Origin of the sequence: Mucilaginibacter frigoritolerans (assembly GCF_007830615.1) — a bacterium.
Classification (GTDB): Bacteria; Bacteroidota; Bacteroidia; order Sphingobacteriales; family Sphingobacteriaceae; genus Mucilaginibacter; species Mucilaginibacter frigoritolerans.
Map to the genome: position 1 here is coordinate 1 of NZ_VLLI01000001.1, position 57671 is coordinate 57671.

General features: G+C 38.6%; 44 protein-coding genes and 1 rRNA gene (1 of these 45 running past the window's edge). 28 read left to right on the forward strand and 17 right to left on the reverse strand.

The window, feature by feature from the left end; translation table 11 throughout:
- Window positions 1–205 precede the first annotated feature (205 nt).
- A 5S ribosomal RNA gene (rrf, locus tag JN11_RS00005) occupies window positions 206–317 on the forward strand.
- Between the two features lie 800 nt (window positions 318–1117).
- Here rrf and JN11_RS00010 read toward each other — a convergent pair.
- From JN11_RS00010 to JN11_RS00030, 5 genes are all read right to left on the reverse strand, one after another.
- Window positions 1118–2680 (reverse strand): hypothetical protein, encoded by a 1563-nt coding sequence (locus tag JN11_RS00010; protein ID WP_144908400.1) that lies wholly within the window; start codon window positions 2678–2680, stop codon window positions 1118–1120.
- On the reverse strand, window positions 2677–4515 hold the full coding sequence (locus JN11_RS00015; protein ID WP_144908402.1) for a glycosyltransferase family 2 protein: 1839 nt from the start codon (window positions 4513–4515) through the stop codon (window positions 2677–2679). The genes JN11_RS00010 and JN11_RS00015 overlap by 4 nt, the downstream gene beginning before the upstream one ends.
- A gap of 100 nt (window positions 4516–4615) precedes the next feature.
- Window positions 4616–6703: a cellulose biosynthesis cyclic di-GMP-binding regulatory protein BcsB gene (locus JN11_RS00020; protein ID WP_144908404.1), complete on the reverse strand. Its 2088-nt coding sequence runs from the start codon at window positions 6701–6703 to the stop codon at window positions 4616–4618.
- A 13-nt stretch (window positions 6704–6716) separates the two neighbouring features.
- Window positions 6717–8063: a sensor histidine kinase gene (locus JN11_RS00025; RefSeq protein ID WP_144908406.1), complete on the reverse strand. Its 1347-nt coding sequence runs from the start codon at window positions 8061–8063 to the stop codon at window positions 6717–6719.
- A gap of 89 nt (window positions 8064–8152) precedes the next feature.
- The gene (locus JN11_RS00030) at window positions 8153–8509 is read right to left on the reverse strand and encodes a hypothetical protein (RefSeq protein ID WP_170227662.1); all 357 of its coding nucleotides are present in this window, start codon (window positions 8507–8509) and stop codon (window positions 8153–8155) included.
- Window positions 8510–9225: 716 nt separating this feature from the next.
- On the opposite strand from JN11_RS00030, the gene JN11_RS00035 reads away from it, so the two are divergent.
- A complete protein-coding gene (locus tag JN11_RS00035) occupies window positions 9226–10206 on the forward strand; it encodes an acyl-ACP desaturase (protein WP_144908410.1) in 981 nt (326 codons plus the stop codon).
- Here JN11_RS00035 and JN11_RS00040 read toward each other — a convergent pair.
- Together JN11_RS00040 and JN11_RS00045 are read right to left on the reverse strand one after the other, a co-directional pair.
- The gene (locus JN11_RS00040; protein WP_144908412.1) at window positions 10203–11819 is read right to left on the reverse strand and encodes a mechanosensitive ion channel family protein; all 1617 of its coding nucleotides are present in this window, start codon (window positions 11817–11819) and stop codon (window positions 10203–10205) included. The genes JN11_RS00035 and JN11_RS00040 overlap by 4 nt on opposite strands.
- A gap of 132 nt (window positions 11820–11951) precedes the next feature.
- Window positions 11952–12278 (reverse strand): hypothetical protein, encoded by a 327-nt coding sequence (locus tag JN11_RS00045; protein ID WP_144908414.1) that lies wholly within the window; start codon window positions 12276–12278, stop codon window positions 11952–11954.
- Window positions 12279–12403: 125 nt separating this feature from the next.
- Between JN11_RS00045 and JN11_RS00050 the strand changes: the two genes are divergently transcribed.
- The gene (locus JN11_RS00050) at window positions 12404–13426 is read left to right on the forward strand and encodes an aldo/keto reductase (RefSeq protein WP_144908415.1); all 1023 of its coding nucleotides are present in this window, start codon (window positions 12404–12406) and stop codon (window positions 13424–13426) included.
- A 371-nt stretch (window positions 13427–13797) separates the two neighbouring features.
- Here JN11_RS00050 and JN11_RS00055 read toward each other — a convergent pair whose 3' ends face one another.
- Both JN11_RS00055 and JN11_RS00060 read right to left on the reverse strand, forming a co-directional pair.
- The gene (locus JN11_RS00055) at window positions 13798–16338 is read right to left on the reverse strand and encodes an ATP-dependent Clp protease ATP-binding subunit (protein ID WP_144908417.1); all 2541 of its coding nucleotides are present in this window, start codon (window positions 16336–16338) and stop codon (window positions 13798–13800) included.
- 457 nt (window positions 16339–16795) lie between these two features.
- Window positions 16796–17830 (reverse strand): EndoS/ChiA family endoglycosidase, encoded by a 1035-nt coding sequence (locus JN11_RS00060; RefSeq protein ID WP_144908419.1) that lies wholly within the window; start codon window positions 17828–17830, stop codon window positions 16796–16798.
- 207 nt (window positions 17831–18037) lie between these two features.
- Here JN11_RS00060 and ettA point away from each other — a divergent pair, with 207 nt between their 5' ends.
- Window positions 18038–19720, forward strand: a complete 1683-nt coding sequence (ettA, locus tag JN11_RS00065) for an energy-dependent translational throttle protein EttA (protein ID WP_144908421.1) — start codon at window positions 18038–18040, stop codon at window positions 19718–19720.
- 47 nt (window positions 19721–19767) lie between these two features.
- On the opposite strand, the gene JN11_RS00070 is transcribed toward ettA, so the two are convergent.
- Window positions 19768–20265, reverse strand: a complete 498-nt coding sequence (locus JN11_RS00070) for a VOC family protein (protein ID WP_144908423.1) — start codon at window positions 20263–20265, stop codon at window positions 19768–19770.
- Between the two features lie 153 nt (window positions 20266–20418).
- Window positions 20419–21990: a tetratricopeptide repeat protein gene (locus tag JN11_RS00075; protein WP_144908425.1), complete on the reverse strand. Its 1572-nt coding sequence runs from the start codon at window positions 21988–21990 to the stop codon at window positions 20419–20421.
- 191 nt (window positions 21991–22181) lie between these two features.
- Here JN11_RS00075 and JN11_RS00080 point away from each other — a divergent pair, with 191 nt between their 5' ends.
- The 7 genes from JN11_RS00080 (at window position 22182) to JN11_RS00110 (ending at window position 30218) form a co-directional block, all read left to right on the forward strand.
- Window positions 22182–23180, forward strand: coding sequence for a hypothetical protein (locus tag JN11_RS00080; protein ID WP_144908427.1), 999 nt, complete (start codon window positions 22182–22184; stop codon window positions 23178–23180).
- 50 nt (window positions 23181–23230) lie between these two features.
- Window positions 23231–24181 carry a TIGR01212 family radical SAM protein gene (locus tag JN11_RS00085; protein ID WP_144908429.1) on the forward strand — a complete coding sequence of 317 codons (951 nt, stop codon included), beginning with the start codon at window positions 23231–23233 and terminating at the stop codon, window positions 24179–24181.
- Window positions 24182–24296: 115 nt separating this feature from the next.
- On the forward strand, window positions 24297–25517 hold the full coding sequence (locus tag JN11_RS00090) for an acyltransferase family protein (RefSeq protein ID WP_170227663.1): 1221 nt from the start codon (window positions 24297–24299) through the stop codon (window positions 25515–25517).
- A 33-nt stretch (window positions 25518–25550) separates the two neighbouring features.
- Window positions 25551–26381 (forward strand): hypothetical protein, encoded by an 831-nt coding sequence (locus tag JN11_RS00095; protein ID WP_144908432.1) that lies wholly within the window; start codon window positions 25551–25553, stop codon window positions 26379–26381.
- A complete protein-coding gene (locus JN11_RS00100) occupies window positions 26382–27731 on the forward strand; it encodes an acetylxylan esterase (protein ID WP_144908434.1) in 1350 nt (449 codons plus the stop codon). It begins immediately after the preceding gene.
- Between the two features lie 294 nt (window positions 27732–28025).
- Window positions 28026–29339, forward strand: a complete 1314-nt coding sequence (locus tag JN11_RS00105; RefSeq protein ID WP_144908436.1) for an acetylxylan esterase — start codon at window positions 28026–28028, stop codon at window positions 29337–29339.
- A gap of 15 nt (window positions 29340–29354) precedes the next feature.
- Entirely contained in the window at window positions 29355–30218 is an 864-nt protein-coding gene (locus tag JN11_RS00110; protein WP_144908438.1) for a hypothetical protein, read from the forward strand.
- Window positions 30219–30293: 75 nt separating this feature from the next.
- On the opposite strand, the gene JN11_RS00115 is transcribed toward JN11_RS00110, so the two are convergent.
- The 4 genes from JN11_RS00115 to JN11_RS00130 are packed head-to-tail and all read right to left on the reverse strand — an operon-like array spanning window position 30294 to window position 32648.
- The gene (locus JN11_RS00115) at window positions 30294–30761 is read right to left on the reverse strand and encodes an SRPBCC family protein (protein ID WP_144908440.1); all 468 of its coding nucleotides are present in this window, start codon (window positions 30759–30761) and stop codon (window positions 30294–30296) included.
- A 52-nt stretch (window positions 30762–30813) separates the two neighbouring features.
- Entirely contained in the window at window positions 30814–31281 is a 468-nt protein-coding gene (locus JN11_RS00120) for a GNAT family N-acetyltransferase (protein WP_144908441.1), read from the reverse strand.
- 3 nt (window positions 31282–31284) lie between these two features.
- On the reverse strand, window positions 31285–32121 hold the full coding sequence (locus tag JN11_RS00125; RefSeq protein ID WP_144908443.1) for a sulfurtransferase: 837 nt from the start codon (window positions 32119–32121) through the stop codon (window positions 31285–31287).
- A 53-nt stretch (window positions 32122–32174) separates the two neighbouring features.
- A complete protein-coding gene (locus JN11_RS00130) occupies window positions 32175–32648 on the reverse strand; it encodes a ribonuclease H-like YkuK family protein (protein WP_144908445.1) in 474 nt (157 codons plus the stop codon).
- Window positions 32649–33109: 461 nt separating this feature from the next.
- Between JN11_RS00130 and JN11_RS00135 the strand changes: the two genes are divergently transcribed.
- Window positions 33110–36484, forward strand: a complete 3375-nt coding sequence (locus tag JN11_RS00135) for a methylmalonyl-CoA mutase family protein (RefSeq protein WP_144908447.1) — start codon at window positions 33110–33112, stop codon at window positions 36482–36484.
- A 44-nt stretch (window positions 36485–36528) separates the two neighbouring features.
- Window positions 36529–37104 (forward strand): pentapeptide repeat-containing protein, encoded by a 576-nt coding sequence (locus JN11_RS00140; RefSeq protein WP_144908449.1) that lies wholly within the window; start codon window positions 36529–36531, stop codon window positions 37102–37104.
- Window positions 37105–37106: 2 nt separating this feature from the next.
- Here the strand turns inward: JN11_RS00140 and JN11_RS00145 are convergent, their stop codons facing one another.
- Together JN11_RS00145 and JN11_RS00150 are read right to left on the reverse strand one after the other, a co-directional pair.
- Window positions 37107–38687, reverse strand: coding sequence for a serine hydrolase (locus tag JN11_RS00145; protein WP_144908451.1), 1581 nt, complete (start codon window positions 38685–38687; stop codon window positions 37107–37109).
- A 118-nt stretch (window positions 38688–38805) separates the two neighbouring features.
- Window positions 38806–39084: a hypothetical protein gene (locus JN11_RS00150; protein WP_144908453.1), complete on the reverse strand. Its 279-nt coding sequence runs from the start codon at window positions 39082–39084 to the stop codon at window positions 38806–38808.
- Between the two features lie 198 nt (window positions 39085–39282).
- On the opposite strand from JN11_RS00150, the gene mraZ reads away from it, so the two are divergent.
- The 15 genes from mraZ to JN11_RS00225 all read left to right on the forward strand — a co-directional run.
- Window positions 39283–39747, forward strand: coding sequence for a division/cell wall cluster transcriptional repressor MraZ (gene mraZ, locus JN11_RS00155; RefSeq protein WP_144908455.1), 465 nt, complete (start codon window positions 39283–39285; stop codon window positions 39745–39747).
- Window positions 39744–40646, forward strand: coding sequence for a 16S rRNA (cytosine(1402)-N(4))-methyltransferase RsmH (gene rsmH, locus JN11_RS00160; RefSeq protein WP_144908457.1), 903 nt, complete (start codon window positions 39744–39746; stop codon window positions 40644–40646). Before mraZ ends, rsmH begins: the two co-directional genes overlap by 4 nt.
- A complete protein-coding gene (locus tag JN11_RS00165) occupies window positions 40643–41053 on the forward strand; it encodes an FtsL-like putative cell division protein (RefSeq protein WP_144908459.1) in 411 nt (136 codons plus the stop codon). The genes rsmH and JN11_RS00165 overlap by 4 nt, the downstream gene beginning before the upstream one ends.
- A complete protein-coding gene (locus JN11_RS00170) occupies window positions 41043–43163 on the forward strand; it encodes a penicillin-binding protein (RefSeq protein ID WP_144908461.1) in 2121 nt (706 codons plus the stop codon). Before JN11_RS00165 ends, JN11_RS00170 begins: the two co-directional genes overlap by 11 nt.
- Window positions 43160–44620, forward strand: a complete 1461-nt coding sequence (locus tag JN11_RS00175; protein WP_144908463.1) for a UDP-N-acetylmuramoyl-L-alanyl-D-glutamate--2,6-diaminopimelate ligase — start codon at window positions 43160–43162, stop codon at window positions 44618–44620. The genes JN11_RS00170 and JN11_RS00175 overlap by 4 nt, the downstream gene beginning before the upstream one ends.
- A gap of 23 nt (window positions 44621–44643) precedes the next feature.
- Complete coding sequence (gene mraY / locus JN11_RS00180; protein WP_144908465.1) at window positions 44644–45885, forward strand: phospho-N-acetylmuramoyl-pentapeptide-transferase; 1242 nt, start codon at window positions 44644–44646, stop codon at window positions 45883–45885.
- A 105-nt stretch (window positions 45886–45990) separates the two neighbouring features.
- A complete protein-coding gene (gene murD, locus JN11_RS00185; protein WP_144908467.1) occupies window positions 45991–47334 on the forward strand; it encodes a UDP-N-acetylmuramoyl-L-alanine--D-glutamate ligase in 1344 nt (447 codons plus the stop codon).
- Between the two features lie 110 nt (window positions 47335–47444).
- Window positions 47445–48599 (forward strand): FtsW/RodA/SpoVE family cell cycle protein, encoded by a 1155-nt coding sequence (locus JN11_RS00190; protein WP_144908469.1) that lies wholly within the window; start codon window positions 47445–47447, stop codon window positions 48597–48599.
- Between the two features lie 73 nt (window positions 48600–48672).
- On the forward strand, window positions 48673–49833 hold the full coding sequence (murG, locus tag JN11_RS00195) for an undecaprenyldiphospho-muramoylpentapeptide beta-N-acetylglucosaminyltransferase (RefSeq protein WP_144908471.1): 1161 nt from the start codon (window positions 48673–48675) through the stop codon (window positions 49831–49833).
- A gap of 57 nt (window positions 49834–49890) precedes the next feature.
- On the forward strand, window positions 49891–51246 hold the full coding sequence (gene murC, locus JN11_RS00200; protein WP_144908472.1) for a UDP-N-acetylmuramate--L-alanine ligase: 1356 nt from the start codon (window positions 49891–49893) through the stop codon (window positions 51244–51246).
- Window positions 51239–52084 carry a cell division protein FtsQ/DivIB gene (locus JN11_RS00205; protein ID WP_144908474.1) on the forward strand — a complete coding sequence of 282 codons (846 nt, stop codon included), beginning with the start codon at window positions 51239–51241 and terminating at the stop codon, window positions 52082–52084. Before murC ends, JN11_RS00205 begins: the two co-directional genes overlap by 8 nt.
- An 8-nt stretch (window positions 52085–52092) precedes the next feature.
- Window positions 52093–53436: a cell division protein FtsA gene (gene ftsA, locus JN11_RS00210; RefSeq protein WP_144908476.1), complete on the forward strand. Its 1344-nt coding sequence runs from the start codon at window positions 52093–52095 to the stop codon at window positions 53434–53436.
- 275 nt (window positions 53437–53711) lie between these two features.
- Window positions 53712–55313, forward strand: a complete 1602-nt coding sequence (gene ftsZ / locus JN11_RS00215) for a cell division protein FtsZ (protein ID WP_144908477.1) — start codon at window positions 53712–53714, stop codon at window positions 55311–55313.
- Between the two features lie 229 nt (window positions 55314–55542).
- Window positions 55543–56787, forward strand: coding sequence for an aminotransferase class I/II-fold pyridoxal phosphate-dependent enzyme (locus JN11_RS00220; protein ID WP_144908479.1), 1245 nt, complete (start codon window positions 55543–55545; stop codon window positions 56785–56787).
- Window positions 56788–56886: 99 nt separating this feature from the next.
- Window positions 56887–57671, forward strand: the 5' portion of a protein-coding gene (locus JN11_RS00225; protein ID WP_144908480.1) for a glycoside hydrolase family 125 protein. 631 nt of this gene lie beyond the right edge of the window; the window shows 785 of its 1416 coding nt (coding positions 1–785); the start codon lies at window positions 56887–56889; the stop codon falls past the right edge of the window.

Sequence of the window (57671 nt, forward strand, 5' to 3'; positions counted from 1 at the left end):
TTTCTTCGTGAATGGAAATGGTGAGTAGCAGGTAGCAATACCTTGCTACTCGCAAACACCAAACAAACAGATAATCAAAATGATACTGTTGTCTTTTCAATTACTTACTTCTTTCAATCATTGTCTTAGATAGGAGATAATAGATGTGAGACATGAGATAAAATCTCAATACTCAGATCTTGATACTCAAATCTAATTAAAATATTCAGGTGCCTATATCGGCGGTGTCCACCTCTTCCCATTCCGAACAGAGAAGTTAAGCCCGCCAGAGCCGATGGTACTGCAGTAAAATGTGGGAGAGTAGGTCGGTGCCAAATTTTATCGCTTAAGCTCTTGTTCTAATGAACAAGGGCTTTTTGCGTTTTATAAGGCTGGGTTCTTACTGAACTACACCAGCCTGAGCTCAATACCCTATCAGACAGAATAATCCCTCCCATTCTGTGCTTGTCCCGTCCCAGGGAAACATGACACAGAATGAAACACGCGGGTCAGCAAAATCAGCCCGTCATTGTAAATCAGTAAGTTAACTTTAGCTATGGGCCAAGGTGGGACAAAATGGGCCGAAAAAATGCCTGTTTTAGTGAAATCAAATTCCCAAATGGGACAAGATCAATAGAACAAGGGACAATATTTGAGAACTTTGAATAGCAGAGGCGGAAAAGCATAAATTATACCTCTTATTAAGTGTTGAAGATTTCAACGTTATGGCACAAGTGAGAAGTGCTTAGGTCTACGCTTTAAAGAGCTTATCTTTTTATAAATATTAAAGCTGCAAGTGAAAAAATACTAGCTATTTCAAATACATAGCATAAGACATTGAAATAGCTAGCTTACTTTTTGTTCCTGAATGATATTGTTATCAAGTTCAGAAACAAGCCGGTAAATGCTGTCACTCATATATAAAGATCATTTGAGAAGTAGGAACTTTTCTATCACCCGTATCCGGAGTATTTGTTTTATTACAAATATATAGCAAAACACAAAATCCCGTAAAGACCCAGAAAGAGGGTTTATTGATAGTTGCCATTCAGGCAGTAAGGGGGGCTTCTATTTTTCTTTCAATGGGGTACTATTAGATAATGAAGTATCTAATCTAAATATAGAAGAAATATAAGACTTATTGATCAAACACTTTATACAATATCCAATCATTAGTTTCGAAAACCCTTCTGAGCTTTAATGCGCTATTAGAATTTTTAATAACAGGTATATACTTATTGTTGAGCTCTGTAAAGCCGGTCACTTCATTTTTTTCTGTTGCCAGCAATACATAATTATCGTACTTATCGGGAGCTTCTATGGCGCTTAAAAATGCGCCTTCATAGGGCAAGGTAAGCTTGTGCAGGTTGTCGGTAAAAGCAACTACCGGGTAAGCAATAGCATCATCAATTAAAACATGCGCATCATTAGGCAAATGATTTAAATAATTTGCCAAATCGCGGTTTTCATCTTGTCTTGCATCAGGAGTTCTGTTAAACAGTATGTTACTAAAGATACGTTCTTCACGGATTGATGAGTTTTGAAGGAAAAAATATCCGGTATAAAGCTGCATAAGTGCTAGAACTCCAACAATTAGTTTTAGTACTTCCTGATTTTTTACAGTTTTAGATTTGTAAATAATACATAAAAGCGATAATATCAGGAAGATTAAATAATACTCATGAGCCAGAAATACTTTCTCGTACTTAATGTGCAAGAACTCAACAAAAGCAAAAGGAGTTAACAGGGTTAACATCTGATAAGTGCTGTTTTTAAATAAATAAACAGCAACTAGTATAAGCGGGCAAAAGATGATAATTCTGGCCGAAAGCAATATGGAAGTTTCGGGTAATTGATAAATAGCTGTGGTTGATAATTGATCAAAGCTAAGTTTATCAGCCAAAACACGCCATGTTGCATATGGGCTTTCATCAAAATAATTTAAATCCTGTGCGTGGGTTAAGTTTAATAATTTGTAGCATACCACACAAGCTAATGGCAAAATGAACAATATAATATAGAGGGCAAATGTTTTGTTTATGAGTTTACGACGTAATGATGGATTATTGAAACTTTGGAAAAGTCTGAATATGGATTCCTGTTCACCTAGTTTTAAACTTTTTACAGTTATAGATAATACAAGTGGGATAAAGAATAAAGTAAGCCAAATGAACTTATAATCGCAAAATATGAGCATTACAAGGCAGATACTTGCTATAGATACGTGGAATGTAGTATTTGATCTGTAAAATTGAAGCAGATTGAAAAAGAAAAGCAGGAAAAATACCAATACCATAGCAACTGATTTTCCTGAACATGCCGCATACAGTATACCGGGATGCAGTGTGAAAATTAGTAGTAATATAAACAGGTAAAAAGTATCTTCTAAAGTAGTTAAAACTGTGCTTGCCAGTATATAAAAAAGAATGGCAGTACATAATGCAGATGCAATTACCGGGGCAATCTGGGCGTTTATTGCCGAAAATATAAATGACAAATAAAATGGTAAAATAGGAGCCGTTAAGCCCATTACTTTTAAACGGTTGCCAAAGCCTTCAAGAACAATTTTTGTTTTTTCAATATAAAACAGCCCTTCCTGGCTAAAATAGCCCAACCTGTTTAAGTAAATACCCATTAACAGGTAATAAACACCCAGTAATATGGTAAGCGGTAACAGATATTTAGTTGGATTAGTTTTCATTTAACAATGTTTGTTGGACTATTTACCTTACTTAAACCATGCTCCGTTTTTTCCCAATAAAAAGGCTTAACTACCAACTGGTACAGTCCTTTAAAAGCAGCAATAGAGTGCATAAGCCAATAAACCGGGTTAGCTATTGCAAACAATATCAATTCATAATAACGCCGTTTAAACACCGCCATCATATTAATATAAATCATCAATATGTTTCCAACCATTAGGTTAAAAATAGACATAAATAGTACCCAATCCGGGAATAATGACCTGATGGTTGATAAATCAAATATCAGATAGCTGATAAAAATGGCAAGCAGGAAAGGATAAACTAAAAAAGTTAATGGTGTTGCTCCGATAAAGAAGTTAAAACCCAGAAAGCCTTTCCAGCCTAATTTGCGCCATAATGCTATCGGGTTACGCATGTGTACAAGGTAGGTTTGCATATAACCTTTAATCCACCTTGAGCGCTGCCGAATCCAGTTAAATGGCTCATTGTTAGCCTCTTCATAAGTGGTTGAGTTTACAACTGCTATTTTGTATCCTTTTGCATAAGCTCTAAGCCCTAAATCAGCATCTTCCGTTACATTGAATGGATCCCATGCACCTAATTCAACCAGGTTTTCGAGTTTAAAATGGTTGCTTGTACCGCCTAAAGGAATTGGGATATCTAAGGTATCCAGGCCCGGTAGCATATAATCAAACCAGTAAGAATATTCCAGTGTAAACATCCTGGTAAGGAAATTTTCGTTCCTGTTAAAGTAATTTAAAGCACTTTGGATACAAATATAGTTCGACGGTAAATTATTAAACATCGAAACTATCTTTTTGAGCTGATCTGTGTCTGGAATATCCTCAGCATCGTAAATAGTTAAATATTTACCCCTTGAAAAGTGTAAGCCGTAATTACATGCCTTGGGCTTTGTTTTAGGCATGTGAAAAGGCACAACCACAACTTCAAAAATGGCCGGGAAATCGAGGTTTTTAACGGCATTTAGTGTTTTGTCGTCATCTTCTTCTATAAGCAGTTTAATGTCCAGCATTTCGCGTGGGTAATCAAGTGCTTGCAAGTTCCAAATAAGCTTTTTAATTAGCTTGTCTTCTTTGTATACTGGTAATAAAATAGTGTAAATGGGTAAGTCTTCGGTCTTTAAAAGTTTTAAATCTTCCCGGGTTACTGCCTGATGTAACTCAAATCGTGATCCTACAAGAGCAAGGAATAGCTTGAATAATATGGCAACCAGGAAAAAGAAACTGATAATTACATTTATGGTGATGGATGTATTTTTAAAATTGATCATCAATCCAATCACAACAAGTGCCAGAAAACCAAAAAGGAATACTAATTGCGATGATGTAAATGTGATAAAGGCTGAACTATTGGGATCGCGCTTTAATAATTCAAAAACTGCTGATTTTACATATTTATCGCCCAGTAGTTTATGACTTAACCATACAATATCAAGGTCTGACGCAACAATTATTTCAGGCTCACAATCATAAGTAAAGCGTATGTAATCGAGAAATAACTGGTTGCTTGGGTCGGACATTATGGTTACAACCCGATTGTTTTCGATGCGTAAAGGCAGAGCAACATGCTGATCGGCAAATTTGAGTTCAATTTTGCTCAATACTTCAGTATCAAAAGGGAGTTCCCTGATCTGCTTAAATTCATATCCGGCATTTATTAATGAGCGTTCATAATTTTTGCGTGATATGTAACCAAAATTGAGTGCTATTTTAATGAATGAAAGCCCGGACGTGGCTGATAAATTATCAATCTTTTCCCGATCATGTTGAGATATAAAGCCGTCATTAATCAAAATTTCGGGGATTGACATATTTATTTTGTTTCGGTAAAGTTTAAAAACATTTATGAAGTAAGCTTAACCCTTAAGTTTGGTTAAGCTTACTTATTTAATTGAAATGTGACTACTTAAATTAGTCGTTATATAATTCCTGTGACCTTTGAACTCTTGAACGTACAAACAGGAATGAAAGTAATATCAATATTAATATGCCCAGCAGTATGTATAAGTTGTAATTGTCCCAAAACTTTGTTAGTGTGCTTTTGGCATCAACATACTCAAGGTTTCCGCTTGTTTTATTAATGTTGAACAGATATTTGTTTGAATTAATGTCAGTTACGCAAACGTTACTTGATAATGTTGACAATTGTTCGGTTATTGATTTAGATGCAGCTAAAAGAGCTTCTGACTGATGCGATCCGGTTGCCGTAAGTACTAAGGTTGCATTATTGCTGCGGCCATAAAATATTTGTGCTAAGCCTGTTGATACAGTGTCAGATAAAGAATAAACTATTTTATTATTATCTGTATTGTACAAGCGGAAATTCTGGCTGAATTTGATCGGCGCATCCGGGAATTCCTTCATTATTGGATCGTCTTTATCCAATAATGCTATAATGTTATATTTTTTCAGATCACCTGCTTGAGCCTGTATATCGCTTGAATATACAAACTCAGGGAAATTGTTTGAATTGATATTGTTGTTCAATTCATAAATAACTTCACCTATTGCACCTGCGGCATATTTAGCAATATTTTTTGATACAATGATTCTGGTTGTACCGGTATTAAATGCTTCAGGATACTGATAAAAACTCAGATCACTTGATATAAATGGATTTTTTGATTCCAGGTAGGATTTGTCTACATCAACTTCACCAAAGAAATTGATAAAGCTGTTTTTACACTCTCCGTTAGTTGGGAAAAATCTGAATTCTGATTCGAGTGTATTGTATTTATGATGTTGATAACGATTAATTGTTATAGACGTATTTAATTTACCGGAGGCATCTAATTTTTCACTACTAATTAACAAACCGTTTAAATAGATATTAAAATATCCTCTGTCGCCCGGATTCAAACCGCTATAGGTACCAATAAATCTAATTTCAACCTCTTTAGGCGTAAAGTTAAAGTCGCTGTTTTTAAAGGTATAGGAACTTTTTAATGAGCCAATCCCCGACATGAAATCGCTTGAGCCACCAACTTGTTTCAGCGTTAATCTTGAGCGGTTTTCATCAACCGTTTTAAAATAGGTATTTTCAGCCTGGTCAATTAGCAGGTAATCGCCAAAGGTTGAGTTTAAAATATTGATATTTCCTAATGCAGTAATAGCTTTTTCATAACCGGCATTGTCATCACCGCCGCTTACAAATAATATTTCTGCAGGAACAGTTTCGACAGAAACCGTTTTTTTAGGAACCATTACTCCTTTTACATTAACCATTTGTGTTACTGTATCGGTAATGGTGCTTGTAGATTTAGAAAGATATAAAATACCTTCATTGGTTTGTGGTGTTACCTTAATCAGTTCACGTTTATTTTGAGGTAATCCATCTAAACTTCCAACCTCAATGTAGTTTTTCACACTATCAGGAAGCTGATCTGTAGAAAAAACCAAAATTGGTTTATTTTGAGCTTTTTTAAGGCGGGCATAAGCCCAGGCAACAGCTTTTAAATCATGAAGCGAAGGGTTTTCAGGGTAAACTATAGCTCTTTTGCTTTCAAAGCAGTTGCTGATATTAACTTCAGAAACTCCATCTCTATTTTTTAGGAATGATAGGTATGAATAGTCTTTTACCTTTAACCACATTGCCGGGTTATCCAGGTCACGACAAATATCATCGCTAATGGTTAACAAAGTTTTGACCTGAATTTTCAAAAACTTGTCTGTTGAAATATCGTCACGGGTTATATTTAATACTACCTTTTGTATAGAATCCTTTGTTAAACGGGCACTGTATGCAGGTCTGTCATTCAAAATAATATTAATAAAAGAATGTTCTTTTATTAATGCCTGTGAAGGCTCAAAATATAAAACAAGCTTACCGCCATTGACTTCAACCATAGGAGAAATCTTTACATAAAATGAACTTGCACCACTCATTCCGTAAATAGCATTATCTCCATGTCCGAGTGATTTAAAGGACACAATACTTTGGGCCAATGATGCCTTACTTAAAAGAAATACAAGGGCTAATAAGGTTAAAAATTTGTTCATTGGTTTGTTAATATTAATTTATAACGTGAAATTCAACTCTAAAATAATTGCCATTTTCATCACTGCGATACATAATTTCGCCCCCCATCTCCTGTGTCATTAGTTTCGCAATGGACAGACCCAGACCGAGCCTGCTCTCCACATGGCCTGATGCTTCGCTTAACGTTTTTAATTTGTTAAACATCATATCAAGTTCTTCCATGCCTATTGATATACCTTCATCAATAATCTCAAACACAAATTTTTGACGATGTAAGCTGGTTACTACGCGGATATTATTGTTTGTTTGAGAAAATTTAATTGCATTTGATAAAAGATTCTGAAATACCTGCCCCGAAAAAACTTTATCAAGATTAACATGTAGGGGGAGTTTTAATATATTATCAATCAAATGAATGTTTTTCATCTGTGCAGTTTCAACCAAGCCTTTAAATACATGTAAAACTTCAGCATTGATATCAAAGGTTTCCAGATTAAATTTCATTTCCTGCGATTCAATCTCTTTCACATCCATCAACTTATTAAGCAGGTATTGCATTTTTTCTGATGACTCAGAAATATAACCTATCAATTCAAGCTGATCTGCACTTAGTCGGTAATCCTCATCTTTTAGCATGTTATTGCTCATAATAATTGAGCCTACCAGGTTTTTAAGATCATGCCCAGCAATATTAATAAAACTATTTTTTTGATTATCCAGTTTTCTTAATTGTTCATACTGTGCGTCAATAATATTATTCTTTTCGGCAATATCGTGATTTTGATTTTTCAGTTGTTCGTTTGATTTGGTGATGAGTATTTGAGAACGTACATCGCGCACAATTACTTTATAACGAGCACCAGGTATTAAACAAGAAATTAAGATAATAATAAAGAAGAACTGTCCACCGTTGGTAATAATCAGGTCTGAAGTATATTGGTTAAATATTTTAAAAAATATAGCTAGTAATAATATAGCTACCAAACCTTGTATAATTGAATTATACGGCTCCCAGAACACCATCATGTTAAAAAAGAGAATGAGGGCAGAGAAAACCAGGAAATAGATGTTAATGTCCTGAACATCTACAATATTACACTCTACAGCTGATGTGAGTGACAATAGAAAAAGGGTAATATGAAGTAATATGCGGTAATCGTAATTTTTACGCTGGAAAATGCTGTATAAGGAATATATAATAATATCAGTAATGGCTCTTACAATCAGGAACTGTAGCCAGATTGAATTGGCAAAAATAATGTCAATGATAAAAATTAAGGGGTAGGTAAATAAAATCATCCAGATAATATTATTAGTCTGGTACCAGGCCTTTTTTGATATCTCTTTTGAAAACTCTTCTTGGGTTATTTGAACAAACATTATTTCCTTAAATTATAATAAGATTTCGGCAACCTATATATTTAATTACTATAAAGTAAATGAAAATATTAAAAAGTCTACACGTGTATTTATGCACATCTTAACATATTTTTCACTTTAATTATCTGATAATCATGTTTAAATCCTTTTAAAAGAAAGGAAGCATTATTTATATTAATAATATTTACTTCCCTTGCTATAGCAAAAAGCAATCCAACCACCCCAATTTCCCACTTATTAGCATTAAAAACGGCTAAAAGCTTTAATAATATCATCATTATTTTATGGCTTAAGCAGGCACCCAATAAAGACGCTTTAAGCCAAAATACCTTGAAGTATGTAAATTTTATACCCATAAATAACGTGAAATTGAAAGTATAAAGCTGCCGCTTACGTTTAAAGATTTCCAATCGGAACTTAACCCGATTGGGTAAATATTTACCCATATTGATCTTGTTGTTAAATAAGGCAATTTATACAGCTTTAAGTTGATTAGACTAACACTATGGTAATTTTAAAGATACGAGTTATTTAATTTAAACGCCAATAAATATTAACTTATATGAAATCATTAATAAAGGAGGTACCATGCAGAGCGTGATTGTCTTTTTATTTTTTTATATAATAAACACCCATATATGTATCGGAATATTTGGAGAGAGGCTTCTCATTACCAGGTAAATCGCCATAATGAAATTGATAAAGAACAAATGCTTATAATTGATGCCTCAAATTAGAACATCAATATAGACTGAGCCGCTTTGTACGGTTATCAGACGAAAATGTTATCCATACTTTGAACTTTTATTAAGCATTTTTATTTCTGCACCATTAGTTGGGGTATTATTGGGGAAGAAAGCTATTGTTGGGGCTTCATTTCCATACTGTGCGGAAAAAATTGCAATTATTGATTCAAAGGTAAAAAGTATTAAATAAAGTTAATTATATTAATTATAGACGGATGATAGCAAATTAATTGTAAGCCATAAATGGTATAAAAACAGAAATCATGAGGAGATTGAATATTGACATGGTTAAGATGTTTATAATAAAAAGACTGCCAAATTAATAGATTGTCGGATGCCAAGATTGGTTATAAAGGCCAAAATTGAATAGTTTATTATTATTATAATTCGTTACCTTTGCACCCTAATATATTGTTATGCTATTTTTTGAAGAAAAGCGTCGGGAAGTGATGTTGCACATTGAAAAATTCATGCTTGAGAAAAAGGATGAATATTTAAAGCCCATCGATACAATTTGGCAGCCATCTGATTTTTTGCCTGATTCGTCCCGCGACACGTTTTTTAGCGAAATTAAAGAACTGCAGGAGAGCGCTCAGGGCTTATCTTATGATCTTATAGCTGTATTAATTGGTGATACTATTACCGAAGAGGCATTGCCTACTTATGAATCATGGTTAACAATGGTTCAAGGTGTATCACGTGACGAAGAAGGTGGTTGGATGCAATGGACCCGTCACTGGACCGGTGAAGAAAACCGCCATGGCGATTTATTGAATAAATACCTATATCTGTCTGGTCGCGTAAATATGCGGATGATGGAAATATCAACCCAGTATCTTATTGCTGATGGTTTTGATATTGGCACAGGTCATGATCCCTACCGTAATTTTATCTATACCTCATTCCAGGAGTTAGCAACCAATGTTTCGCATCGCCGCGTTGCTTCACAGGCAAAAAAGGATGGCGATACGCTGCTTTCAAAAATGTGTGGCGTAATAGCCAGTGACGAGGCCCGTCATGCTAAAGCTTACAAATATTTTATTGGAAAAATATTTGAGGTTGATGCCAACGAAGCCATGATTGCTTTTGAAGACATGATGCGCAAAAAAATTGTGATGCCTGCGCATTTCTTACGGGAAGTAGGTTTAAAAATAGGACAAACATTTGGTCACTTTACAGATGCCGCCCAGCGTTTGGGTATTTATACCGCAATTGACTATGTGGATATTTTGAAAGAGTTGATTGAAGACTGGCATATTGAGAGCACAGTGGATTTAAATGAAACCGGCGAAAAGGCACGTGACTATATCATGAACCTTCCAAACCGTTTGCTTCGTGTTGCCGAAAGAATGAAAAACCCAATGCTGGAGTATAAGTTCAGCTGGATAAATGGTTAATTCTTATCTTCTTTGTCAACTTTAAATCCCGGTTTTTTATAATCTTTTGAGATATAGGCTTCAGGTATTTGTATAGCATTACCATCCCGTAATGAGGTAAAGTGTGGCGACATGATCTCCATACCAGCCTCGTTAAATTTATCTTGTATATTTTGGTGGAGTAATGAATATAGCGATGACATTTGGTGCGAATGTGCCGTATAGGCATTTATTTGGTAAGTAACATTAAAATCATTTAAGTCAGTCTGATAAACAAACGGCTTGGGGTCTTTTAATATTCCCTCAGTTGCCATTGCCGCATTAATCAGTAATTGATGGATAATATGCCAGGGTGCATCATAGCCGATGGTGACGCTGGTATGTAAAATTAATCCCAGGTTTTGAGATGATGAGGTGTAATTGGTAGTTGCTCCGCCCAATATAGTAGCATTAGGAACTGTTATATCCTCATTTTTTACTGTGCGAATGCGGGTAATGAGTAAATTTTTCTCAATAACATCACCAACTATTTCCCCAACCTTTACCCTGTCGCCAATTTTAAAGGGCCGCATGTATGTAAGCACCAGGCCAGCTATCATATTTGATATGGCTGATGATGACCCAAAGGAAAACAATACCCCCAGGAATACAGTAACCCCTTGAAATATTTTTGAGTCAGATCCCGGTAAATAGGGAAATACAACTACAAACATAAAGGCATATAATAATACCCTTATAATATTATAGGTAGGAATGGCCCAATCTGCATAAAAATTTTTGATAGTAAATGAACCACTCTCAATTTCGGTAGCAATAAATTTAATCAGTTTAATAAGATACCGTGTGCACAAATAAATAACCGTTATAGTAAGCAGGTTTGGGATATAACGGATAATGGCCTTTACAATATCCTTCAATGGGTCAATAACATAACTTAATAGTTGTGTTGCAATGGGTTTAGTCCAGGGGAAAATTAAAAAAGCAACGGGTAAGGCCAGATAAACCAGCAATATGATAATGAGTACACGCCCCGCGCGGAGCAGGTTAGTTACAATGGGTAGCAGCCTGTCTGCATAGCCCACAGGGGCTCCTTTTTCGGCCAATTTGGCTACTCGTGTTTCCCATGATTTAAGCAGCCTGAATTTTAACAATCTGAACACACGGTTAATTACCCATATCAATATCAGCAGAACAGCCACAACAGCAATAGCTTCGAGTACATTTATAATTTGTTCTTTTATGCTGTTGCTTTCAAAACTATGGCCCAATTTTTTTTTGAGAATAGCCAGATAATTTGCAGCCAGCTGAGGCCGGTCTAATTCAGAAGCTGCCGCATCTTTATTGGTAATAGCTAAAATCAGGTCAGATTTATAGGTAATTGTAGAAATGGAAGTGTCATTTTTCACCACTAATGAATCCGGGTTAAAATCCAGCTGCGATATAAGTATATTTAAGCGTTTATTTATAACGGATGCCCTTTCTTTGGCAGTAAACAATCCCTGGCCGGTATAAAATTCAAATACAGTATCCTGGTTTACTATTACGGGTGCACCTTTTTCAGTAACTGTTTTTTGCCCATAAGCAAAGTCAAACGTAATCAGAAGAAATAAAAGAAGGTAGCGATATCTAAACATAAACAGGAATTTATATTTAAAGCTACCTAATAATATTAAAATACTGGCAATTGATAAATGTTAATCTGATCGAAATAAAATATAATTATTAAGAAACTTATTACTTTTACGACGTAATTGATAAATCAATAACTAACCTTCCAAAATAAGCGTAACCTTACCGTCGGCAGCTAGCTTTGCAAACAATTCATTCAGTATTGATTCGATAGTAAGTGAATTTACATCATCAACATAATGCTCTGAACGGATGATCCATAACCCGTGTCCATTAATTTCAATGCTGAATAAGAAGCCTTCGTAAAGTGAGGGGTGGGAAATTTCAACTTTTCCATCTTTAATTTCGCTCACAAAGGCTATATCACTTTGTGTTTGATGCTGAAAAAGCGAATTTAATTTTTGCTGTAATAACTGAAGCAATTGATCTGCTGTTATGGTTTTATGAATATTTAAGATTTTCATGGTTAGATGGGTTTATATAAATAATTACAAGCACCTGTCAATATTGTTTCAATGCAGGCTATATCAAACAAACAATTCAATTAAATTTGAATTGAAAAAGGTCTTTAGCTTTTAAACATCATCTTATGAAATATAAATTACTGGGCCGTTCGGGCCTTAAAGTTTCGGAACTGTGCTTGGGTACAATGGGGTTCGGCACAGAAGCCGGCTGGGGGGCCGATAAGGAAACCAGCTTTAAAATTATGGATGCTTTTGCCGAAGCAGGCGGTAATTTTCTGGATACAGCCAATGTTTATAAATTGGGAACCAGCGAAAAAATTATAGGTGATTATATGAGTAATCACGACCGTGATTACTTTGTGTTGGCTACCAAATATTCTTTAAAGGATAATACTACTAATCCTAATGCATCTGGCAACAACCGCAAAAATATGATGCGTAGCGTGGAAGAAAGCCTGAGGCGGCTAAAGACTGATTTTATTGATATCCTTTACCTGCATATTTGGGATGATTTAACACCTATTGACGAGGTATTGCGCGGTTTAGATGATTTGGTAAGGCAGGGAAAGGTTAACTATGCTGCCATAAGTGATACACCAGCATGGATGGTGGCCAAGGGCAACACCCTTGCTGAAGTAATGGGCTGGAGTCAGTTTGTAGCCTTACAGGTAGAATATAGCCTGCTTGCCCGTACACCAGAGCGGGAACTGATTCCAATGGCAAAGCATTTTGGGATGACGGTTACACCGTGGGCTCCACTGGGCGGTGGTGCATTAACCGGTAAGTATATAAGGGGTGAACAAGGCCGTATAAAACCCGAAAGCAACCGTTTGAATGAGCACAGCACCCTTATTACAAAAGTGGTAGTGGCTATTGCTGATGAATTAGGAATTTCCCCAGGAAATGTAGCCTTAAAATGGACTGTTGAACAGGGTTTTTCATCTATTCCTATAGTGGGGGCAACTAAAGTGAGTCAACTGGAAGATAATCTTAAAACTATTAATGTAAACCTTACTAAAGAACATTTGCAGAAATTAAATGAAGTAAGTGCTATTCAGTTAGGTTTCCCTGGTGATTTTTTCAAAGAGGAGGGAGTTAAGATGAATACGTTTGGCGGTTTTTATGATAACATAGAGAAGAGAGACTAATAGTATTACGTATAAAAAAAAACCGCACCAAATTTACTTCAGGGCGGTTTTTTTTAGATGATAAGGTCTAGGTGCCCCGGAACTAATTAACCGGGTTTTAATTGACATAAAAATAGTGTTTGAACGTGCGTGCTACTACCGTGTTTTCACCCTATTTGTATACGTATTTTTACGTAAGATAAAACGTGTTTCTACGCCACTTATAACTTATGCTAGCTCTTTATGAGTTAAAAATTAAAATTTAAATCTTTGGTTTAATATAGGTGAGCTAAAGACAAACATGTTTTATGTTTAAACATATAATCTTTATTTAATAACAAAGCCCATTATGTTAAATCATAATGGGCTTTGTTATTATTAAAAAGAAGATTTTATTTTTGTTCTTCTTCTTCTGGCTTTTTGTTTTCGCCTTTATTGTTTTTGTCAATGATCTTGATTTCATTAGTTGCGGTATCAAAATCAACCTCCATTGTATCGCCTTCGATTAATTCACCTTTCAGTATTTCCTCAGCAATTGGATCTTCCAGGTATTTCTGGATAGCACGTTTCAACGGACGTGCACCAAATTGCGAATCGTAACCTTTTTCGGCAATAAACTCTTTGGCTGCCAGCGTCAATTCAATTTTGTAACCTAAAAGATGAACTCTGTTAAACAGGTAGCCTAATTCAATATCAATAATTTTGAATATTTCATCTTTACCTAAAGAATTAAATACAATTACATCATCAATACGATTTAAAAATTCAGGAGCAAAAGCACGTTTCAAAGCGTTTTCAATTACACCTCTTGAGTGGTTATCTGCCTGAAGATTTTTAGCATTGGTAGCAAAACCAACACCCTGACCAAAGTCTTTCAATTGGCGTGCACCAATGTTTGAAGTCATGATGATGATGGTGTTCCTGAAATCAACTTTACGGCCTAATGAATCAGTTAACTGGCCTTCGTCAAGTACCTGTAACAAAATGTTAAATACATCCGGGTGAGCTTTTTCAATTTCATCCAATAGTATTACCGCATATGGTTTACGACGTACTTTTTCAGTAAGCTGTCCGCCTTCTTCATAACCCACATAGCCCGGAGGCGCACCCACTAAACGGGATACCGCAAATTTCTCCATGTACTCGCTCATGTCAATCTGGATCAGCGCGTCTTCGGTATCAAACATGAAACGGGCCAGTTCTTTCGCCAGTTCAGTTTTACCAACACCAGTAGGACCCAGGAATATAAATGAACCAATTGGTTTTTTAGGGTCTTTTAATCCGGCACGTGTGCGTTGTATAGCGCGGGTCAATTTTTTAATCGCTTCGTCCTGGCCAATAATTTTGCTGCTTACGGTTGTTGCCATGTTTAGCAATTTCTGGCTGTCGGCCTGGCCTACACGCTGAACAGGGATACCTGTCATCATGGAAACCACTTCGGCAACGTTATCTTCTGTTACGGTATAACGTTTTGACTTTGTTTCAGCTTCCCAAACAGCTTTAGCCTGTTCCAGCTCTTCGAGCAGGTGTTTTTCAGTATCACGTAATTTGGCAGCTTCTTCATATTTCTGACTGCGAACTACTTTGTTTTTCTCGATCTTAATCTGCTCAATCTTTTGCTCAATATCCAGAATGTTTTGTGGCACATGGATATTAGTTAAGTGAACACGCGAACCTGATTCGTCCAAGGCATCAATAGCTTTATCTGGCAAGAAACGATCAGTAATATACCTGGTTGTTAAACTAACGCAGGCATTGATTGCTTCAGGAGTATAAGTTACACCATGGTGCTCTTCGTATTTTTCTTTGATACGGTTCAGTATTTCAATAGTTTCATCAGGAGTGGCTGGTTCAACCATTACCTTTTGAAAACGGCGATCTAAAGCCCCATCTTTTTCAATATACTGACGATATTCATCTAAAGTAGTTGCGCCAATGCATTGGATTTCTCCACGGGCTAAAGCCGGTTTAAACATATTTGATGCATCAAGGGAGCCAGAAGCACCACCTGCACCAACTATAGTATGAATTTCGTCGATAAATAAAATTACATCTGGTGATTTTTCCAGTTCGTTCATTACCGCTTTCATGCGTTCTTCAAACTGGCCGCGGTATTTGGTACCGGCAACCAAAGAAGCTAAATCAAGGGTAACTACACGTTTGTTGAATAAAACACGTGAAACTTTACGCTGAACAATGCGTAATGCCAAACCCTCAGCAATGGCTGATTTACCAACACCGGGCTCACCTATTAATATAGGGTTGTTCTTTTTACGGCGCGAAAGAATTTGAGATACCCTTTCAATTTCTTTTTCACGACCAACAATCGGGTCCAAACGGCCATCTTCTGCAGCTTTTGTTAAATCGCGGCCAAAGTTATCCAGTACTGGTGTTTTTGATTTAATGTCTGATACCTTTTTTGGCTGGCTGAAAGATTCTTCTTCTTTGAAGTCATCGTCGCCACCGGTAGGTGATCCCGGCATTTCGTCAGTTACATCATTTTTATGCGATTCAACCTCGCTTTTAAAAATTTCGTAATTCACGTTAAATTGCATTAATATTTGTGAGGCAATATTGTCCTCATCACGAAGAATTGAGAGCAGTAAATGCTCGGTTCCAATAACATCGCTTTTAAAAATTTTGGCTTCCAGGTAGGTGATTTTTAATACTTTTTCAGCCTGCTTGGTTAACGGGATGCTGCCAATATGTACGTTGGTGCCAATGGTGCCTTTTACTGCATCTTCAACAGAGCGTCTTAATTTGGCTGTGTCAACAGTTAATTCCTTCAATAATTTAATAGCAACGCCATCTCCATCCCTAATCAATCCTAATAATAGGTGTTCGGTGCCAATATAATCATGCCCAAGGCGTAAAGCCTCCTCTCTGCTATATTGAATAACATCCTTAACCCGCGGCGAAAATTTAGCTTCCATATATATCCTTCCGATTTATGAACGCCCTAATGTATTAATTTGTTTTAATAATGAGGGCGACTTGTTTTACACTTATCAACAATATTATTGCCAAATTTTTAAGTTAAGGATAAAGCAGACATTTAGATGATATGCGATATTAAAAACTTAAACTTTGTTTAGCAATTTTGCAAATAAAACCCATAATTGCAATGGTTTTTATAAAAAAATCATTTATTTATATCTTTTTGATATAAATATGATGCAATGGTTTAAGCATTTAAGTAATCAGTTAACAGTTTATGTGACAATATCAGACAAATTAGTCAATTGTATGACATTACGGCATTAACATTAGTTACAGTAACGTTTAAATTGTTGTTAAGGTATATACGGAAACGGGCAAAAAAATGATTTGAAAATCTTCCTTTTTTGTCTGTTTAATTTTTAATGGCCTGAATGAACCTTTAAAGCGCACTTACTTCGCAGGATTCATAATTTGTATGGAATTTCTGCTGACTGCAAAATGTGGAGTATGGTTATAATCCCTGCTCATGCGGTAAGCACCTACACCTATACCATTATTTGTCTTAACCCAGGTAGCATAACTATATAATGATGCTGTTACTACTGAATCAACCCCTGGAGGTACCTGAACACCATTAGCCTGAACAAAACTATCCCCGTTAACTAAAAAAATAAGTTTGTTTAAGCCATACATGGTAACCAGGGCATCAAAATCTGCAGTTCCAGATCCGTCCCAGTAATGATTGCCGGTAGTGTATGACTGGAAATCCACATAATCATAATTGCTTTTATATGGTGTGTACATGGAATCGTCATTAGCTGATCCATCAGTATCATAGAAAAATACGGGCTTTTTACCTCCAGAATTAACCGAACATTTGCTGCAATTAGGTCCGTAATACTGAGCTACGGCAGTCAAAAAATTAGGACCGTTTGATTCAGGTACCTCGCCGCCAAAGGTTCCACTCTCAATATCGATGTCAATACCGTTCCATTTATTGGTATCAATATCTTTTGCATAGGTATTTGCTGCCCAATGGAAATAAGTGCTGCTTGCAGTTGGATTATTTTGATCAAAGCCGGGAGGGTTTTTATAACCAGGTGCTTTTGTAGCAGGATCATTTACTGATCCGTCAAAATAGGCATATTTTGGAAAATAGCATCTTATAATTTTTGTCCCCTTCGCTTGTGCTATGCGCCAATCTGCTTTGGTGGTATCGTAGCCAACAAATAAATCAAGGAAGTCAACACTGTCAGGCGAATTAGCCGGATTGGTACTGGCAACTGGATCATTATGGTCATCTACCAAAAAACCTAAAAATAAATGATGGTTACTGTTTTTGTAAGCGATAAGGGCGCTATCGGAAGTTGCAGTGCTATTGGATGCTGTAGTAGTTTTGGCCGCAGGGCCCTTGCAGGCTGCAAAAAGGAGCAGGATGAACGAAATGATAAGTAAATTTCGCTCCCTGGTAAAAATCTTTTTCATAATGGTTGCTTTTAAGGTTAGGTAATGATTAAAGCTTTATTTAAAGATACAAAGAATATCTTTTCCGTATTGCGTAATAAAACGGAGGTGTTTTTACCCTTTTTTCTAACGATAAGCGCAAAGAATATTTATACTAAAAAAGATTTTAACGGGATAATATAAATTATCCATTTTAACTGATATTTGCTTCACTAATTTTAAATGTAGATGGCAGACGAAAAGATTATATTTTCAATGGCAGGGGTTAGTAAGGTATACCCTCCTCAAAAAACAGTTCTAAAAAATATTTACCTGTCTTTTTTTTATGGCGCCAAAATCGGTGTTATTGGTTTAAACGGATCTGGTAAGTCGTCATTATTAAAAATAATTGCGGGCATTGATAAAACAAATATCGGTGAGGTGGTTTTTTCGCCGGGATATACCGTAGGTTATCTGAGCCAGGAACCAGAGCTGGATCCTGAAAAAACGGTGAAAGAAGTGGTGGAAGAAGGCGTTGCCGAAATCACCTCCTTATTAAAGGAGTACGAAGATATCAACGAAAAATTCGGACTGGAAGAGTATTACAGCGATGCCGATAAAATGGATAAGTTGATGACTCGTCAGGGAGAGTTGCAGGATAAAATTGATGCGGTAAATGCCTGGGAGCTGGATGTTAAACTGGAACGTGCAATGGATGCGTTACGCTGCCCTGATCCCGATACTAAAATATCAGTACTGTCAGGTGGGGAACGCCGCCGTGTGGCACTTTGCCGTTTGTTGTTACAGGAACCGGATGTTTTATTGCTGGATGAGCCTACCAACCACTTGGATGCAGAATCAATTGATTGGCTGGAGCAACACCTTAAACAATACAAAGGTACCGTTATAGCGGTTACGCACGATCGTTACTTTTTGGATAACGTTGCCGACTGGATTCTGGAATTGGATAGGGGAGAAGGTATCCCATGGAAAGGGAATTATTCTTCATGGCTTGATCAGAAAGCTAAACGACTGGCACAGGAGGATAAAACTGAGAGCAAACGTCAGAAAACTTTGGAGCGTGAGCTGGAATGGGTTAGGATGGGTCCGAAAGGTCGTCACGCCAAATCAAAAGCGCGTTTATCCAATTATGACAAGTTAGCATCAGAGGAAACCAAGGACAGGGAAGAAAAACTGGAGCTGTTTATTCCACCGGGCCCACGTTTGGGTAATGTGGTAATTGAAGCTAATGGTGTAAGCAAATCATATGGCGATAAGTTATTGTTCGATAATCTGAGCTTCTCCTTGCCGCCTGCAGGTATAGTAGGCATTATTGGGCCCAACGGTGCCGGTAAAACAACCTTATTTCGCTTAATTACAGGGCAGGATGAGCCTGATGCCGGAACTTTCCGTGTTGGCGAAACCGTAGCTTTAGGTTATGTTGACCAGATGCATGATGACCTTGACCCCAATAAATCTGTTTGGGAAAATGTAACCGGTGGACTGGAGACCATTATGGTTGGCAACCGTCCTATCAACTCAAGGGCATATGTGTCGCGTTTTAACTTTAACGGTGCCGATCAGCAGAAAAAGGTAGGTGTGTTATCGGGTGGTGAGCGTAATCGGGTGCATTTGTCTATCACGCTGAAAAAAGGATCAAACGTGTTATTGTTGGATGAGCCCACTAATGATATTGACGTAAATACTTTACGCGCTTTGGAAGAGGCTTTGGAAAATTTTGGCGGCTGTGCAGTAGTAATTAGTCACGATCGTTGGTTTTTAGACAGAATATGTACACACATATTGGCTTTTGAAGGTAACTCACAGGTTTACTTCTTTGAGGGTAACTATTCGGACTACGAAGAAAATCGCAAAAAACGTTTGGGTGATGTAGCGCCTAAAAGGATAAAGTATAAGAAATTGACTGTTTAAGGTTAATAAAAAAGATCCCCGTCCGTTATTTGGCGGGGATCTCTTTATTAACGGTCACGTGCCGCTTGTAACTCTGCAATATTGAGCTTGCCCATTTTCATCATTGCCTGCATTACATTTTGAGCTCTTCTAGGATCAGGGTCGCCCATTAATTTACCCAAAGCATTGGGAACTATTTGCCAGGATACACCATATTTATCTTTAAGCCAACCGCATTGACTTTCCTTTCCACCATCAGCAGTAAGGGTATTCCATAAATGGTCAACTTCCTGCTGGGTTTCGCATTTTACAAAAAAAGAGATGGATTCATTAAACTTAAATATGGGGCCACCATCCAGTATCATAAATTCTACTCCATTTAGTTTAAAGGTACCTGTTAATACTTTGCCCGTCCTGCCAGGTACATCACCAGGTAAACGATGGGTATTAATAATTTCAGAATTTGGGAAAACTGAAGTGTAAAAGTTGATAGCCTCTTCTACCTTACCATCAAACCATAAAAATGGGGTGATCATTTGGGTACTATTTGCAATGGTAGTTGCCATAATCTAAGTGTTTACTGGTTAATAATTTAAGTAAAGTTAGGCAACACAGTGTTTACCCACAATGGCAAATAATGACAACATGAGGGGGCGAAGATGACAAAATAAGTTATCAGGAAAATGCTTAAATAGATATTTCTGATAACGTTACAATATTTATTTTTTCCAAACGGTCCAGTTATTGGTGGTATTGGTTTTAGCTTTGGTAGGTGGATATTTAAGCATTAAAGCTGCTTCCCTGTTACCGAGGGCTGCTGATTTGGCCCAATCGGCTTTGGCGGCCGCTTTATTATTCATGTTAAAATATACACGTCCCCTTTGAAAATAGGCATCGCCATTTGATGGGTTTAGTTCTATTCCTTTTGTAAGATCGGCTAGGGCAGAAGTGTTGTTTTTAAGATTAGCATTAGCATAACCACGCATTAAGTAAGCAAACGGAAGGTTTATGCCTGCTGCGATTGCTTTATCCAGATTAGGAATGGCTGCGCCTAAATTATTCATCTGCATGTTTACAACCCCACGATAATAGTAAGCATTGGCATCATCCGGATTTATAGCAATTGCCTTATTCAGATCGGTCAACGCGAGGGCATTTTGATTTAATTGCACCCTGGCAACAGCTCTATAATAATACGACCCTTCAAGGTCAGGTAATAATACCATTACCCGGCTAAAGTCATTTATTCCACCTGTTAAATCATTCAAATAAGATTTTGCCAATCCCCTGTCAAAATACGCCTCGCCGTAGTCATTTTTCAGGCCGATGGCTTTGTTGCAATTCTGGATGGCTTCATCAAATTCCCGGGTGTTCAACTTAACTTCGGCCATCATATAATATACTTCAGCATTATCCGGATTTAAAGCAATGGCCTTGGACAAATCGTCGCCTGCCGATCCATAATTACCGAGCTTAAAATTTGCCCGCGCTCTCGCCTGGTAGGCATCTGTGTTTTTAGGGTTTATACTTATTGCCTGGTTAAAGTCTGCTACGGCATCATTGTAATTGTTAAGCTCTCCTTTTTGAACGCCTCTATAATAATAGGCGAGGTCTTCCTTTGGATTTAACTCAATAACCTTTCCAAAGTCATCAATGGCCCCATAGTAATCTTTAAGATTGCCCTTAGCCATACCCCGGTCAAGATATGCCTCCGGAACTTTGTCGTTAAGTTTAATTGCTTGGTTTAAGTTTTCAAGTGCCGCTTTAAAATCTTGCAATCCGAGTTTTACATTTCCTATGTTGACTAAAGCGCTGACATTGTTGGGATCAAATTCAAGTACCTTATTAAAATCAGCCAAAGCGCCGTTAAAATCATTAAGTCTTGTCTTTGCGTTGCCCCTATTGGTATACGCCAATACACTTTTGGGATTTAATGAAATAGCATAATCACAATCGGCAATGGCGCCTTTAAAATCATTCAAATTGATTTTAGTATATGCCCTGTTTGAATAAGCGATATCATTGTTTGAATTTATGGAAATTTCTTTGGTGAAAATTTCTAATGCAGCTTTAAAGTCACCTTGCTGAATTTTAATAATCCCTTCATAGTTATAAGCCTCAACATTGTTTGGATTTAGCTCAGTTTCTTTGGTGAAATATTCCAGTGCGCCATTATAATCTTTGTTATTGTATAGCTCAAGCCCTTTTGTAACATAGAGATCATTGCTTTGAGCAAGGGATAAAAGAGGCAGCAGCAGGGTTGTTATAAGGTAAATAAGGTTTCTTTTCATTGTAATAAGTGTGCTCAAATATAAACTTCTTTGAAAGAAAACAAATTGGGAGCTTACAAATTAAGTATCAGCCATGAATATATTTTTTACTTTTTGTGGAATTTTTATCTTTATTGGAGATTAATTTTCAAAGTTTTGGCAACGGTACTATTCGTTTTTGAGATTATATTTATCTTAGGCCATTAAAATATATGAACAACCTACATCCTAATCAATTTAAAGCATTGCTTTTTTCAGTGCTTGTTTTTGCTCTTCAATCATGCGTAGTTACGCCTGGCCAATGGAAAAATGACATGATCAGCGCCAGTAAGCGTAATGATTTTCACAAATTAAATGAGGAGGCATTAAAATATTTAAAAGCCAATGATCAAACAGCTTTAAAAGCGCTCTTTTCGAAGGAAATGAATGGGGATAAGAATGAACGGAAAGTTGAGCTGATCAGTAACCGGCTAAATGATAATACTTATAAGTTGCTGGATGAGTACTATGTAGTACATAAATTAAAAGATACTGATATGGACACAGTGCGGGTAAAAGACGGAAGTGTAAACCGGTATGCCCTTATGTATCCATGTGAAGCCCAGGAGATGTATATGGCATATTTTATTCCTGAAAAACCTGCTAATAAATATATGCTCAGCCTGGTTTATGCCAAGCTTAATTATGGCTGGAAAATAGTTAAAATGGAAATGGAACCTTATACCATTGATGGGAAAACGGCTCCGGAGTTATTTAATCTGGCGAAAGAGGAGTATGCAAAAAAAGAAATTCAGGCTGCTCAAATTAATACAATGCTGGCAGTTACGTGTTTTAAGCCGGGTGCTTATTGGGAATATCCGGATGAGGTTGATGCCGATAAATTTTATACACAGGTACATGGGGAGGTTAACGCCAAATACCAGTATCCTTTGGTGCTGAGCCAATTGGCAACTGGGCCAATGATATTGCGCGTTTATAACAAAAATACCGATGATGGCTACAACAGCCCGGTTATTTACTACATGACCCATTTCGATTTGAAAGATACAACGGACGTGAAAAAAGAAAATTTAAAGGTGAGGCAAGTAGTTGCCAAACTGATGCCGGGTTTGGACGAGGGCAAAAAATATATTTTATACTCTGCGTTTAATAAACCGCCTGATGGCTATAATTCGATCGATCATTTTGATATGACGCAGAAGCTTAATTAAACTTTCTGCTATCCCGTATCAAAAATAGTATCTTTGCCGCCAGATAAAATATGGTAACAGGTACAACGGCAGCGGTTTGGGAAAAGGGCTATAATAATTACGGCCCCTGGCTTCGGGAGAAGTATAATGGGGCGCGCGTATTTAAGGTGATTGTTGATGGCGGTTTTACCTGCCCCAACCGCGATGGCTCCAAAGGCTACGGTGGCTGCACCTATTGCAATGTTGATTCTTTTACTCCTTCCGTATCGCGCAATAACCCATCTGTTCGTGAACAAGTAATACAGGGAGTTGAACGTGCCCGTAAGGGAAATAAGGCCGATAAGTTTATCATCTATTTTCAGCCTAATACTAATACCTATGCTCCGACGCATTACCTTAAAATGATGTATGACGAAGCATTAAGCTATCATACAGAAGATATCGTTGGCCTATCAATCGGTACCCGCCCTGATTGTATTGATGCCGAAAAAATAGCACTGTTAGAAAGCTATACCGACCGTTTTGATGTGGATCTGGAAATGGGAATGGAATCCATTTATAATGATACCCTTGCACAGATTAACAGAGGCTGCAGTCATGACGATCTGGTTAAAGCTTTGAAACTGGTTGAAAATAGCAAACTGGATATTTGTGTACATACCATTTTTGGGTTCCCCTGGGAAACACATGAAATGATGCTGAAATATGCCGATGAGATTAATCGCTTTAAACAGATAAAATTTGTAAAATTTCACCACCTTCACATTGTTGAGGGTTCAGTTATGGGAGTGAAGTATAAGCGTGAGCCGTTTAAGGTTTTTACGTTGGATGAATACGCCAACTTCCTGTGTGATTTTTTACCTCTTGTTCGCCCTGATATTGTAATACAGCGCCTTTTTGGTTTAAGTGACCTCGAATTGTTGATTGCTCCTAACTGGAAGCTTAAAAAATCGGAAATACAATATTATATTGATCAGAAAATACTGGAACGTGGTGTAGTTCAGGGATCGGCGTTGCGGTAAACCTTATTGGCTTAACTTTTGATTTTATTTTTTTTGTTTGGTAACAATTTACCTATATTGGGTAACATCAGCAAAAAAAAACTATCTTACAAATTAATTCTTAATCAATACCGTTTTGTCACAAAGGTCCCTACAAAATTATATCCCGGCATTAACGGGCGTTCGTGCACTTGCTGCTTACCTGGTATTTATATCCCACTTTTCTTATATTTTTGATGAAAATTTTCCCCACCTTGTTCAACGCTTTTTGGGTGAGTTCCACATTGGGGTAACTATTTTCTTTGTTTTATCGGGTTTTTTGATCACGTTTCGTTACTACAACAATTTTCATTTAACAAAAGACTGGTTTAAACAATACCTTAAAAACAGGGTAGCCCGCATTTACCCGATGTACTTTTTGCTAACCGTAGCAGCTTTTGTTTATTACTTTATAACAAAAGATCCAGCCATTACCAAAGGCACCGGTAATCCCGTAGCATTGTTGTTTTTAAATATAACCTTTGTACGCGGTTTCTTTTATCAGTTTTGGGATACTGGCATAGCCCAGGGATGGTCATTGACAGTTGAGGAATGCTTTTATTTTTCAGCCCCAATTGTATTTTTAATAGCTAAAAAATATAACAAATTTTATATTCAACCTGTAATCATAACATCATTCGGTATTCTGCTGGTGCTTATATTCAGGCATGTTAACTGGCATGGTTTCTTTGGTAATTTCACCTTCATGTTTCTGTTTACTTTTTTAGGAAGATGTTTCGAGTTTTTTGTAGGGATACAGCTTGCCCGTTACGTTATTAAAAAGGATTTTACACGTACCCATAAATTAAATTATACTTATACTGCCTTTATATTAATATTTGTTTGTGTATTGGTCATGGCTTTCCAACCTATTACCCCGCCTTGGGTAGCCGGCCTGGAAAGCCCAATTGGCATTATCACCAATAATTATGTGCTATGCATCGTTATTGCGTTTTTCTTTTACGGCCTCCTCACGGAGACAACCGTACTCAAAAAGATATTGGCTAATCCATTTGTTGAACTTCTAGGCAAAAGCTCGTATATATTTTATCTGATACATTTAGGATGGATGTATAACCTTTTACATAATGGTGTAAATCATCTCAATGATTATGTTTTTAATTTATACGATAAATGGGGAGTAAACTGGCATTCCCCTTTTGAGTATGATACGCTAAACCTTATTTATCTTTTCATCGTATTAAACGCCATCGCAGTAGGTTTATTTAAACTTATTGAGGAACCGTTAAATCATTACATACGTAAATCAGATTTTTTGATTAAGTATCAACCCCGCCCTAAGGGGATAACTGATTAACGGCTTCCTGGTAAAAACGACTTAACACCCTAAATGAAACGGACTATTGTTACGGCCCTGTGCTTATTGATTTTTATTGCTCTAATTTTTCCGGTTAAAACATTTGCCGGTTTCCCCATCGGTAAATATCGTGACATTGTAGTCCCCTCATTTTCATATTATACCCAAACAGACCGGTATGATATTAATGGCAATATTGTAAAGGGCCAACCGGGTGCACGCTTTTCATCTTACTCAACCAGTTTGTTTTTTGGCTACGGTATAACCCGCCGGCTCGATTTTATTGTTAATGTTCCATTTGTATACCAGGTAAACAACCTTGGCAAAGGTAATACGGTTACCAGCCAGGGTTTGGGCGATCTGGTGGCCGGTTTAAGTTATAACCTGGTGAATTTTAATTATAAACAATATTTATCAGTACAGGCATCGGGTGTAATTCCTTTATACAGCAGCAATAATGGAACCTCATCACTAGGCCTGGGCGATTACGGCAGCGAAATTAAGCTGATGTATTGCGGCAGCCTGCTTGGCAAAGGTTATTTTAATACGGAACTGGCATACCGCCGGTATTTTGACTTGCAGGGGCCTAACCAGTTTAGTTATCTTTTAACGATGGGCTACGCGGTTTCCAAACACAATCAAATAAGTGTTGATCTTTATCTATTCCGCTCATTTAGTGAAGATAAAGCATTCAACAGTAATATTTATGCCGAAAGGGATTACGCTTTCTTTAAGCCCCAGCTAAATTTCGGACATCAGTTTACCCGCAGGTTTTCGACTTTTATTGGTGGCTATTATGTGCCCTATGGTATAAATACAGGGGTAGGGTATGGTGGATCTCTAATTGCAGTTATTAAATTATAAATGATGAAAAAAGTTAATTGCCTGTTGTTTTTTAGTGTGATGATATGCCTTGCATCGGTATTAAAAGTAAGTGCAGCTATTCAGCAACAAGGAAAACCGCCGACAGAAGAAACCGCCGATATAATTCTGAACCCGGCGCCTCAGCGTAAAAATGCAATTTTTAAGAACAATGAAACGGTATCTTATAAATTGCAGATCCACAATAACACCAAGGATCATCAAAATGGCAGAATATCCTACCTGGTTACAACAGACGAAGGTGAAAAAGTAGCGGCAGACACGGTGCATCTGGCTTTACACGGAAAAGCTTCAAAAGAGATTGATATTAAAGTACCTTCTACGCCAACCGGTTTTTACCGTATCAATTTTATGGTGAATACTGCCAATTATGATGATACAGTGAGAAGGGTGTTCGGTGTATCGCCCGAAAACATAAACTCAACCTTGCATAGACCTGCTGATTTTGATGCTTTTTGGAAGCAGAGTAAAATAGACCTGGAAAAAGTAAAACCCCAGTACAAAGTATTGGAGCGGCCGGAACTTTCCACAAAAGATAAGAAAGTGTATACTGTAGAGATGCGATCATATGGAAACATATTGATCCGCGGATGGCTGGTAATACCAAGAGATGGTAAGAAGTTTCCGGTACATTATCGTATGCCTGGTTATGTAGTATCATTAAAGCCTAATATGGGTAGTGATGATTTTATTTCTTTCGACCTTAATGTACGCGGAAATGGTAACAGTAAGGACGTTATTGATATTGGGACCGATAACTATTGCCTGGTAAATATTGAAGATAAGAACAAATATATTTATCGCGGGGTATACATGGACTGTATCCGCGGACTCGACTTTTTATACTCGCATGCCAACCTGGGTATTGATACCTCTAAAATTATTGCTGAGGGCGGAAGTCAGGGAGGAGCACTGGCCTTGATTACGACAGCTTTAGATAGCCGGGTAAAAGTTTTAACCATGCAGGTGCCTTTATATGCTGATATTCATGATGATATGAAGGTGTCAGCTTCGTATGAAAAACAGGTTTTCCCTTTTAACATATTTAGATTGTATAACGCCCAGCATCCGGGTTTTACCTGGGATAAGTTTTTCCAGACGTTTGATTATTATGACCCGCAAAATTTTGCGCCTATGATAAAATGCCCGGTGCTGATGGGGATTGGTTTGCTGGATAGGTATTGCCCTCCGCGTTGCAGTATGGCTTTATTTAACCATATAGGCAGCACCGATAAAGAGTTTGTATGCGTACCTAATACTGCCCACGAAGTGAATTTAAACTATTTCATGTTCCAAAATTTGTGGCTGCGGGAGAAATTCAGGATTCCATAATCTAAACTTAAAGTTAATAATTGTATAATTATTGACTTTTTTTTCTTTTTAATGTCTTAAATTTATACTAATAAATAAACCTGTATTCGCAGTGGGTTATTATATTGCTATTTAAGTAAACCAAAAGCTCCATATTTCCGTAGAAAGGTTAAATGATGAGATAAATTTCGGCACGGTAATAGCCATAAAATATGGTAAGTTTAATTTCCGGTGGGCCAGATCACGAATCACTTAGCCAATTTATGGGCGATAAGTTAGGATGCTGGCTTGATTTGCTTAATTTTATAATTTAATATGATGAGCGTTCCAAGTAAAATTTTAGTGGTATTTTTCCTGTTGTTACTGGTATCAGCAACAAAAACGGTATTTGCACAAGGAGATGATAAAGAAGGTTCTGTAAGCGCCATTATTACCCCACACAGCAGCGATGGTATATTTAGTTCAACAGCTTCATATACTTTTGAAGTAAAAAATGGTTCGGACACTCGTGAAGTGGGTAAGGTATCTTATCTGGTAACTACCGAGGCTGGGAAAAAAGTTAAGGCAGATTCTGTAAAAGTTAATATCGGAAGAAAAAGTTCAGAATCATATAATTTTGAGATTCCGATTGATAAACCAGGATTTTACAAAATAAATTTCATGGTAAACGTATCAGATTATGATGATACAACACGTAAAGCGTTCGGTATAAAACCTGAGCAGATTAGGTCGCAATATGCAAAACCTACAGATTTTGATGCTTTTTGGCAAAATACCCGAAAGGAGCTTGACAATGTACCACCGGAATTTAAAATGACCGAACTGGTTGATTCCAATAAAAATGGGCACAGGGTATTTCTGGTAGAGATGAAATCGTTAGGAGGTTTTACTATTCGCGGGTACCTGACAGAGCCAATTGTTAAAAATAAAAACAGAAAATTTGTAGTGTTACTCGGTCTTCCGGGATACCAGGTAGCCTTGGGACCCATGATGGGAAGCGATCCGGACATTGCTATGTTCACTTTGAATATAAGAGGATCAGGCAATAGTAAGGATGTGATTAATGTGCGAAGAGATAGTTACATATTACTCAATTTAGAGGATAAGAATAAATACATTCTGCGCGGCGCAATAATGGATTGTATACGAGCCGTTGATTTTATTTACAGCAGACCTGAACTGAGGCATGAGAACATAATAGTGGCTGGCGGTAGCTTGGGTGGATATTTAACAGTTGCGCTATCTTCATTGGATAAACGTATAAATTTTTGTTCGGCAGCAAATCCTATATTAAGTGATGTGCGCAATATGGAACATGAAGTTGACTGGCCGATTAATGATATTCACAAATATGTGAACACCCGACCTGGTTTAACCATGGACAAAGTATACAATAATCTTGATTATTTTGATGCCAAAAACTTTGCAACAAATTTAACATGCCCAACTCTGGTAGGTTTAGGTTTGGTTGATAATATAGCACCGCCAGATCACGTATACGTACTTTATAATAATATTACCAAGGTCCCAAAACATATAATTATATTCCGTGATCTTGCGCATGAGATTGGAAAAAAATATAATATTTATGAGGGCCGCTGGATGCGCGATCAGTTTGCAATGTTTTAAAATAAAATATAAATCATGAGCCTATTTAAAACCTTTACACGATTTTCATTTTTTTTGTTGATACTTTTAACTGCATCGAAGACGGTGGTTTTTGCTGACGGTGGTTTTCCTGTCCGCCCGGGACGTTTGTTGATTGCACCTTCAGCAAGTTATTTCTTTTCAAATACGCAGTGGGACTCAACAGGAGTAAAAAAGTCATTTCCCAATTCAGGAAAATACACCTCCGTTGGGATAACTTTGTATGCTGAATATGGTATTAGCCGGCGTTTTGCTGCAATTGTATCATTGCCATATGTATATAATACCTATACCCAAAATATAGCTCCCCGCACTACCGTTACTTCGGGATTAACTGACCTGGAAACTGGTTTGCGTTACTACCTTTTCAATATTGATTTTGTTTATTATTTTTCTTTGCAGGGAACGGCTATTACACCTACTTATTCAAACAATCCTAATTTAGGGTATGGAGAAGAAGGTGGAGAATTAAAACTGGCTTTTTCAGGAACTGGTAGTTTATTCGGCAAAAGCACTTATTTTAATGCTTCTGATGGTGTAAGGCAGTATTTTGGTAACAATGGCCCTATACAAAACAGGTATACCGGTACTTTCGGAATAACACTTGATGATGAGTTTAAAAACCAGATATCCGTATCTTTAAGCGGAATAAATTCATTTAGTGATGATAAAAAGTTTATTTCCGGTATCCCAGAAACCAACAGAAACTATTCATTTATACAAGCTTCACTAAGCTACGGATATTCATTTACCAGAGAGCTTGCCTTGTATGCAACCGGTGGTGAATTTTTAACAGGCAGAAATACCAGCGATGGTACTATATTTTCGTTAGCGCTTATTTACAGGCTTGATTACAGATAGACCTTGAGAGAAACTAAGGCCAAAAGATGAATGAGATGTTTATAATGGCATCTTATTCATCTTTTTCTATTTATATTAAAACTCCCCGAATAGTTCTTTAATTGCCTTTTCGCGGTAACTGAATATTTTTTTGATTTGGTTCTCAACTAAAATGGTGTTAGCGATGCGGCCAATTATTCCATAGGGTATGGCATAATTTAAAATATCATTCATCAGCATACCACCTGTTATGGATTTAAAATGATGTTGGTGGTGCCATAGAGCGTACGGCCCAAAGCGTTGTTCATCTACAAAATATTCACCCTCTTTCACGTGAGTAATTTCTGTCATCCAATTCATTTTGATACCTAATACAGGGGAAACTATGTAGGTTATGATCATACCTGGATACATTTTAGTATCGGCTGTATAATCAGATGTAACCACAAAATTCATCTCTTTGGGGGTAATCTTCGCCAGGTTTAAGGGTGAAGAAAAGAAATTCCAGGCATCTTCTAAACTAATAGGAATGGCTTGTTCGGTTTTTAGCGTGTATGTTTTCACAGGATAAGCTACGGTATTAAGAAAGTTATGGTTTTATTTATAACTGGTATATTCAATCAGTAAGTCCCATCCGCATCTGAACTAAAAGTTTTGAAAATCCCACTTTCTCATAAGCCCTTACTGCCGGCGTATTTTCATCATACACTTCCAGGTGCAGCTCCATTATTCCCCGTTGTTTGCTCCATAAAGCTAATCCGTCCAAAATCATTTTATTTACCCCTTTGCCGCGGTATTCGGGTTTTACATACATAAACCCCAAGTAGGCGTGTTTAGGATGTTTTAAATATATTTTTGAGTCCTCAATACGTGCGTACCCGCTTGCAATCAATTCGCCAGCTTTTTCGGCCACTAATACTTCAACATGATCCGCAATAATCATTTGGGCAATATCGTAATAATGGATCTCCCCATCTTTTAAAGTAACATCAAAAGGGCGCTCAGCTTTAATTATCCCCTGCTCAAACTCCAGCAATATATTCAAATCGCTTATAGCCGCTTTCCTAATAATAATTTGCTCCATAAACTAAAGCTCATTGGTTGCTATTGGCAAATCCCTGCGTGACCACTCGCTCCATGAACCTACGTACAATTTTGGTCCTTCAATTCCGGCATAAGCCATTCCTAAAAGGGTGTGGCAGGCTGTAACACCCGATCCGCAATGTACAATTACCTGGTCATAAGGTATGCCGTTAATTGCTTCGTCGTAAGCCTTGCGTAAAGCATCGGGAAGTAAATATTTACCGGAGGCATCCATGTTTGAAATATAAGGCAGGTTTATTGCTCCTGGTATGTGACCAGCAATCAAATCAATAGGTTCTGTTTGGCCAAGGTATCTCGGTGTTTCACGAACATCAATCACAACTTTCTCATTGCTTTGGGCTACTTTTCCTGCTTCTTCAATATCAACGGTTCCTGCATAGTTACCTGTAACCTGATAAGGCTTTACTGGAGTGGGGTTATATAGTTCGGTACTTAGTGAAATGCCTGCGTCTGTTGCCGCCTTTAAGCCGCCATTTAAAACCCGCACATTTTTGTGGCCAATGGCCTTCAGCATCCACCAAAGTCTGGCTGCGCTCATGGCTGCCGATTTATCATCATATACAATAACATGGCTTTCCGGGTTTATTCCCCAGTTACCTAATAAAGCAGCAAAATCATTTATTGGAGGTAAGGGATGCCTGCCACCAATGGATGCATCGGTAACTTTTGCGGCAAGGTGTTTATCCAAATCGGCGTAAACAGCATTTTTTAAATGCCCTGAAAGATAACGCTGGTAAGAATCCTGACCGCCGCGGGCATCGATAACAATAGTATTAGGGCCGTTAAAGGCCGGATCATTTATTTCAATTATTGGTGACATAGCTATATTGATAGAATATCAAATATAGACACTGTTCACCTGATTTTGGTAAACTATTGTACCATTTTATTGGCGCAATAAGAACTTGCAAAAGCCTCAGGTTTTGCTTTAAATACAAAGCCCATGCTTAAAATATAACCCATAGCCTCGTGTAGTGCCTGGTTGGATTTAAACATAGGGTTGGTGTTAATGTCGGCATGTACTTCCAGATCAACATCATACAGATCAAGTAAATCGCAAAGCTTATAGGCAGTGTCGATAGATTTCTGCACCTCTGTCAGCATTCTTTCTTTGATGCTCATTTTTTGGGATGTACGTTCCTGATGGATAAACATGAACCCTCCCCGTTGTTCACGCAAAAACACTATAACCGTAGCAAAATCGGTTACATTGCCTTTTACCTGTGAATCGGTTCCGATACATACTTTAAGCTTGTTCCCCAGTGCTGTTTCCCTTTCAATTGCCTTTTCTACGGCCTCAATAATGGGCGATTGGATAACTTCGCCGCTAAATTTTCTCCAGGTCATAAATTTATTTTTAAGGTTAAATTTGTCCTGACCTTTTTAGGGTCTATAAAAATAAGCGATAAGGTTTCATATTAACGTAAACAAGATATGATTTATTTGTTAACATTTTACTGAATATTAACAAGTTATCGGATTTGAATATAAATTTAACGTTTAGATTTTAAATATATACTTTGTGTGAATTGCCTGCGTTTTATGTATCTCAAAATTTTTTCATTGAGCCTGCTATCAATTTGATGTAAAGCGATTTCCACCCTTTACATCAGTTTTTTAGTTATTATTATAAATTGATAAGGAATTTCTATTGAGGTAATAAAATTAACTTTTGTTTTAGTGCTCACAGCGTTCATATGTTCATTTTTGAATGCTTCTTTAATGCTGGATGTAAATATTATGCAAGCATAGTATTTTGCAAGGTTTATTTTGGTTAATTTTGATCTTTACCAATTATATCCGTTCCCATGGAAAGTATTGCCCCATATCATTCAAAGTACAAGATCCGTTTTGTTACCGCCGCTTCGTTGTTCGATGGGCATGATGCTACCATTAATATTATGCGGCGTATACTGCAATCATCAGGGGCGGAGGTAATCCATTTGGGTCATAACCGCTCAGTTGATGAGGTGGTGAACTGCGCTATACAGGAAGATGTACAAGGCATTGCTTTAACCAGCTACCAGGGTGGCCACATGGAATACTTTAAATACATGCACGATTTGCTGAAGGAGCGTGGGGCAGGGCATATTAAAATATTTGGTGGTGGTGGTGGTGTGTTTTTACCTGATGAAATTAAAGAGCTGCATCAATACGGTATTGCGCGGATTTATTCGCCTGATGATGGCCGAACCATGGGTTTACAGGGGATGATTAATGATATGCTGCAACAATGCGACTTTCAGCATAAAATAAAATTGAACGGCGAGATTAAACATCTGCCCGAAAAAGATATTAAATCTATAGCTGAAGCCATTAGCGTAGTAGAAAACTACCCTGCTGAGGTTAGCGGATTCATGGCTGATGTGCACCGGATTATAAAAAGCAGTCATGTACCGGTTTTGGGCATTACAGGTACCGGTGGCTCAGGTAAATCATCATTGGTTGATGAGATAGTGCGCCGTTTTTTGATGGATACAGATAAAACGTTGGCAATTATATCGGTAGATCCATCTAAACGCAAAACGGGAGGTGCTTTGCTAGGCGATAGGATCAGGATGAATGCGATTAATAGTCCGAGAGTTTATATGCGTTCACTAGCTACACGGCAAGCTAACCTGGCGCTTTCTAAACACGTACAGGAGAGTATTGATATCTGCAAAGCCGCGGGTTATGATTTTATTATTGTAGAAACATCAGGCATCGGCCAGTCAGATACAATGATTACCGATTACTGTGACCTTTCGCTTTATGTAATGACCCCGGAGTTTGGGGCAGCCACCCAGTTGGAGAAAATAGATATGTTGGATTTTGCTGACCTGGTTGCCTTAAATAAATTTGATAAACGCGGTGCACTGGATGCTTTAAGAGATGTACGTAAACAATATAAGCGCAATCATCAGTTATTTGCTGCAAAGGATGAGGATATTCCGGTATATGGGACGATGGCATCTCAGTTCAATGATCCGGGTATGAATACCCTTTTTGCCGAACTGATGAAAGCTGTTAAGGCTAAAACCGATGTGGATTTTATCGGTGCAAAACAAACAAATCACGACCTGCAGGAAGAATCAGAAAAGATATACATTATTCCGCCCGACAGGATCAGGTACCTTGCTGAGATAGTAGAAAGCAGTCAGGCCTATAAACAATGGGTAAATGAACAATGCAAAATTGCACAGCAGTTATACCAGGTAAAGGGTGTGATGGAATTAATGGCGGAAAATGGAACACAGGATATTACATCATTACAAAACATAAAGGAACATCTGGAACAACATCTGCACCCCGACTGTAAACGCCAGCTCAAGCAATGGCCAGAGACTGTTAAACAATATACCGCTGAAAACTTTATTTATAAGGTGCGTGATAAAGAGATTAAACAACCGCTTTATTATACCTCCTTATCGCAATTAAAGATTCCTAAAATAGCTTTGCCTAAATACGAAGCCTGGGGCGATGTGCTCCGCTGGTTGCTTACCGAAAACTTACCGGGCGAATTCCCTTATGCTGCGGGTGTATTCCCGCTAAAGCGTGAGGGTGAAGATCCAACCCGAATGTTTGCCGGAGAAGGTGGACCGGAGCGGACAAATAAGCGGTTTCATTATGTTTCATTAGGGCAGCCTGCACACCGGTTATCAACCGCATTTGATTCAGTAACATTGTATGGTGAAGACCCGCATGTGAGGCCTGATATTTATGGCAAGATAGGCAACTCGGGAGTAAGTATTGCTACTTTGGATGATGCCAAAAAGTTGTATTCAGGTTTTGACCTTTGTAGCTCCTCTACTTCAGTATCCATGACCATCAATGGCCCGGCACCCATGCTGCTTGGCTTCTTTATGAATGCTGCGATTGATCAACAATGTGAAAAATACATCATAAAACATCAGCTGGAACATTTGGTAGAAGCAAAGTTTAAGGAGTTGTATGATGATAAAAACATAGCCCGGCCTCATTATGACGGTGCTTTACCGAATGGTAGTAGTGGTCTCGGTCTAATCCTATTGGGCCTCACCGGCGACCAGGTGTTACCTGCCGAAGAATATGAAAAGATAAAAGACGATGCCATAGCCAAAGTGCGAGGTACGGTGCAGGCCGATATTTTGAAAGAAGACCAGGCCCAAAATACCTGCATTTTCTCTACAGAATTTGCCCTGCGGATGATGGGTGATATTCAGCAGTATTTTATTAATAACAAGGTACAGAACTTTTATTCGGTATCCATATCCGGCTATCATATTGCAGAAGCAGGTGCTAACCCGGTTACACAGCTGGCTTTTACCTTATCTAATGGTTTTACTTATGTAGAGTATTACTTGAGCCGGGGAATGCACATTGATGACTTTGCACCTAATTTGTCATTCTTTTTCTCCAATGGTATTGATCCGGAGTATTCGGTAATTGGTCGTGTAGCGAGGAGGATATGGGCAAAGGCTATCAAAAACAAATATAAAGGGAATGATCGCTCACAAAAACTGAAATATCATATCCAAACCAGTGGTCGGTCATTACATGCACAAGAGATTGATTTCAATGATATCCGAACCACCTTGCAGGCTTTGTATGCTATTTATGATAATTGCAACTCCTTGCACACCAATGCCTACGATGAAGCCATAACCACCCCAACAGAAGAATCAGTGCGCCGGGCAATGGCTATTCAATTGATTATTAACCGTGAATTGGGATTGGCCAAGAATGAAAACCCGATACAGGGCGCATTTATTATTGAAGAATTAACTGATTTGGTAGAAGAAGCTGTATTGGCCGAATTTAAAGCTATAAACGACCGTGGTGGTGTTTTAGGGGCGATGGAAACCATGTACCAACGCAGTAAGATACAGGAAGAATCACTTTATTATGAAACCCTGAAACATAATGGCGAGTATCCGATTGTGGGTGTAAATACTTTCCTCAATAAAAAAGGTTCCCCAACGGTAGTACCATCAGAAGTGATCAGAGCAACAGAAGAAGAAAAACAATTTCAGATACAGGCATTGCATGAATTTCAACGCAGGAATAAGGAAATAATACCTCAATTATTGAAGGATCTTCAGCACGTTGCAATTAGTGGCGGAAATATTTTTGGCAGCCTTATGGAGGCCTGTAAATATTGTTCATTAGGGCAAATCTCACATGCTTTGTACGAGGTAGGGGGGCAGTATAGAAGGAATATGTAGGATTTTAATTGTATTCAAATCAACAAAATCCTTTATTTTGCAGCATGCCATCTGAAATAATAGAAGATAAAACTTTTACTAAAATTACTGCTGAAACTCTTTCAGGATATAATAATACTTATGAAAATTGCAGCTTTAGAAACAGCGATCTTTCCTATGCCGATTTTTCATCTATAACTTTTGTTAATTGCAAGTTTCAGGGTTGTAATTTAACGCTGATCCGTTTATCAGATACGGGTTTGCAGGATATTCATTTCAAAGATTGTAAGTTAAGCGGGGCAGATTTTAGTAAAAGTCGCGATTTTTTATTTGAGGTAAACTTTGAGGCTTGCATACTGGATAATGGCATCTTCTATAAAAAGAAAAATAAGGGCGCTAAGTTTACAGATTGCTCCATGATAGAAGCAGACTTTACAGAGGCAGATTTGACCGATGTTGTATTTGTAAATTGCAACCTGAACCGGGCTTTCTTTAGCCGAACCATTTTGAAAAATGCAGACTTGCGGACATCCTACAATTATACCATCGATCCTGATACCAATATGCTTAAAAAAGCCAGGTTCTCCGTACATGGTTTACCTGGGCTTTTGGCTAAATATGATATCAGGATTGAGGGATAAATTTATTTCACCTTATGAAAATCCAAATCCTGAAAATCAAAACTGAAATCAGTTAATGGTGATACCGGTTTTAGCTTGATTTCTGTTGGTTTTCCGTTCTCATCAGGCGAGAACATGGCAAAAGCATCTGCTTCCATACTCCTATAATTCCATCTGATAACAAATGTATTATCAATATAAGGAAATACCTGTCCGGTCAATTTGGGAGATCGTTTACAGGTTATCCATAACTGCCCATCCTTTAAGCTGATAACAGCATCGCCAAGCCAATTATCATGATAGGTTCCGGTATAAGGTGTTAAATCTGTTTTTGTAGCATCAAGTTTCCGGGCAGCTACTTGTTTCCATACGGCAGAGGTTACCTTATCAGCATTATCACGACTGGCTTTTACGTTATCGGCATAAATCTTTACCCAGTCTCTACCGTTTACGCCCAGGTAGCTGTCTTTAATCTGGTTGGTAACTGCGCTAAACGCTGCGCCCGATTGCTGGTTAGTTAATACAATAATTGCCAGCTTTAATTCAGGCAGCATGGTTATTTTGGTTACCATGCCATCAATGCCACCGGTATGATTTACTTCTTTATAGCCATTTACATCCGACAAAACAAAACCTAATCCGTAAGCGGTGAAATGCGTATGATAAGAGTTTTTTGCAGGAGTCGGGATAATGGTTTGCGGCGACCACATTTCCTGGTGAATGGCTTCACTAAACAGATTTGAGCTATCGCCATATTTACCATTGTTCATATGTACAATCACCCATTTACTTAAATCTGCGACGCTCGAATAAACCCCGGCTGCTGCATCTCCGGTACCTGCAATAAAGCGTGGAATAACCACTACTTTACCATCTACCGGCGAATGTGCATCCACTACATTGCTATGATCTTTTAGCCTTTGGTAAGCTGCCACACTATTGTCCATATGAAGTGGCTTCATAATACGGGTTTCTACAAAATCTTCCCAGCTCATGCCCGATACTCTTTTAACTATCTCGCCGGCAACTTTATATAATTGGTTGTCATAATCATATTTACTTCTGAAGCTGGATACCGGCTTCAGATAACGCAGGTTATGAATCACATCTCCCATGGTAAAATTGGTCGAATCGGGCCAGTCCATCAGGTCACCCGCACCAAGGCCCAGTCCGCTACGGTGGGTAAGCAGATCCCTTATGGTAAATTCAGCAGTAACGTATGGGTCATACATTTTAAACTCCGGGATATAATCCGTCACCTTATCATCTAATTTTAGTTTGCCCTCATAGGCTAGAATTCCTAATGCGGCAACGGTAAAAGCCTTACTGTTAGAAGCTATACCGAACAAAGTATTTTCATTAACTTTTTTACCTGTATTTAATGATCGCACGCCATAGCCTTTTTCGTATACAATCTTATCATCTTTTACTATCGCCACGGCAATACCGGGTACATCAAAAGTTTTTAATGTCCGTTCAACCAGCCGGTCAACAGAATCGGGTGTAATTGCTTGTGAATAAGCATTTATACCGGGTGTTAGTAGATAAAAAGAAACGAGTATTACCTTGAATTTTTGAGAGAGGAAAAATGAATGAGATTGCATAATGAGTAATCAGTTACAGAGGCTAAACATACTAATTGCCCGGCTGATTTCAAAAAAGCAAAAGTCTGTATTATAATGGTGATGATTTGAAGTAGCAATGGGTTTTTAAAACTAGTAGCTATATGGCATCCGAAAGGAGTTTTAAAAAGTCCTCCGCTTTAATTACCCCTTCAATTTTGCCTTTTATCTCGATAGCTATACCCTCCATATTTTTGTGCAATCGTAATCTCCCACCAAACATTGTTTTTTCATCAGATGTGATAAAGCGCTGGAGCTTCCCGAAGCCTTCTTTGCGGCAAACGTTTTCCACGCCATCTTTATAAACTATTAAGCGGGCTTTATTATCGCAATTTTCAACTACAAGTTGAAGGTCATCGGTAATGGTTATGGATTTCATTTTAAATTCATAAAGTACTTATAATTAGCGACTAATGGATTTATATATAACTTATTTTTTAACGTTTTGGACAATAGTGGTTGCAAAATATAATCCACAAAGCTATTGCACAAGTGTTAATAACTTTAGTGGTAGAAAGTGGTAGAAAGTGGTAAAAGAAACCTAATTTTACATTACAATTAATGCCAAAGTTTTAAAATGTCCCATTTAACCGGCGAGTTTGAGTGTAAATTAGATAACAAAGGGCGAATGATGATCCCTGCGGGCCTCAAAAAAAAGCTTCCTGAAGCTGAAAGTGAGGGCCTTGTGATCAATCGTGGCTTTAAAAAGTATCTTGTTATTTACACCAAAAAGGAATGGGACAAAAAGCTTGACGAACTGAGCAAACTTAATCAATACGAGAGCAAAAACATAGAGTTCATCCGTTATTTTACCCGTGGTGCTACTGAGTTAACGCTTGATGCAGCAGGGAGGGTGAATTTACCGCAGTCGTTATTAGATTATGCAAATATTAAGGCTGATGCAGTATTGACCTGCCAGATTAATAAAATTGAGGTTTGGGATAAAGCGGCTTATGATGCTATGATTGATAGTGAGCCTGAAAACTTTGCAGCATTGGCCGAAGAAGTGATGGGTGATAAAAGAAAAGGGGAAACCATATGAGTGAATACCATACTCCAGTGATGCTGAATGAATGCATTGAGGCTTTGAATATAAAGCCGAATGGTACTTATGTGGATGTAACTTTTGGTGGTGGTGGTCACTCTCGCGAGATTTTAAAGCATTTAAATAAAGAAGGAAGGTTGCTGGCATTTGATCAGGATGCTGACGCAAGGCAAAATATTATTGATGATGAGCGTTTTATTTTCATTGATCAAAATTTCCGTTTCCTGAAAAACTTTTGCCGTTTGCATGATGCTATCCCTGTTGATGGTATCCTGGCTGACCTGGGTGTTTCATCTTACCAGTTTGACCAGGCCGAACGCGGTTTTTCTATCCGTTTTGACGCTGAACTGGATATGCGGATGAATCAGGATTCGGCTTTAACAGCTAAAGAAGTAGTGAATACTTATTCGGAAGCAGAGCTGCATCGCATTTTCGGGATCTATGGTGAAATTCAAAATGCTAAATCATTAGCCAATACTATAGCGACTACCCGCTTAAATGGGCCAATAGTTACTATTGCTGATTTGAAGAATGCCATTGCGGGGCGTATCCCAAAAGGAAAAGAAAATAAATACCTGGCGCAGGTTTTCCAGGCTTTGCGCATCGAGGTAAACCAGGAACTGGAAGCTTTAAAAGATTTTTTAATCCAGTCGGCATCTGTATTGGCTTCGGGTGGCAGACTCGTAGTTATGTCTTATCATTCATTAGAAGACAGGCTGGTGAAAAACTTCATTGCTAAAGGAAAGTTTAGTGGGGAAGTTGAAAAAGATCTTTACGGTAATGATAACAAGCCATTAGATGCAGTGAGTCGTGGAGCAATTACGGCATCGGCAGAGGAAATAAGTAAAAACAACCGGGCACGGAGCGCTAAATTAAGAATAGCGGTAAAAAAATGACGAATAGGCTACGCACACAAATAGAGGAAGAAGAAGCGGAGAAAAAGCTTATTGTTGAGGAAAAACCCGAAGCGGAATTTCCTGATAACTTTTTAACCCAATTTTTATCGAAAGGCTTTATTAATGCCGAGTCTGCTACCAAAGCGTTGCCTTTTGTGTTGTTTTTAACCTTTTTAGGAATGGTTTACATTGCTAACAGGCATTTGGCTGAAAGAAATATCCGTGAGATTGATAAGGTTACAAAAGAAGTAAAAGAATTAAGCTGGGATTATAAAACAGCCAAGGCTGATTTAGCCTATAAAAGTACGCTAACAGAGGTTGCTAAACGTGCAGATACCTTAGGTATTAAAGAGTCGATGCAGCCGCCGCAAAAAATTGTAGCAGAGGAGGTAACCGATGAGCATTAGGACAAACATACTGGCAAGGATATACCTTGCATTTGGCCTTATTTTGCTGTTTGCCGGAGCTGTAGTGGTGCAATTGTACCGGGTTCAGTTTGTACAGGGTAAAAAGTGGAGAGCCATGGCCACTACACTTACCACCCGTTACCAAACGGTTGAGGCTGCCCGTGGTAATATTTTCTCAAACGATATGAGCCTGCTGGCTACTTCGGTGCCTGAATATGAATTGCATATGGATATGCTGGCACCCGGTATTGTGGATGATAAAGTATTTAACGAGAAGGTTGATTCGCTGGCGTTAAAGCTTTCGCAACTTTATGGTGATAAGTCACAGCGGCAGTATGTACGCATTCTGCGTGACGCACGTAATGATAGCTCACGTTACGAGTTGATAAGGCGTAGGGTTACTTTTCAGGAATTAAAACAGATCCGTAAGTTCCCGATTTTTAATTTGGGCAAATACAAGGGAGGGTTGATTGTTGTAGAGCAAAACCAACGTGTTTTTCCATTTCGTACCCTTGCAGCGCGTACCATTGGCTATAAAAATGATAACGTAAAAAATGCTGTAGGTCTTGAAGGAGCTTACGCAAACTATATTGAGGGCGAAAGCGGCAAACGTTTAATGCAGCGCATGGCTGGTGGTGCATGGATGCCGGTTAATAATGGCGATGAGGAAATTGAACCGAAAGAAGGTGCAGACATTATTTCAACCATTGATGTTAATTTTCAGGATGTAGCGCAGGATGCCTTAAAGAAACAATTAATAAAAACACAGGCCGATCATGGTTGCGTGGTATTGATGGAGGTAGCGACAGGCCAGATTAGAGCGATATCCAATTTTACCAGAACAAAGGATGGCGATTATAAAGAGACTTACAACTATGCTATAAGTGATGCAGCTGATCCGGGGTCAACCTTTAAACTGGCCAGTTATATGACCGCTTTTGATCAGCATAAAATTGATACCAATACATTGGTGAATGCCGAAAATGGTACCTATAACATGTATTATAAAGGCAAACTGCTTAAAACATTTAAAGATGCCGAGGCTGGAAATTTTGTGATGACTGCCAAAAGAGCATTTGAAGAATCATCAAACGTAGCTATTGTAAAATTCATTTCGTCACATTATGGTGATAACCCAAGGCAGTTTACGGATAACCTGTATGCCCTGCATTTAAATGAAAGACTGGTACTTCAAATTCCTGGTGAGGCAAAACCGGTTATTAAAAATCCGTCAAACCGAAGCTGGAGCAAATTGACCTTGCCTGAAATGGCCTATGGTTATGAAATGCACATGACGCCGTTGCAAATGCTTACGCTGTATAACGGAGTTGCCAATAACGGAAAAATGATTGCACCCATTTTTGTAAGGGAAATTCAGCGTATGGGTAGCACAGTTGAGCAGTTCCAGGCAAGGGTAATTAACCCGCAGATGTGCTCAGAAGCCACTTTAGGCAAGATGAAAAGCATGTTGGAAGGTGTTGTGCAGGAAGGTACCGGCAAAACCATCATCAAAAACTCTTTGTATTCGGTAGCAGGCAAAACAGGTACTGCACAAATTGCCAATGGTTCAAGCGGGTATGGTGTAAATAAAACTTACCAGGCTTCATTTTGTGGATATTTTCCTGCTAATCATCCTAAATATTCCATGATTGTGGTAATCAATCACCCTACACAAGGTTCATACCTGGCAGCTTATGTTGCTGGTCCTATTTTTAGGGAAATAGCCGATAGGGTGTATGCCAGCGATTTGGAAATGAACCAGGCAGCACCTATGCATTATGCAGGTAACAGTAATTTACCGCAAATTAAAAAAGGTAATCCAAGGGCGCTTAAGCAAGTTTATAACAAATTGGGCGTTAAGCCATTGTATGCATCCAATACCCCGGCCAGTGGGATTGATACCAGCAACGGAATTGCCTATGAAGACGTTAATTATAAAAGCGGCGTGGTGCCATCTGTTATCGGTATGGGACTTAGCGATGCTTTGTATATACTGGGTAATGCCGGTTATAAAGTGGCAGTGCGTGGTAGCGGAACAGTAACAAATCAATCGGTATCAGGCGGAAGCGTTATATCTAAGGGATCAAAAATAATAATTGAATTGCAATGAAGTATTTAAGCGATATAATTGAGGGGCTTGCATTCACCGAATTACAGGGCAGCGCCGACATGGAAATTTCTGCAATCGTTTTCGATTCAAGGAAAGTAATTCCCGGGTCGTTATTTGTTGCCGTAAAAGGGACTGTTGTTGATGGGCACGATTATATCCTGCAGGCAATAAATGATGGCGCAGTAGCTGTTATTTGTGAAGAACTTCCTGCTCGCGTAACTGGTGAGGTTGATTTCCTGATGGTTGCTGATTCATCCGTTGCACTTGGTATTGTATCCGCTAATTTTTACGACAATCCATCCGCCAAATTAAAATTAATAGGGGTAACAGGCACTAATGGTAAAACCACCATAGCTACCTTACTTTATAAATTGTTTTCTGATCTGGGGTATAAATGCGGTTTATTATCAACCGTTGAAAATCAGATTAATGGTGAAGTGATACCGGCTACACATACTACGCCCGATCCAGTAGAACTGAATAAGCTACTGAGCGAAATGGTTGAAAAAGGATGTGACTACTGCTTTATGGAAGTGAGTTCACATGCTATTGCCCAGCATCGTATTGTAGGATTGAGCTTTACCGGTGGTATTTTTTCAAACCTAACACATGATCACCTGGATTATCATAAAACCTTTGCGGAGTATCTGAAAGCCAAAAAGACATTTTTTGATGAACTGCCTTCAAATGCTTTTGCATTAACCAATATCGACGATAAAAACGGCAATGTAATGCTGCAAAATACAAAGGCTCATAAAAAAACTTATGGCCTTAAAAGCATGGCTGATTATAAGGCCCGTATCCTGGAAAATCAGTTTGAAGGCTTGTTTCTACAGATTGATAGTGATGAAGTTTGGTTTAAAATGGTGGGCACATTCAACGCTTATAATTTATTAGCCGTTTATGCTGCCGCGATGTTGCTTGAACAGGATAAAACCGCTATCCTGACCAGCTTGAGCAAGCTTACTGGTGCTAAGGGGCGTTTTGACTACATCGTATCGCCAAATAAAATTATAGGTATTGTTGATTATGCACATTCGCCGGATGCTGTACAAAACATATTAAGCACTATTCATGATATCCGTAAAGGAAATGAAAAAGTAATAACGGTAATAGGCTGCGGTGGTGACAGGGATAAAACAAAGCGTCCTATTATGGCAAAAACTGCCTGCGAGTGGAGCGACAGGGTTATTCTTACCTCAGATAATCCCCGTTCAGAAGATCCGGCTCAGATTATCAGGGACATGGAAGAAGGAATTGATCCGGCTTTTAAAAGATTTACTTTAAGTATAGTTGACAGGAGGGAAGCTATTAAAACGGCATGCATGTTAGCTAAACCCGGAGATATAGTATTAGTTGCAGGCAAGGGTCACGAAAAATACCAGGAAGTGAAAGGGGTACGCAGCCACTTTGATGACATGGAAGAGTTAACAGATATTTTTAAGGATATAGTATAAAATCAGCACATTAAATAATTAACATGCTTTACTACCTGTTCAATTGGCTTAATAAAAACTACGCTATTCCCGGTGCGGGGGTGTTTCAATACATTACTTTCCGCATGGCAATGGCGGTAATAACCTCATTGATAGTAACTACCGTTTTTGGACGCAGGTTAATTGATTATTTGCGCTTTAAACAGGTTGGAGAAACTGTAAGAAACCTGGGCTTGGAAGGTCAGATGCAAAAGGCCGGTACACCAACAATGGGTGGTATTATTATCATACTGGGTATTTTAATTCCAACCTTGTTATTTGCCAAGTTAGAGAACATCTACATTATTATGATGATAGTGACTACCGTTTGGTTGGGAGCTATTGGTTTTTTAGATGATTATATCAAGGTATTCAAAAAGAATAAAGAAGGTTTAGCGGGAAAATTCAAAATTATAGGTCAGGTAGGTTTGGCACTGTTTATCGGCTTCACCATGTATTCTAATAAAGATATAGTGATAAGGCAGGAAGTTAAGTTGCCGGTTAAATATGATGTACCTGTTGAGTTTCATATGCGTGGCAATACGCCGGTTTATACTCAAGATATCAGGTCGACAAAAACTACTATGCCTTTTTACAAAAACAATGAATTTGATTATGGCAAGGTGCTCAAGTTCATTGGTGCTGATACGGATCATTATTCCCTGCTGGTATTTATGTTCTTTGTAATTCTTATTATAACGTTCATATCTAATGGCGCCAATATAACGGATGGTATTGATGGGTTAGCAACAGGTACATCCGCCATTATAGGTATTACGCTGGCTATTTTAGCTTATGTGTCCGGTAATACGGTAATAGCCGATTATTTGAATATTATGTATATCCCTAACTCGGGCGAGCTGGTAATATTTGCCGGTGCATTTGTTGGGGCGTGTGTTGGCTTTTTATGGTACAACTCTTACCCTGCCCAGGTATTTATGGGCGATACCGGTAGTTTAGCCATTGGAGGTATTATAGCAGTGTTTGCCATCATGATCCGTAAGGAATTGATGGTGCCGATATTATGTGGCGTTTTTGTTGTGGAAAATATCTCCGTAATTATCCAGGTATCGTGGTTTAAGTACACCAAAAAAAGAACTGGTACAGGTGTCCGGGTTTTTCTGATGGCGCCTTTGCACCACCATTATCAGAAAAAAGGATTTCACGAAGCAAAAATTGTAACTCGTTTCTGGATCATTGGTATCCTGCTGGCCATTATAACTTTTGTGACGCTGAAGTTAAGGTAAGCAGGCAAAATCCGACGATAAGGTCGGAGTATTTAGGTTTGATAAAGTTTGTAATTGAAATATAGCGGTTAAAAGCCGCTTTTCTAAAATTGAGTTTAGTATAAAATGACTGATAAAAGCAAAATAGTTGTTCTTGGCGCCGGCGAAAGTGGTGTTGGTGCCGCCTTCCTTGCCCAGCAGCAGGGCTATGATGTTTTTGTTTCGGATTTTGGGGCCATTGCTGATCACTATAAACAGCAGCTCATTGATTGGAACATCCGCTTCGAAGAAAAGCAGCATACAGAAGAAGAGATATTGACAGCTATTGAAGTGATAAAAAGCCCGGGCATACCTGAAAAAGCCCCGATTATTAAAAAGACTAAAGAAAAAGGTATTCCGGTTATATCAGAAATTGAATTTGCCGGGAGATATACCGAAGCAAAAATTATAGGCATAACAGGCTCAAACGGTAAAACTACCACAACCAGTTTAACCTACCATATTCTGAAAGATGCAGGATTAAACGTTGGCCTGGCTGGTAACATAGGTAAAAGCTTTGCTTATCAGGTAGCCACTGAAAAGTTTGATCTGTACGTGCTGGAGCTGAGCAGTTTTATGCTTGATGATATGTACCGCTTTAAAGTGGACATAGCTATACTATTGAATATAACCCCTGACCATTTGGACAGGTATGATTATAAGATGGAAAATTACGCAGCGTCGAAGTTTAGGATAACTCAAAATCAAACTAACAACGACTACTTTATTTATTGTGCCGATGACCCCGAAACCATTAAAGTAATGGCCGGGCGACGCATCGAAGCACAGCTGCTGCCATTTTCTATCGAAAAAAAGATTGAACCGGGAGCGTATCTCGAACAAGACAATATTGTCATTAACACTCACAAACAAAATTTTCAGATGTCTATTACAGATTTGGCCCTTCAGGGTAAACACAACATTTACAACTCAATGGCATCAGGTATTGCAGCTAAAGTTCTCGAACTGCGTAACCCATCAATCAGGGATAGCATGAGCAACTTTAAAAACATTGAGCACCGGTTGGAGTCCGTAGGTAAAATATCCGGCATCAGCTTTATTAACGATTCAAAAGCTACCAATGTAAACTCAACCTGGTATGCTTTGGAAAGTATGACCACCGATGTGATCCTCATATTAGGTGGTGTTGATAAAGGAAATGATTATTCTATGTTGAAAGATCTGGTAAAACAAAAGGTTAGAGCCATAGTTTGCCTGGGTAAAGACAATAAACGCATTCACGATGCTTTTGAAGATGTAGTTGAAGTAATTGTAAATACCTATTCGGCCGAGGAAGCTGTACAGGTATCTTATCACCTGGCAAAAAAGGGCGATACGGTATTGCTTTCACCAGCCTGTGCCAGTTTTGATCTTTTTAAGAATTACGAAGACAGGGGTAACCAGTTTAAACAAGCCGTAAGGGAATTGTAGGCCCCTCCCAACCCTCCCCGGTAGGGAGGGCTTAAAATGTTTGAGAGAAATTAAAATAAAATAAAAATAAAAAAGTCTCCCCTGCCGGGGGAGATTTAGAGGGGGCTAAAATGGACAGAATACTAAGTAACACAAAAGGAGACCGCTGGATATGGCTTATCGTCATATTGTTGTCGCTTATTTCATTGCTTGCTGTTTACAGTGCCATCGGTTCGCTTGCCTACAAGCGTGGCGTTGGGGCGGAGTCTATTTTAATGAAACACGTAGCCATGATAGTTGCCGGCATTGTACTGATGTATATTTCGCACAAGGTTGATTATCGTTATTACCGCGGTATATCCAAGTTATTAATGATCATTACCCTGCCACTTTTATTGTACACCCTGCTTTTTGGTAGTCATGTAAACCAGGCCAGCAGGTGGCTCGCTATCCCAGGTACTGGTTTAAGCTTCCAGACATCAGATTTGGCAAAGCTTGCGCTGATCACTTATTTGGCACGTACGCTTTCTATCAAACAGGAGAATATAAAAGATGTAAAACAATCATTCATCCCAATTATGGGGGCTGTTTGTTTGGTCTTTATCCTGATAGCCTGGGCAAATTTATCAACCGCGCTGATGCTTTTTGGTGTAAGTGTATTACTGCTTATTATGGGACGTATCAGCGTAAAGCAAATTGCGGTGGTAATTCTTGCAGGTGCTTTTCTGTTAGGCTGTGTGGTGATGCTTGGTCCGCGCAGGCACATGTACATGACGCGTATCAACACCTTTATGCATCCGGATAAAGCTGACCCTGATAAGGCGCAGCAGGCCAATCACGCAAAAATAGCAATAGCCACGGGCGGCATATTTGGTAAAGGAGTAGGCAACAGCGACGAGATAAACAGTTTACCTGAGGCATATTCAGATGAGATTTATGCCATTATAGTGGAAGAATATGGTTTGGTTGGCGGTATTATATTAATCAGTATTTACGTGTTTTTGTTATACCGATGTATAAAAATAGCCACCCGGGCGCCAAAAGCATTTGGTACGTTACTGGCAGCCGGTTTAAGTTTTAGCTTAACTATACAGGCATTTGCTAATATGGCGGTAGCCGTAGGCTTAGGGCCGGTAACGGGTATTCCATTGCCGTTTGTAAGTATGGGAGGTACTTCCATATTGTTTACCAGTTTGGCATTTGGAATTATCCTTTCAGTGAGCAGGGATATTGAAGAACCTAAGAAAGTTATTGTTGGTGAGATAACAGAATTAGCACCTGCATAACCCCCTAACCCCCCTGAAGGGGGAATGTTTGAACGAGTAGAAGTAAGATAAAATATAAAAAAAATACTAATCAGTGGAATCACGGAATAACCAAAGCGCCAATCAAAAACTCCCCCTTCAGGGGGTTGGGGGGGCGAAGCGTATAATCATTAGCGGCGGCGGTACAGGAGGACATATCTTCCCGGCTATTGCTATTGCCAATGCTTTAAAAAAGCTTGATCCTGATACGCAGATTTTATTTGTGGGTGCCAACGGCCGCATGGAAATGGAAAAGGTTCCTGCTGCTGGATACAAAATAATTGGTTTAGATATTCAGGGCATTCAGCGTAAATCCATATGGAAAAATGTGATGTTCCCGGTTAAGCTGTTTTTGAGTGTAAGAAAAGCAGTTAAGATTATTAATGATTTTAAACCGGATGCTGCAGTAGGGGTTGGCGGTTACGCTTCAGGTCCTTTGTTGTACGCTGCTTCAAAAAAAGGAATTCCATACCTGATTCAGGAGCAAAATTCATATGCAGGTGTCACCAACAAATGGCTGGGTAAGGACGCAAAAAAGATATGTGTTGCTTTTGATAACATGGAGCAGTTTTTCCCGGCAGACCGCATTATAAAAACAGGCAATCCCATCCGTAAGGAGTCGGTTGATATTGCAGGTAAGCAAATGCAGGCGCTGGAGTTGTATTCGTTATCCAACTTTAAAAAAACAATACTGATAACAGGCGGCAGTTTGGGCGCCCGTACTTTAAATAACAGCATAATGGCTGGGTTAGATAAAATACTGGAGGCAGATGTGCAGATCATCTGGCAAACAGGCAAATTCTATTATAAAAGCATCATTGAGCAACTGAGTGAAAATTATCATCCCAATGTGAAGGTCGTAGAGTTTTTAAACCGCATGGACCTTGCCTATGCTGCGGCAGATGTGATTGTATCGCGCGCAGGCGCAGGTACTATTGCTGAGTTGTGTGTGGTTAAGAAACCGGTAATACTGGTGCCATCGCCCAATGTGGCCGAAGACCATCAAACTAAAAATGCATTGGCATTAGTTGAGGAAAACGCTGCTGTTTTTGTGGCAGACCGTGATGCCGAAGGAACTTTAGTTGACAAAGCACTGGAGCTTTTGAAAGATAAAAATTTACAGAAAAAATTGAGCGACAATATTGGCAAACTGGCACTGCCTGATGCTGATGAAGTGATTGCCAAAGAAGTATTTAAGTTAGCTAAGAGCCGGTAATTAAGGCTCATATAAAAATTGATATTGTATTCGAAAAAATAGTGTTTTAAATTAAAAATGGAATTAAGCAACATAAAACGGGTTTATCTGATTGGCATAGGCGGTATTGGGATGAGTGGACTTGCCAGGTATTTTCAGCATTTAGGTTGTGTGGTATGCGGTTATGATAAAACATCAACCGAGCTGACCAGCGAATTGCACCGTGAAGGTATCCCGGTTATTTTTTCGGATAGTGAAGAATGGATCCCATCTAGCTTTAAAACGCCTGATGAAGAGACGTTAATTATTTATACCCCGGCCATTCCTAAAAATTCGGTTATCCTGAATTTCTTTATAAACGCTGGCTTTGAGTTGTTTAAACGTTCGCAGGTATTGGGTATCATCAGTAAAGGAAAGTTCACCGTTGCTGTGGCAGGCACGCATGGTAAAACTACTACCTCAACTATGGTAGCCCATATTCTTAAAGATTCGGGTAAAGATTGCTCGGCATTTTTGGGTGGTATTTCATCAAACTATCATACCAATGTGCTTTATGGAAAAAACAATATTGTAGTAGTTGAGGCCGATGAGTATGATCGTTCATTCCTTACACTGCATCCCGATATTGCTATCATCACATCGATGGACGCGGATCACCTGGATATTTATGGAGATCATAGTCATTTAACGGACTCATTTAAACTTTTTGCCTCGCAGATAAAACCGGGTGGTAAATTGATCCATCGTAAAGGATTGCCACTGGAAACAGGCTTTACCTACGCAGTTGAAACGGAAGCCGATGCATTTGCTTCAAACATCCGCATAGAGAATGGCGACTTTTATTTCGATTTTAAAAATGGCAATACCAGCATCACTAATATAAAACTGGGTATTGCCGGTTTACATAATATTGAGAACGCAGTGGCAGCCATTGAGGCATCGTTATTATTAAATGTTTCTGCTGAAGCTATCAAAAGTGCTTTAGGATCATTTAAGGGGGTGAAACGCAGGTTCGAGTATATTTTGAAAGATGAACAGCATATTTTTATTGATGATTATGCACATCATCCCGAAGAATTAAAAGCAGCCATCCGTTCGGTTAAAAGGTTGTATCCTGATAAAAAGTTAACCACTATTTTTCAGCCACACCTGTATACCCGCACCCGCGATTTTGTGGATGGCTTTGCCGAAGCACTTGACCTGGTTGACGAACTGATTATACTGGACATTTACCCTGCACGCGAACTGCCGATTGAAGGGGTGAATTCAGATATGATATTGGAAAGGATGAAGTTAAACAACAAACGCCTGTTGGCAAAGAACGAAGCTATTGATACAGTAAGAGACGAACAGCCAGAACTACTTTTAACAGTTGGGGCAGGTGATATTGACCAATTGGTACAACCATTAAAACAAGCATTGCAACATGTTTAAAAAACCACTTTTGAGATATATTTTAATAGGACTTGCAGTAACCATATGCCTGGGTGGGCTTATTGTGTTGATGAGTTTTATTGAAGTAAAAAAATCAGAAGTGCTTTGTACCGATGTAAAGGTCTATATTCCTGGTAGTCAGTATTTTATTGATAAGCAGGAAGTTGACAGGATTTTATTGATCAATAACAAGCCTTTAATAGGGCGTAAAATGGAAGAAATAAACATCCATGAGCTTGAAAATAAGCTGAAAGCGAACCCATTTATTGAGTTTGCCAAAGTTTATACAGATATGGATGGGATTATTAATGTGGAGATAAGCCAGCGGCAGCCTATTCTGCGCATCATTAATCATATCGATCAGGATTTTTATGTTGATCAGCATGGATTAAAAATTCCATTGTCAGTAAACTTTACCGCAAGGGTACTGGTGGCCAACGGATATATTGATGAGCTTTTTGCAAACAGGGTCGATACGCTGCATACTGCAATTGCACAGCAATTGTTTAAAACGGCAGATTACATCAGGCGGGATTCTTTGTGGGCCGCTCAGATTGCACAGATCTACATTAATAAAGATCATGAAATTGAACTGATACCAAGGGCCGGCAATAACCGCATTTTATTAGGCGATGCCGATTCGTTAGACAGGAAGTTTCATAACCTGCTGGTATTTTATAAAAAGGCATTGCCAAAAGTGGGGTGGGATACCTACAAAATAATAAATATTAAATATGCTAACCAGGTTGTAGGGGTTAGGAATGATAAATTAAAGCAAGACTCGCTGAAAAGCAAATCAGCAGTTAGTGATTCAACAAAGTCGGATACATCTAAATAAGACATTATATGGACAAAAGCTCAACTCAAGAAAAAAGTTCGCCAATTGTGGTGGGATTGGACATCGGTACCACCAAAATATGCGCTATTGTAGGGCGGAGGATTAAAAACGGGAAGATAGAGGTATTAGGTATCGGTAAGGCTGAGTCTGCGGGGGTAACCCGTGGTATGGTTTCAAACATTGATAAAACAGTACAGGGAATAAGCCAGGCTGTTGATGTAGCAGGTACGCAGTCGAACGTAGAGATCAGGGTAGTAAATGTGGGTATTGCGGGGCAGCACATTAAAAGTTTACAGCACCGCGGTTTAATAACCCGTAAAGATATACAGTCTGAAATTTCACGTAAGGACATCGATAAACTGGTAGAAGATATGTACAACCTGGTAATGCCACCGGGCGAGGAAATTATACATGTTTTACCACAGGAATTTACGGTTGATAATGAGCCGGGTATAAAGGATCCTATTGGTATGGCAGGAGTAAGGCTTGAAGCTAATTTCCATATAATATCCGGCCAGGTCACCGCCATTAAAAACATTGTAAAATGCGTTAATAAAGCAGCGCTGGAAAGTCAGGAACTTATCCTGGAGCCATTAGCATCATCAGAATCTGTTTTGAGCGATGAAGAAAAAGAAGCAGGTGTGGTTTTGGTTGATATAGGCGGTGGTACAACAGATGTGGCTATATTTCATGAAGGCATTATCCGTCATACCGCGGTTATTCCTTTTGGCGGTAACAGCATCACAGAGGATATCCGCGAAGGATGTTCAGTAATGCGCAATATTGCGGAGCAGCTAAAGGTAAGATTCGGCTCGGCTCTGGCTGATGAAAACAAGGAAAATGAAATTGTTTGTGTTCCCGGTTTACGTGGTCGTGAGCCTAAAGAAATATCGGTAAAAAATCTGGCCTTTGTAATACAGGCCCGCATGGAAGAAATCATTGAGCATGTGTATTATGAAATCAAGTCATCAGGCTACGAGAAAAAACTAATTGCCGGCATTGTGATAACGGGTGGTGGCGCACAGTTAAAACATTTGGCTCAACTGGTAGAGTATGTTACTGGCTTAGATTGCCGCGTAGGTTACCCTAATGAGCACTTAGCTAAAAACGAAGTATTGCCAAAAAATATTTATGAAGAGCTGCAGAGCCCAATGTTTGCAACCGGTATTGGTTTGCTGATAAAAGGTATCCAGAAGATTGAATACAACGAGCATTTAACAGTACCGGAAGATGTAAAAATTGTAAAACCGAAATACAGCGAAGACAAGAAGTTTGGCTTGCTAAGTAAACTGGTTGAAACAGGTAAACGCTTTATAAAGGATGATATAAAAGACGAAGACTTTTTGAAATAATAACGATGCTATTGCCTGCAAAATATATCAAAACTGAAGCTTTTTTGTGGAAAAATAGTGAAGTTATTCACAATCGGGCATTCTTTCCACATATTGACAAATGTGGAAAACCCCTGTGGAAAAAATGTTATTATTACATTAGGGAATTCTGAATACTGATGAATTATATGTATCTGACCAGCATTGTTTAAATGGTCAAAATAGAATAAAAACAAACCTATGATAACTTTATTGCCCTTTAAAAGGCAATTAACTTTAATACTAAATTAAGGATTATGCAGTTTGAGATGTTAAAAGAAAAGTCCTCCATCATCAAAGTAATTGGTGTTGGCGGCGGTGGGGGCAATGCCGTAAACCACATGTATAGGCAGGGTATTACCGGTGTTGATTTTATAATCTGTAACACCGATGCGCAGGCATTGGAGCTTAGCCCTATCCCAAACAAAGTTCAACTGGGTGCAAGCCTTACCGAAGGAATGGGAGCCGGTTCAATACCCGAAGTGGGTAAAAACTCAGCCATTGAAAATATTGATGATATAAAGCAAATGCTTGGCTCTAATACCAAAATGTTATTTATAACAGCAGGTATGGGCGGTGGTACCGGAACAGGCGCCAGCCCGATAATAGCCAAAGCAGCCCGCGAATTAGATATATTAACCGTAGGCATAATTACTACTCCCTTTGCATTTGAAGGTAAACGCCGTAAAATGCAAGCCGAAGAAGGAATGGAGGAGCTGAAAAAGTATGTCGATTCTTTTTTGGTGATCTCTAATGACAGGGTGCGCCAGATATTTGGTAACCTAACCTTAGGTTCTGCGTTTGCACAGGCTGATAATATATTAACCACAGCAGCCAAGGGTATTGCAGAGATTATAACCCTGCCGGGCTATATCAACGTTGACTTTAAAGATGTGCGTACCGTGATGAAAGACAGTGGTGTTTCCATAATGGGAAGCTCTTCTGCTGATGGTGAAAACCGCGCATTAAAAGCAGTGGAAGGTGCATTGTCATCACCATTATTAAAAGATAATGAAATTGAGGGTGCAAGGTATATCCTGTTAAATATAAGCTCTGGTAGTAAGGAAGTTACCATGGACGAGGTAAGCGTTATTACCGATTATATACAGGAAGAAGCTGGTTTGGCAGCCGATTTAATATGGGGTAATTGTATTGACGAAAACCTGGGCGAAAAAATATCAGTAACCATTATTGCTACAGGATTTCAAACTAAAGATGAGCGTGAAAAAGAGCAAAGTAGCAAGAAAATTGTTTCTATGCTGATGCCTGAAAATACGCCACTGGTGAAGCCCGTAAACGAGTTTATTAACCCGGTTAAAGCGAATGCCCCGGCCGAGCCTTACATGAAACCCAAGGAAGAGCCTAAACAAACCGGATTATTCGATTTGTTTGCTGCGCCTAAGGCAGAAGAACCAACTGTTATTAAACACGATTTAATGGCTGAAGAGCCTGTTGCGAATGAATCGGAAGTAGCAGATATGCCCGAAATGACCTTTAAGCTGAGCGAGCCGGTTGTTAGTTATGACTTGCCTGTAAGGGAGCAAAAAGTACCAGAGCCGGTTAAAGAGCCAGAAATAACCGTTGGTGCTGATGATAATAAAACAGACGAATCAATAGAAGAGCAATTACGCAAATCGCGCGAGCGTATTATGAGGTTAAAAGACCTGAGCATGAAGTTGCGTAACGGAAATATTCAGGAACTGGAAAGTGTGCCGGCTTATAAACGTAAGGAAATTGCATTACAACAAACCCCGGCATCAAATGAAAGCCAGATATCAAGGTTTTCTTTATTGCCTGATGATGAAGGTAATACCGGCATCCGCAATAATAATTCCTTCCTGCACGATAATGTAGACTAATTTTTAGACTTGAGATATTAGATATGAGAATTGAGACAAACAGCCAATAAATATGTTGAATCTGTTTGTCTCAATTTATATCAGGTCATTTTTATTTAAGAAAAAATATCTCACGTCTCATATCTAACATCTCAAATCTCCATTATAGCCTATTATAAAAAGTAATAACGATTGTCTTTAATCGTTATTTGGGCTATATTTGTGTGTTTAAATTTAATAGGATACCATTTTGGATATATTTGATAAAATATCGAAAAGCATGGGTGGGCCCTTGGGGCAGCACCAAAAGTGGTCGCATGGGTATTTCTCATATCCAAAGCTTGAAGGCGAGATCGGCCCACATATGCAATTTAATGGCAAAGAGCATTTAGTTTGGAGCCTTAATAACTATTTAGGTTTGGCAAATCATCCTGAAGTTAGGGCAGCTGATGCGCAGGCAGCAGCTGATTTCGGAATGGCATATCCAATGGGAGCACGCATGATGTCAGGGAATTCCAGGCATCACGAGGAGCTAGAAACAGACCTTGCTGCTTTTGTAGGCAAGGAAGATGCTTTTTTGCTAAACTACGGTTATCAGGGTATGGTGTCAATTATTGATACGTTGGTTGATCGTAATGATGTAATTGTATACGATGCTGAATCGCATGCTTGTATCATTGATGGCTTGCGTATGCATATGGGTAAGCGTTTTGTTTATCAGCATAATGATATTGAAAGCTGTGAGAAACAATTGGAGCGTGCTACCAAATTAACAGAACAAAGCGGAGGCGGTATCTTATTGATCACTGAAGGTGTTTTCGGCATGTCGGGAGCACAAGGTAAACTGAAAGAAATTATCGACCTTAAAAAGAAATTCAATTTTCGTATTTTGGTTGATGATGCGCATGGTTTTGGTACCATGGGCGAAACCGGAGCTGGAACGCATGAAGCACAGGGTTGTATTGAAGGCACGGATGTATACTTCGCAACCTTTGCCAAATCAATGGCTGGTATAGGTGCATTTGTGGCTGCCAATAAAGAAATTGTTGATTACCTGCGCTATAACATGCGCTCACAAATATTTGCCAAAGCATTACCAATGCCAATGGTGTTAGGTTTAAAGAAACGTTTCGAGTTGCTTAAATCAAAACCTGAATTACGTGCTAAACTTTGGGAAATCTCCAACACACTTCAAAAAGGTTTAAAAGAACGCGGCTTTAACTTGGGTGTTACCAATACTATGGTTACCCCAGTATTTCTAGAGGGTGACTTATCTGAAGCTACTGCACTAACCCGCGATTTTCGGGAAAACTATGGTATATTTTGCTCCATAGTAATTTATCCTGTTATTCCTAAAGGGTTGATATTGTTGCGTTTAATACCTACTGCTGCACATAGCTTGGAAGACGTACAACGTACCCTTGATGCTTACAGCGAAATGGCTGAGAAGCTAAAGGCCGGATACTACAAAGAAAACAAACTGGTGATTGCTTAACTGGCGATCTGTATACATCCAGTTTTTAAATATTAATGCAGAAGCCTTTCGGTAATCCGGAAGGCTTTTTTATTTTTACGCCCTACCAATTTACCATATATGCTTTCACGACGTGATTTTATAAAAATTAATGGTGTAACAACCGCTGGTTTGGGTTTAGGTTTAAGGCCAGCCTGGTTTACAGGAATGGCCTTTGAAAGTAACCGGCCACCTTTAGCCAATCGCAAATTTACCAGTAAAGCTGTTGAGGCTGCCATTCAACGCATTAAGGCTGCCATTAAAGATCCTGAGCTAGCCTGGTTATTTGAAAACTGTTACCCAAATACTTTGGATACTACAGTTAATTATTCGGTTAAAAATGGCCAACCAGATACGTTTGTAATTACCGGGGATATTAACGCCATGTGGATGCGCGATTCATCGGCACAAGTTTGGCCCTATCTGCCTTTTATAAAGGATGATGCAGCACTTAAAGATTTGATACGGGGAGTAATTAACCGCCAAAGCAAATGTATTTTAATTGACCCTTATGCCAATGCCTTTAATGAGGGCCCTACAGGCAGCGAGTGGGATAGCGACCGTACAGATATGAAACCTGAACTGCACGAACGTAAATGGGAAATTGATTCACTTTGTTACCCGGTAAGACTGGCTTACAACTATTGGAAAATAAGTGGCGACAGTAGTTTTTTTGATGAGAACTGGCAAAAGGCAGGTAAAGTAATAGTTGCCACATTTAAAGAACAGCAACGCAAAAATGGACAAGGTCCTTATCATTTTCAACGCAGAACTGAGGTAGCAAGTGATACGGCGCCTAATAAAGGTTATGGCAATCCTATTAAGCCGGTTGGCTTAATTTGTTCTATTTTCAGACCTTCGGATGA

Excerpts from the sequence above, each read along its gene's own strand:
- JN11_RS00175 (WP_144908463.1), top strand. The coding sequence starts at position 43,160 with ATGAAGTATTTAAGCGATATAATTGAGGGGCTTGCATTCACCGAATTA.
- JN11_RS00040 (WP_144908412.1), bottom strand. The coding sequence starts at position 11,819 with ATGTTTAGATATCGCTACCTTCTTTTATTTCTTCTGATTACGTTTGAC.
- JN11_RS00045 (WP_144908414.1), bottom strand. The coding sequence starts at position 12,278 with ATGAAAATCTTAAATATTCATAAAACCATAACAGCAGATCAATTGCTT.
- JN11_RS00190 (WP_144908469.1), top strand. The coding sequence starts at position 47,445 with ATGGACAGAATACTAAGTAACACAAAAGGAGACCGCTGGATATGGCTT.
- ftsZ (WP_144908477.1), top strand. The coding sequence starts at position 53,712 with ATGCAGTTTGAGATGTTAAAAGAAAAGTCCTCCATCATCAAAGTAATT.
- ftsA (WP_144908476.1), top strand. The coding sequence starts at position 52,093 with ATGGACAAAAGCTCAACTCAAGAAAAAAGTTCGCCAATTGTGGTGGGA.
- JN11_RS00015 (WP_144908402.1), bottom strand. The coding sequence starts at position 4,515 with ATGTCAATCCCCGAAATTTTGATTAATGACGGCTTTATATCTCAACAT.
- JN11_RS00080 (WP_144908427.1), top strand. The coding sequence starts at position 22,182 with ATGAACAACCTACATCCTAATCAATTTAAAGCATTGCTTTTTTCAGTG.
- JN11_RS00130 (WP_144908445.1), bottom strand. The coding sequence starts at position 32,648 with ATGACCTGGAGAAAATTTAGCGGCGAAGTTATCCAATCGCCCATTATT.
- JN11_RS00150 (WP_144908453.1), bottom strand. The coding sequence starts at position 39,084 with ATGAAATCCATAACCATTACCGATGACCTTCAACTTGTAGTTGAAAAT.
- JN11_RS00085 (WP_144908429.1), top strand. The coding sequence starts at position 23,231 with ATGGTAACAGGTACAACGGCAGCGGTTTGGGAAAAGGGCTATAATAAT.
- murC (WP_144908472.1), top strand. The coding sequence starts at position 49,891 with ATGGAATTAAGCAACATAAAACGGGTTTATCTGATTGGCATAGGCGGT.
- JN11_RS00110 (WP_144908438.1), top strand. The coding sequence starts at position 29,355 with ATGAGCCTATTTAAAACCTTTACACGATTTTCATTTTTTTTGTTGATA.
- rsmH (WP_144908457.1), top strand. The coding sequence starts at position 39,744 with ATGAGTGAATACCATACTCCAGTGATGCTGAATGAATGCATTGAGGCT.
- JN11_RS00025 (WP_144908406.1), bottom strand. The coding sequence starts at position 8,063 with ATGTTTGTTCAAATAACCCAAGAAGAGTTTTCAAAAGAGATATCAAAA.
- JN11_RS00075 (WP_144908425.1), bottom strand. The coding sequence starts at position 21,990 with ATGAAAAGAAACCTTATTTACCTTATAACAACCCTGCTGCTGCCTCTT.
- JN11_RS00140 (WP_144908449.1), top strand. The coding sequence starts at position 36,529 with ATGCCATCTGAAATAATAGAAGATAAAACTTTTACTAAAATTACTGCT.
- JN11_RS00105 (WP_144908436.1), top strand. The coding sequence starts at position 28,026 with ATGATGAGCGTTCCAAGTAAAATTTTAGTGGTATTTTTCCTGTTGTTA.
- JN11_RS00070 (WP_144908423.1), bottom strand. The coding sequence starts at position 20,265 with ATGGCAACTACCATTGCAAATAGTACCCAAATGATCACCCCATTTTTA.
- JN11_RS00055 (WP_144908417.1), bottom strand. The coding sequence starts at position 16,338 with ATGGAAGCTAAATTTTCGCCGCGGGTTAAGGATGTTATTCAATATAGC.
- JN11_RS00035 (WP_144908410.1), top strand. The coding sequence starts at position 9,226 with ATGCTATTTTTTGAAGAAAAGCGTCGGGAAGTGATGTTGCACATTGAA.
- JN11_RS00125 (WP_144908443.1), bottom strand. The coding sequence starts at position 32,121 with ATGTCACCAATAATTGAAATAAATGATCCGGCCTTTAACGGCCCTAAT.
- mraY (WP_144908465.1), top strand. The coding sequence starts at position 44,644 with ATGCTTTACTACCTGTTCAATTGGCTTAATAAAAACTACGCTATTCCC.
- JN11_RS00020 (WP_144908404.1), bottom strand. The coding sequence starts at position 6,703 with ATGAACAAATTTTTAACCTTATTAGCCCTTGTATTTCTTTTAAGTAAG.
- mraZ (WP_144908455.1), top strand. The coding sequence starts at position 39,283 with ATGTCCCATTTAACCGGCGAGTTTGAGTGTAAATTAGATAACAAAGGG.
- JN11_RS00170 (WP_144908461.1), top strand. The coding sequence starts at position 41,043 with ATGAGCATTAGGACAAACATACTGGCAAGGATATACCTTGCATTTGGC.
- murD (WP_144908467.1), top strand. The coding sequence starts at position 45,991 with ATGACTGATAAAAGCAAAATAGTTGTTCTTGGCGCCGGCGAAAGTGGT.
- JN11_RS00205 (WP_144908474.1), top strand. The coding sequence starts at position 51,239 with ATGTTTAAAAAACCACTTTTGAGATATATTTTAATAGGACTTGCAGTA.
- ettA (WP_144908421.1), top strand. The coding sequence starts at position 18,038 with ATGGCAGACGAAAAGATTATATTTTCAATGGCAGGGGTTAGTAAGGTA.
- JN11_RS00145 (WP_144908451.1), bottom strand. The coding sequence starts at position 38,687 with ATGCAATCTCATTCATTTTTCCTCTCTCAAAAATTCAAGGTAATACTC.
- JN11_RS00050 (WP_144908415.1), top strand. The coding sequence starts at position 12,404 with ATGAAATATAAATTACTGGGCCGTTCGGGCCTTAAAGTTTCGGAACTG.
- JN11_RS00120 (WP_144908441.1), bottom strand. The coding sequence starts at position 31,281 with ATGGAGCAAATTATTATTAGGAAAGCGGCTATAAGCGATTTGAATATA.
- JN11_RS00030 (WP_170227662.1), bottom strand. The coding sequence starts at position 8,509 with ATGGGTAAATATTTACCCAATCGGGTTAAGTTCCGATTGGAAATCTTT.
- JN11_RS00095 (WP_144908432.1), top strand. The coding sequence starts at position 25,551 with ATGAAACGGACTATTGTTACGGCCCTGTGCTTATTGATTTTTATTGCT.
- JN11_RS00100 (WP_144908434.1), top strand. The coding sequence starts at position 26,382 with ATGATGAAAAAAGTTAATTGCCTGTTGTTTTTTAGTGTGATGATATGC.
- JN11_RS00135 (WP_144908447.1), top strand. The coding sequence starts at position 33,110 with ATGGAAAGTATTGCCCCATATCATTCAAAGTACAAGATCCGTTTTGTT.
- JN11_RS00010 (WP_144908400.1), bottom strand. The coding sequence starts at position 2,680 with ATGAAAACTAATCCAACTAAATATCTGTTACCGCTTACCATATTACTG.
- JN11_RS00165 (WP_144908459.1), top strand. The coding sequence starts at position 40,643 with ATGACGAATAGGCTACGCACACAAATAGAGGAAGAAGAAGCGGAGAAA.
- JN11_RS00060 (WP_144908419.1), bottom strand. The coding sequence starts at position 17,830 with ATGAAAAAGATTTTTACCAGGGAGCGAAATTTACTTATCATTTCGTTC.